This is a genomic window from Vreelandella sulfidaeris, from assembly GCF_042429665.1.
Taxonomy (GTDB): Bacteria; Pseudomonadota; Gammaproteobacteria; order Pseudomonadales; family Halomonadaceae; genus Vreelandella.
This window is the reverse complement of record NZ_JBHMAC010000010.1, coordinates 1440428-1498098: the sequence shown is the minus strand read 5'-3', so window position 1 is coordinate 1498098 and position 57671 is coordinate 1440428. Positions and strand designations below refer to the sequence as shown.

Below are 57671 nucleotides of genomic sequence, written 5' to 3'. Positions count from 1 at the left end.
CGCCTTCTAGGCCGATAAAGATACCAAAGTCAGTAATCGACTTGATGGTACCTGAAACGCGATCACCCTTGTTGTAGTCAGTGTTGAACGTTTCCCATGGGTTAGCAGTGCACTGCTTGATACCCAGAGAAATACGACGACGCTCTTCGTCGATATCCAACACCATGACGTCAACATCATCGCCCACTTGAACGACTTTAGACGGATGGATGTTTTTGTTGGTCCAGTCCATTTCAGACACGTGAACCAAACCTTCAACACCCTCTTCCAGTTCAGCAAAGCAGCCGTAATCAGTAAGATTAGTGACTACCGCGTGAACCTTCATGCCTTCCGGGTAACGCTCTTTAATGTTGACCCACGGATCTTCACCCAACTGCTTAAGACCCAGTGATACGCGGTTACGCTCACGGTCAAACTTCAGCACCTTGACATTGATTTCGTCGCCAACGGCAACGATTTCAGACGGGTGCTTGATACGCTTCCACGCCATGTCGGTGATGTGCAGCAGGCCGTCGACGCCGCCCAGGTCTACGAAAGCGCCGTAGTCTGTTAGGTTCTTAACGATACCCTTGATCTGCTGACCTTCCTGCAGAGTAGCCAGCAGCGCTTCGCGCTCGGCACTATTCTCTGCTTCCAGAACCGCACGACGTGATACCACTACGTTGTTGCGTTTCGGATCGAGCTTGATGACTTTAAAGTCCAGCTCTTTATTTTCAAGGTGCGCAGTGTCACGTACCGGACGAACATCAACCAACGAGCCTGGCAAGAAGGCACGGATAGAGTCAACTTCAACAGTGAAGCCGCCTTTAACCTTACCGTTAATGACACCCTTGATGATTTCGTCTTTCTCGAAGGCTGCTTCCAGAATCTTCCAAGCTTCAGCGCGCTTGGCTTTTTCACGGGACAGACGAGTCTCACCGAAGCCATCTTCAACAGCTTCAAGCGCAACGTGTACGTCGTCACCGATAGAGATGTTCAGATTACCTTGCTCATCACGGAACTGTGATGCAGGAATCTGACCCTCAGATTTCAGACCAGCATTGACGGTAACCCAATCACCATCAATATCGACAACCTGGGCCGCGACGATAGCGCCTGGCTCCATGTTGATGTCGTTAAGAGACTGTTCAAACAGCTCAGCAAAGCTTTCGCTCATGTTGTTCCTACGTAATTACGTTGTTGAGGCATAAATGCCTTCTCCGCACCACTAGCAAGTGCGGGCCTAATGTCACTCAGCCTTTGGGAGTGTTAACGCTAGTTAGACCTGACCGGGCTCACCGATGTGAGTTTAGTGCCCTGCCACGTCGTGACACTTATCCAAAAGCGCCGCAAGGGAGAATCATAAGCCACTTACCAACCCTTTTTGGGCGAGCAGTTCGGTCAGTCGATCAACCACTTCCGGTATGCTCAGGCACGTGGTATCAAGCACAATCGCATCATCTGCTGGCTTGAGAGGTGCAACGCTGCGCTGCATATCGCGTGCATCGCGTGCCTGAATTTCCTTTAAAAGACTCGAAAGACTAGCATCCACACCAGCTTCCTGCAACTGTAGATAGCGCCGACGTGCGCGTTCGTCGGCACTCGCCGTCAGAAAAATCTTTAGCTGAGCCTGCGGAAAAACCACCGTGCCCATGTCACGTCCATCCGCCACCAGCCCCGGCGCCTGGCAAAAGTCACGCTGACGCTGCAATAGTGCTTGGCGAACAGCAGGTAGCGCAGCGACTTGAGAGGCTCGCTCGCCGGCTTGTTCGGTGCGAATCATCTGGCCAACATCTTCACCTTCAAGCAGCGTACGCGGCATGCCCTCTTCAACCGGAAACGCCACATCTAGCTGCTCGGCTAAGCGCGCCAACCCGGGCTCATCGTCTACGGCTACACTGTGCTTAACCGCCGCTTGCGCTGTCAGCCGATAAAGCGCGCCACTATCCAGCAGATGCCAGCCTAGCCGCTCTGCAACCAAACCACTAATGGTGCCTTTGCCTGCGCCACCTGGGCCATCAATCGTGACGACAGGAGCAGCAACACGATCACTCATGCGCTCCCTCCACCGTAACGCCCATACCAATACGCGTGGCTAATTCGACAAAATCAGGGAATGAGGTGGCCACATTAGCGCAGTCTTCAATCACAATTTCTGCGCTTGCCCGTAGCGATGAAATCGCAAATGCCATGGCAATACGATGATCGCCCAAACTATCGACACGCCCGCCGCCATAGCTCGCTTTTTGCGCATCGCCATTGCCGATAATATCGATGCCGTCTTCTACAACGGTGTGCTGCACGCCTAAAACAGCCAGGCCATCCGCCATGGCCTGAATGCGATCAGACTCTTTGACACGCAGCTCTTCCGCGCCTCTAAGACGGGTCACGCCTTCAGCATTAGCAGCGGCAATAAACAGTGCTGGGAATTCATCAATTGCTAACGGCACTTGCTCTTCGGGGATCTCAATTCCTTTCAGCGGTGCGTAGCAAATACGAATATCAGCCACCGGCTCCCCACCTACTTCACGCTCATTCTCTAGGGTTAAATTCGCACCCATCAAGGTAAGAATATTGATCACGCCAATCCGAGTGGGATTAATACCTACGTGTTCAAGAGTAATATCAGCGCCCGGAGTAATCGCAGCGGCCACTAAAAAGAAGGTGGCGGATGAGATATCCGAAGGTACATCAATGGGACCTGCGGTGAGCTTACCGCCCCCCTTGAGCCAGCAGGTATCCCCTTCACGCGAGACTTCATAGCCAAAACCGCTGAGCATTCGCTCGGTATGGTCGCGCGTCGGTGCAGGCTCCCGCACCCGCGTTTCGCCTTCAGCGTACAGCCCCGCCAGCAACAGACAAGATTTGACCTGGGCGCTGGCCATGGGCATATCGTAATGAATGCCTTTCAGCTTGGCGCCACCGTGAATCTTCAGCGGCGGGCGCCCTCCCTCAGCCGTATCGATGGTGGCGCCCATCAAGCGCAACGGGTCAGCTACACGCCCCATAGGGCGCTTGGTCAACGACTCATCACCGGTTAATTCACTATCAAACGCTTGACCAGCGAGCAGCCCTGAGAATAGTCGCATGGCGGTGCCCGAGTTACCCACATAGAGCGGGCCAGCAGGCGCTTTTAAACCGTGCATACCCACGCCATGAATGGTGACTTTACCTTGATGCGGCCCTTCTATCGCCACGCCCATTTCACGAAACGCCTGTAGCGTGGCTAAACTATCTTCGCCTTCCAGAAAGCCTTTTACCTCAGTCACTCCCTGCGCCAGTGCGCCCAGCATAATGGAGCGGTGCGACATGGATTTATCGCCAGGTACACGTAAACGCCCCTGGGCTTGACCGCCCGGCTGCACACGGTAGGTGACCTTACCTTGTGGTTGCATATGATATTCCGCCTGATAACTGGTTTTGTTTATTAAAGAGTCGAAATAATGCCGGGCATGGCTCGCCCGATCAAAGGTGGCAATCAGTGCATCACTGTCACCGGCTTCTACCGCATGACGCAATCGAGAAAGCCCCGCTTCAAAATCATCCAGCGATGCCAGCACTGCCTCTTTGTTGGCAATAAAAATATCCCGCCACATCACCGGGTCGCTACCGGCTATGCGAGTGAAATCGCGAAAGCCGCCCGCTGCGTAACGAAAAATATCAAGCCGCTCATCCTGACGCGCCAGCGTATCCACCAACGAAAATGCCAGTAGATGCGGCAAATGGCTGGTACGCGCCAACACTTGGTCATGCCGCTCTACGTCCATTTCCAGCACATCGGCGCCGCAGGCTTCCCATAAGCATCGCACGCGCTGCAAAGCATCACGATCGACGTTCAGCTCAGGTGTCAAAATAACCTTGTGATCGACATACAAATGCGGATTCGCCGCGGCCACTCCGCTTTTTTCAGATCCGGCGATGGGATGTCCTAACACCATGTTGGTCGGTACTTGACCAAAAACACGCTGGGCGCAGGCTCGAATAGTGGCTTTAGTGCTACCTACATCGGTAATAACCACGTCGGTTGCTGCCGAGGGTAACGCTTCAGCCAGGCTAGCCATCACGTTTTCCATCGCGAGTACAGGAACGGCCAAGACAATCAGCGAGGCACCCTTCACCTGCTCGCCAAGTTGCGTACCACCCTCATTAATCAGCCCCATCGCAATGCCGCGTGCAATCTCGTCGGCATCCGGATCACAGGCAGCGATATGCCCTTGAAACCCCGATGCACGCAATGCCGCCGCCAGCGAACCACCGATTAATCCTAGCCCAACAATCAATAGCCGCGGCTCATGACATTGCGGCATTTGACGCTTTATGTGTGCCGTCAACGTCACAGCACGCCCATGGGATAAGAGCCCAACACTCTGAGATCGGCCGCTCGCAAGCTAACTTCTTCGAGTACAGCTGCCACGCGAGGGTCATCGCGATGGCCTTTAAAATCGATGAAAAAGACGTAATTCCAGGCACCGGAACGCGAAGGGCGGGTTTCAAGGCGGGTTAAATCAATTTGATGGCGATGGAACGGCTCAAGCAAGGCATGTAACGTGCCTGGCTGATTACGCATGGCCACGACAATCGAGGTTTTATCCTCACCGGCCATGGGCACATCCTGATTACCAATAATTAAAAATCGCGTGGAGTTATCAGGGCGGTCCTCAATTTTCTCAGCAATATGCTCAAGACCGTAAAGCTTGGCCGCCATATCCCCCGCTATTGCCGCACTATGCCACTCTGTTTTGACTAGTTTTGCCGCTTCGGCATTAGAGGAAACCGGCACTCGCTCGGCATGCGGAAAGTGAGCATCAAGCCACTTACGACATTGGCCAAAAGATTGTGGATGCGAATAAATACGCGAGACTTTATCGCGCCGGGTGGTTTCACTGACCAACAAATGGTGATGGATACGCAGCACTACCTCGCCACAAATCTTGATGGACGAGTCCATAAAGGTATCCAGAGTGTGATTCACCACCCCTTCAGTGGAGTTCTCCACCGGCACTACACCGTAATGCACGGCGCCAGCCTCTACCTCTCTAAATACTTCGTCAATGGCCGCCATGGGCAAGCTAATGGCGCTTTCACCAAAATGCTTAAGCGCCGCCTGTTGGGTAAAGGTACCCTCAGGGCCCAAATAAGCCACCTTCACGGGCTGCTCTAACGCCAGACACGCCGACATGATCTCGCGAAACAGGCGCGCCATCTCTTCTGAATCAAGCGGGCCTTTATTCAACGCCATTATGCGCCGCAGCACATTAGCTTCCCGCTCGGGGCGGTAAAACACCGCATCCTTGTCCTCGGCAAGCTTGACGTGAGCGACTTGCTGAGCGCAATTAGCACGCTCGCTGATCAGATTCAGAATATCACTATCCAGCTGATCAATACGCTGGCGCAATTCATCCAGTTTGATCGACGTGTCGGACATGGTGGTTTAGCCCCTTGTTTGTTCAAAATCCGCCATAAAGGCGATCAGCGCATCCACGGCAGACTCTGGCACCGCGTTATAAAGACTGGCGCGCATACCGCCAACGCTGCGGTGACCCTTTAAATTAAGCAATCCTGCCGCATCGGCTTGTTGCAAAAACGCGCTATCCAGAGCGGCATCGGCTAGTACAAACGGCACATTCATCCGCGAGCGATTGTGTTTTGCAATAGGATTACTATAAAACTCGCTCGCATCAATCGCGGCATAAAGCTTATCGGCTTTACGCTGACTAATAGCGTCCATCGCGGCCAAACCACCAATGTCGTCTTTCAGCCACTGAAACACCAAACCAGCCAAATACCAGGCATAGGTGGGCGGCGTGTTTACCATCGAGCCAGCGTCAGCCAGCATTTGGTAATCGAATAAAGACGGCGTACCTGGCTTAGCGTTACCTAGCAAATCATCACGCACAATGACCAGCGTAAGCCCTGCGGGGCCTATATTTTTTTGCGCACCGGCATAGATGATGCCGTAATCAGAGACATTAATAGGACCCGACAGAATATTCGATGACATATCGCACACCAACGGCACACGGGTACCATCGGGGCGTTGTGCATGCGGAGTGTAATCAAACTCCAGCCCGCCAATCGTCTCGTTAGAGGTGTAGTGCAAATAGGCGGCGTCAGCACTTATGTTAACGGTTTCACGTGCGGGCACCTCGCGGTGCCCGTTCGGCTCACTACTAGCGGCCACATGGCAGTCAAAGCCTAGATGCTTGGCTTCGCTAAGGGCTTTTTTCCCCCAGATACCTGTTTGAATAAAGTTGCCACTGCCGCCCTTCCCAAGCAGGTTCATCGGCAGCATGGCGAACTGCATGCTGGCCCCACCTTGCAAGAACAGCACTTTATAGTTGTCAGGCACGCCGAGAAGCTGACGAAAATCCGCTTCAGCGCGTTCAGCAATAGCGATGAACTCGTCGCTGCGGTGACTCATTTCCATCACGGAAAGCCCACGCCCCTGATAATCCAGCAGCTCTTCCCGCGCCCTTTCAAGCACTGCGACGGGCAGGGCCGCTGGCCCTGCGCAGAAATTATAGTGACGTGTCATCGGTCCCCGTATCCTGTGCGTCATCAGTTGATTCGCCCGCCGGGGCGCCGTCTACGCTGTTGCTATCACTGGCAACCGTGTCGCTGTCGGCCATATCACTATCGGCTAACTCGGTGTCGCCAGGCTCATCAACGCGCACCGTCTTGACCAGTTTTTCTTCTTTACCCAGACGAATCAGCATCACACCCTGGGTGTTACGTGAGGTGGTAGACACTTCCTCCACACGTGTACGCACGAGCGTGCCACGGTCGGTAATCAGCATCATTTCGTCGCTGTCATAGACCTGCATGGCCGCCACAAGCGAGCCGTTCCGCTCACTGGTCTGCATGGCAATAACACCTTGGCCGCCCCGGCCACGCAGCGGGAACTCTTCAAGGCGAGTGCGCTTGCCGTAACCGTTCTCGCTGGCGGTCATGATATAGATTTGACCCTCAGCACTTTCAGAGACAGCGCCTTCTGGCATTTCACTGTCGACATCCGCTTCGGCATCAATCTGCTGGCTTTTGGGAATGATAAGACTAATGACTTCGGCATCGTCAGCCAGACGCATGCCGCGAACACCGCGGGCCGTTCGGCCCATAGCACGCGCATTGCCCTCTTCAAAGCGAATCGCTTTGCCGTTTGATGACAACAGCATGGCATGGTCATTACCGCTGGTAATCGCCGCGCCCACCAAGCGATCCCCTTCTTCAAGGTCAATCGCAATCAGACCAACGCTACGCGGACGGGAGAACTGTTCAAGGCTTGTACGCTTTACGGTGCCTTTGGCTGTAGCGAAGAAGATGTAGTTATCGGGGTTATAGTCTCGCACCGGCAAGATGGCGTTAACCGCTTCGCCCTCTTCCAGAGGAAGCATATTGACCAGTGGTTTACCCCGCGAGCCACGGCTGGCGTTCGGCATTTCATACACTTTCAGCCAGTACACCTTGCCGCGGTTAGAGAACAGCAGCACCGTGTCGTGTGTAGACGCCACCAGCAGGTGCTCAATGACATCTTCATCTTTCATGGCAGTGGCAGACTTGCCGCGACCACCACGGCGCTGGGCCTGATAGTCAGACAACGGCTGCGTCTTGGCATAGCCAGAGCGCGACACGGTCACCACCATGTCTTCTTCGGCAATCAAATCTTCCATCGAGAGGTCAAGATGGCTGGCTTGAATCTCAGTACGCCGGTCATCGCCAAACTGGTCACGTACCGCGTGCAACTCTTCACGAATGACTTCCATCAGACGGTCGGCAGAGGCAAGGATCTCGGTCAGCTCGGCAATTTTTTCCAGAATAGACAGATACTCATCAAGCAGCTTTTCTGTCTCAAGTCCGGTCAAGCGATGCAGGCGCAGCTCAAGAATCGCTTGTGCCTGGGCGGGCGAAAGCCGGTAGGACGTCGCCGCAGGATTAAGGCCAAAGCCTTCATCCAGGTCTTCAGGCTTACACGACGTGGCCCCTGCACGCTCCAACATGGCGGTCACCTGGCCAGGCTGCCACGTTTTAGCCAACAGTTTTTCACGCGCTTCCGCCGCATTGGGCGATGCTTTAATCAGCTCGATCACTTCATCGATATTGGAAATAGCGACGGCCAAGCCTTCCAACAAATGCCCGCGTTCACGCGCTTTCTTCAGTTCAAAGAGCGTGCGCCGCGTCACCACTTCACGCCGGTGACGAATAAAGGCTTCCAGCATCTCTTTTAGATTGAGCGTGCGTGGCTGGCCGTTTTCAAGCGCCACCATATTGATACCAAACACGTTCTGAAGCTGTGTCTGGGCAAACAGGTTATTGACCACTACTTCGCCGGATTCACCGCGCTTGATCTCGATCACTACCCGCAGGCCATCTTTATCCGACTCATCGCGCAGTTCAGCGATGCCTTCAATCTTCTTCTCTTTCACCAACTCGGCGATCTTCTCAATCAGCCGCGCCTTGTTCACCTGATACGGCAGCTCGGTAATGATGATGTGATCACGGCCGGTTTTATCGTGATGCTCAATGGTATGGCAAGCGCGCACGTAAATACGCCCGCGGCCAGTGCGGTACGCAGACAAAATACCTGCACGCCCATTGATAATCGCCCCGGTCGGGAAGTCCGGACCAGGGATATATTCCATCAAATCATCCACCGACAGCGTGTAGTCATCGATCAGCGCTAAACAGCCGTCAATCACTTCACGCATATTATGCGGGGGGATATTGGTCGCCATGCCTACCGCGATACCTGACGAGCCATTGATCAGCAGGTTCGGCACTTTGGTGGGCAATACAGCGGGGATACGTTCAGTACCGTCGTAGTTATCCACCCAATCAACGGTATCTTTTTCCAGATCAGCGAGCAGCTCATGGGCAAGGCGCGACATGCGCACCTCGGTATAACGCATGGCGGCGGCGTTATCCCCGTCAATCGAGCCGAAGTTACCCTGACCATCGACCAGCACATGACGCATCGAAAAATGCTGCGCCATCCGTACGATAGTGTCGTACACCGCGCTGTCACCGTGAGGATGGTATTTACCGATGACATCACCGACGACACGCGCCGACTTCTTGTACGGTTTATTCCAATCATTACCCAGTTCATGCATGGCAAACAGCACACGCCGGTGAACCGGTTTAAGACCATCGCGAACATCTGGAAGCGCGCGGCCGATAATGACGCTCATCGCGTAGTCGAGATACGACTGTTTGAGCTCGTCTTCTATATTGACGGGCAAGATTTCTCTGGCGATGTCACCCATGAAAGTTCGATCCTTTGCACTGCATTGGCACTGCGAGAGTTGAAAGCGCTTAAAAACACCGCCCTTGGAATTCTTCCAGAACGGCGCGCAAATACTTCGCCATCATACCACCGCAAAAGCAGCAAGGGCAGCCAGGCAGCTCGTCAACGTCTTTTAGGCGGTAAATGCCTCTTTTGCCAACGTTAAGTCCGCTAACGCCTGGCGTACGTCTCCCTCGATGGCAGACGCCTTATTGGCGCGTACATCAAGCAGTACAAAGGTGAGGTCTGCCTGGGCGATCAACGTTCCATCGCTGCGTACTATCCGGTGATGACATATGCCGCTGCGCTCCCCTACTTCGATGATGCCGGTCATCACTTCCAGATCATCTCCCTGACGTGCTGCCGCCAGATAATCAATATTCAGGTTCACTACCACAAACGCCCGACCAGCCTGATGGAGCTCCTTGATCATCGCCGGATGCTTGTCAAAGAAATCCCAGCGCCCTTCTTCCATGAACTCCAGATAGCGAGCGTTATTGACATGCTCATAGCCATCCAGGTGATAACCACGAACACGTAACTGAACCCGCGAGAGTGATGCACTCATAACGTCTCCTCTTATATGTAATTGAACATCTAGACAATTGAGCAAGGCTTAATCAAACACAAGTTTGAAACACACGCAACAAACTAGATTCGTCGCGGTATGCTGGTAGGAGAGCGCCGCTTTCGCCATAATGTGCCACCTTTTGAACAGGATTGGCTCCATGTGGTTTAAGCACTTGCATTTGTACCGCCTGCACGACGCGCCCGAACTGGATAGCGACTCTCTCGCTAGCGCCCTGGACGAGCATTCCGCCAAGCCACTGGGCAATGCGGACGCACGACGCTTAGGATGGACAGCGCCCGCAGGACGACTTGGCGGCGGACAGCTCGTTCATGAAATCCAGGGGCATCGGCTACTGTCAGCGCTTCGCCAAGAGCGCCTTCTACCCGCGTCGGTGGTCAAAGAAGAAGTCGACGAACAGGTAGCGGATATTGAGGCCAGCGAAGGGCGCAAAGTCACTCGCAAAGAGAAAACCGCCCTGAAGGAGCAGGTTACCGAGAATTTGCTACCCCGCGCGTTCGTGCGTAGCCAGAAAATTGATCTTTGGTGGGACACGCGCAATCAATTGATCGGCATCAATGCAAGCTCGCGCACCCGCGCTGAAGATATCCTGGATTTGCTACGCGAGACGCTGGGCAGTTTAAAAGTCACGCCACTAAGCTCGCAAACCTTGCCTATACGTGCCATGACCACGTGGCTGGGAGACACCGCGAGTCGGCCGGCCGACTTACAACTTGGCGATCAGGTAGAACTGAAGGCCAAAGGCGATGATGGGGTGCTGCGCGCGCGTCAGGTAGACCTGGACAGTGATGAAATACAGCAATTGCTTGAGAGCGGGCGCCAAGCCAGTAAACTCGCTGTCAGCCTGGAAGGACGCTTAAGCTTTGTGCTACACGATGATCTGGCATTGAAATCGTTGCGCTTTGGTGACGCCCTCATTGAAGAAGCTGACCATGCCGATGACGGCGATGATGCCCTTGCTCGCCTGGAAACAGACTTCATTTTAATGGCACAGGCGCTATCCGACGACATTCCTCGCTTGATAGAGTGGCTGGGCGGCGAGACGCAGCGTGAACCCGCTGCACAATAAAGGCGCTATAGTTATTCACACACTACTAGCACCTTTGACTGGCCAATCAGCCTCTCGCGTCGATGCTATTTTCGTTCATTATTCTTTATCATCCAACGGTCCGCATGACTCATCACAATAACGTTTCTGAACTCTCTACAACGACCGACCCTTGGGCCGACATCCGCCCCTTTATGGATCATGAAGTGGCTGAGGTGCTTGAAAGGCTCTCACGGGACAATGAACTACTGGATGCGCTCACCCGCTTTCGGTTGCCACGCATGGCGCGCTGGGCGCCCTCCTTGGCCCGCGGCTTCGCTAGCCGCGCCGTTCGCCGAGAAGTCAAAGACGTGTCGAGCGTGTACGAATTTCAAATGCGCATTGCCCATTATATGGAGCGCATGATTCGCACCACCACCGATGCCTTTGAAGTCACCGGGTTAGATAAACTCGATCCCGAAAGCGCGTATCTGTTTATTGGCAATCACCGCGATATTTCGCTGGATCCCGCCTTCGTCAACTATGCGCTTTATCAAGCCAATCGAGATACGGTGCGTATCGCCATCGGCGACAATCTGCTCAAGAAGCCTTATGTCACCGACCTGATGCGGCTCAACAAAAGCTTTATTGTGCCACGCAGCGCACGCGGCAAACGCGCGATGCTCGCCGCTTACCAGCAGCTGTCTGCCTATATTCGGCATACCATTACCGAAGATCAGCACTCGATCTGGATGGCTCAGCGCGAAGGGCGAGCCAAAAACGGCATCGACCATACTGAACCTGCCATTATTAAAATGCTGATCATGGCCAGACGAGCGTCTGAGCGCGACATGGTCTTTGGCGACGCCATCGCTGAACTCAAGCTCGTACCGGTATCGATTAGCTACGAATATGATCCGTGCGACGTGCAAAAAGCCCAGGAACTGCACGACATCGATACTCAGGGAAGCTATGCCAAAAGTGAATTTGAGGATATTCGCTCGATCGTGGCGGGCATTACAGGCTCCAAAGGGCGTGTGCGGCTTCATTTCGGCTCACCGGTAGGCGCTGATATGGCCACTCCCGATGAAGTCGCTGCTGAGATCGATCGCCAAGTAATCGGTGGCTATCGTCTATTCCCCAGCCATTATTTAGCCCTGGAAGCACTGGGCGAAGCACCTGAGCTGGTCGCACGCAAAGCCATTACGCGTCAGGATAGAGAGCGCTTTAACGCCCGCTTAGCGTCCGTGCCTGAGCCATTGCGTCCTTACTGGCTTGCCCAGTACGCCAACCCTGTTAAACATAAAGCAGGCCGTTTGACCCTATAATGCCAGTCAACGCTTGGGCAACTCATGCTCGCTGACGGAAAAAATGCTATGGTCATCGCATTGATTGTTGTCGCTAGGCGCTGTCGTCAGCCGCGATTCTAAGGAGATTCCCATGTCCGCTTCAGAAATTCAGAAAACGCGCATTATCAATGAACTACGTGGCTTTATTCGGAAGTTACTACAAGATCCTAATATTCTTGAGCAATCCATGGTCATCGCGCGTCAGCAGTTGAAAGAGGGCAATAGTGCAGCGGTGATGGCACGGATTGCCAACGAGATATCCGACACGACCAGCGTGCATATCCCGGAAGACCCGGCTGAGCACTCTGAGGCGGATAAACTCTTTTTAGAACTCCTGCGCGAAGTGGTTCAAGAAGAGCAAGCGCTGTATTAACTGTTGCCCGTGGCAACGCCAGCGGCGGAGCATGTAGCGACTTCGCCGTCTTTTTTGTTATCGCCTGACCGGCACCATTATTCACTCGGAATACATTTTCACCATGCCTACTACTGCCACGCGCAACATTTTGGTGACTAGCGCGCTCCCTTACGCCAACGGAGCTATTCACCTTGGTCATTTACTTGAATATATCCAGACTGATATCTGGGTACGTTTCCAAAAAAGCCGTGGCCAACAGTGCTACTACGTGTGCGCCGACGACGCCCATGGCACTGCCATCATGCTGCGTGCCGAGCAGGAAGGAATTACCCCCGAAGCGCTGATTGAACGCGTATCGCAAGATCATCAGACGGATTTTGCCCGGTTTGGAGTTGGGTTCGATAACTATCACTCGACCCACTCTGACGAAAACCGCCACTTCAGCGAAATGATCTATAAGCGTCTGCGTGATAAGGGCCATATCGCTACGCGCGATATTGAGCAGATGTTTGATCCACAAAAAGGGCTGTTTTTAGCCGACCGGTTTATTAAAGGCACCTGCCCCAAGTGCGGCGCCGATGACCAGTACGGCGATAACTGCGAGAAGTGTGGCGCCACTTATACCCCAGCGGATTTGATCAACCCTGTCTCGGCTATTTCAGGCGCGACCCCTGAGGTGCGTACCTCTACCCACTACTTTTTCAAACTTCCCGATTTTGCCGACTTCTTACAGCGCTGGATTGATGACGGCCATGTTCAACCGCAAATCCGCAATAAACTGATGGAGTGGTTTGAATCCGGGTTTAATGAGTGGGATATTTCTCGCGACGCGCCCTACTTTGGGTTTGAAATACCCGACGCTCCCGGCAAATACTTTTATGTTTGGCTGGATGCCCCGATTGGCTACTTAGCGAGTTTCAAGAATCTCTGCGACCGCGAAGGGATCGATTTCGACAGCTACTGGAAAAAAGATTCAGACGCCGAGGTTTATCACTTTATCGGCAAAGATATTGTCTATTTCCATGCGCTGTTCTGGCCTGCCATGTTGCATGGCGCAGACCTGCGTACTCCCACTGCCGTTAATTGCCACGGTTTCTTGACGGTGGACGGCGCCAAAATGTCGAAGTCACGCGGCACGTTTATTAAAGCCGCCACGTATGCCGACCATCTCAATCCTGAGTATCTGCGCTACTACTTTGCCGCTAAGCTCACGTCCAAAGTCGATGACCTGGATTTGAATCTGGAAGATTTTTCTGCGCGGGTAAATTCAGATTTAGTCGGTAAAGTGGTAAATATTGCCAGTCGTTGCGCCGGGTTTGTGAAAAAGATAGGCGGTGGAACGTTGTCAGCACACTGTGCTGAACCACAAATGGTTGCCCGCTTTATAGCGGCGGGTGACGACATCGCCAATGATTTTGAAGCACGCGAATTCAGCCGCGCCATGCGCAAAATCATGGAGCTGGCGGACGAGGCCAATACTTATATTGCCGAAAAAGAGCCGTGGGCACTGGCCAAGCAGGATGGACGCGATGCCGAAGTACTCGACATTTGCTCGGTGGGCATTAATTTATTCCGCCAACTGATGGTTTATCTGGCCCCTGTGGTGCCAGCAATGGCCGAACAAGCACGCGACTTCCTAAACGTTGATTCGCTCGACTGGCACAGCCGCCAACGCGTCCTGACCGATCACCCCATCAACAAATTCAAGCCGTTGATGACGCGCGTTGAACGCGACAACATCGATGCCATGATTGAAGCGTCGAAGGAAGATCTGGTGGAAGAGAAAAAATTGAAAGAAGCCCCCAAAGGCCCGCTGACGGAAACTCCCATCGCGGAAGAAATTGACTTCGCGGCCTTTGCGAAAGTCGATCTACGCATTGCCCGTATTATCAAGGCGCAGTATGTCGAAGGCGCGGATAAGCTGCTACAGCTCACGCTGGACCTGGGTGGCGAAACCCGCAACGTGTTTTCGGGCATTCGTGCTGCCTACGCCCCCGAAGCATTAGAGGGACGCTTGACGGTCATGGTGGCTAACCTCGCGCCGCGGAAGATGCGCTTTGGCTTGTCGGAAGGGATGGTGCTGGCCTCCGCCAATGAAGACGGCATTTATTTACTCTCCCCCGATACCGGTGCCGAACCGGGTCAGCGGGTAACGTAACCAGCAGTGCATACCATCATGGGGCAAAGGCGAACCGCCTTTGTCCCTTTATTTTAATGACTGCCCACCTCACTACCGCTTAGTCAGGCCGCCTTCATGGATCAACGCTCACATCGCTCTTTGCGCTTTCGTTTTCTGGCAGCGTTGGGAGGGGTCTTATTCCTTGCGCTTATTTCTTTAATTGTATTAAGCAAGTGGGTGATATTCCCAGCGCTTCACAAAGAAGAGCGCACGCTAGTAACCAAAGAGTTAAGTCAAATTGAACGTGGTCTGCAGCTCAACCAAGAGAACCTATTGGTACAAACGCGCGATTGGGCTATTTGGGACGATACCTACGAATTTATCAAGGGCAACTATCCAGGCTATACCGATACTAACTTTAGCCAACAGATGTTCGAAGAGATGCCTTTTCAGCTTATGGCCTTCTTCAACGCCGATGGCGGTGTACATTTTTTAGCAGGTATTAATCCTACTACTGGACGATACACCACCTGCTATACCGCAGAGCGCGAGTGCCAGTGGATGAAAGGCATCATTCGCACTATGCAGAGTTCGATCAAACAAGATCCGCACCAAGGCAAAAGTGACTTATATGCTGGCCCAACCCCAACGATAGTGGCGTCCAACCCAATTCTGCGCACTGACGCAAGCGGCCCACCTCAAGGCTGGCTTTTTCAAGTGAGAGCAATGGATGCCGATTGGCTTGCCAAAATGGAAGATTACACAGGACTTCCCATATCCGTTTCAGTCGTCAGTGATTATCAAGAAAACAGTATTGATATCAGTATCACAGGCAACACGATACTGGCACAGCGTTACTTACCTACCTTCACATCTAACGAGCAGTTAGCGCTAAGCACTCAACTTAGTCGAACTAGTTATTTAGCCAGCTTAGAAACATTTCGCTACGTGTTATTATGGACAGCGTGCTTAATGCTATTGGTCATCTGCCTAGTGTTGGTTCTTTTAGAACGCATAATCCTGATGCCGCTTAGACAACTGACCCGCTTCACTCAGCAATTCAGGGTAACGGATGAGGAATCAAACAATTTATTACAGCGTGGTGATGAAATAGGAATACTTGCACGCACCTTTCAGGATCAGTTTAAGCGTCAGCAACGTCTGAATGCCGAGCTAGTCCAGCTGTCCACTCATGATGCTTTGACGGGGTTACCCAACCGACGATTATTCGATCAGCGCTTACAAGAAGTGCTGGCCAGTACTCAACTCACTAAACAGCCCTTGTCAGTCATGATGATCGACGTTGATCATTTCAAATTATTTAACGATCATTACGGCCATCCAGAAGGGGATGCATGTTTGCAACAGATAGCCCAGGCGATGCATAACATCGCCTCGGTTCATGGCTTTTTTATCGCGCGCAGTGGTGGCGAGGAATTTAGTGCCATGCTGCCCGCTACATCAAGCAGTCAAGCAATGGAAAAAAGCCATGCGCTTATTCATGCCATTGACCAGTTACAATATCCTCACCGCGTGTCGCCTGTTGCTCCCCATGTCACTATTAGCATCGGGGTTAGTCAACTGGATGCTGACGCCATGATGAGTTCCCGCGAATTAATGATGGCTGCAGATCAAGCGTTATACGCTGCTAAAGCGGCAGGACGCCACTGCGTTAAGATGTATTCACCCTCTCTAGCCAACGCCACCTTTACTTCGCACACTATGCCGTTATGAGTGAATTATTTATTATTTTGATCAGTACCGCACTGGTCAATAACTTCGTACTGGTTCAGTTTCTGGGCCTGTGCCCATTTATGGGTGTTTCTAATAAGCTTGAGTCAGCGATGGGTATGTCGCTGGCCACCACGTTCGTGCTGACGCTGGCCTCCGCGGCAAGTTACATGGTTTACCACGGGCTACTGGTGCCCTTTGACGTGACGTACCTGCGCACCATCAGCTTTATTGTGGTGATTGCCGCCGTGGTTCAATTTACCGAAATCATGGTGCGTCAGTTGAGTCCGCTACTGCATCAGGTACTGGGTATTTTCCTGCCTCTTATTACCACCAACTGCGCGGTGTTAGGGGTTGCGCTACTATCTCTAAACCGCGAGTTGAGTTTTTTTCACACCACCCTATATGGATTAGGCGCCGCCTTGGGATTTTCGCTTATTTTAGTGCTGTTTGCCGCCATGCGGGAGCGTTTGGCAGGCGCGGATATCCCTAAACCATTTCAAGGCGCCGCTATTGCCATGGTCACCGCCAGCTTAATGTCTCTGGCGTTCCTCGGCTTTTCGGGTTTGGTGTCTGGATGACCGACGAAATTTACTCAAAAGTAAAGGCTGCGCTTGATGAGTAACACATTCGATGCGATCAGCATGCTTAGCGCAATAGCGGTCTTAACTGGCCTGGGCCTTGGATTTGGCGCCCTGTTGGGCGTGGTTAATGAACGCTTCAAGCGCGACGATAACCCACTGGTGGAACAAATTGATGATTTGTTGCCACAAACCCAGTGCGGGCAATGCGGCTATCCTGGCTGTCGCCCCTACGCCGAAGCCATCAACCAGGGCGATGCACTCAATAAATGCCCGCCAGGTGGCGAAGCGACCATTCATGCGCTTGCCGATCTACTCGGTCGTCAGCCAGAGCCGCTCGACGGTGAAGCCCAACCAGTTGCCAAGGTAGCGTTCATTCGTGAAGCGGAGTGCATCGGCTGCACCAAATGCATTCAAGCGTGCCCGGTCGACGCGATTATCGGCGCCTCTAAATTAATGCATACCGTTATTGAGGATGAGTGCACAGGCTGCGATCTTTGCCTCGATCCCTGCCCCGTTGATTGTATTGATATGCTACCTCGCTCTACCCCGCTTAACCAATGGCAGCCAGTAGTGGCACAGGCGTCTAGCGTCATCGTCAGCGACCGCCCCTCTGCTTCAGGACATGTTCATGTCGAGCGCGTTTGATTTTCCTGGAGGTATTTATCCTCCCGAGCGCAAGGTACGCTCCAGTCAAGCTGGCCTGATTGACGCACCGTTGCCCAGCCGCGTGGTGTTGCCCTTGCGTCAGCACAGTGGTCAAGCCGCCACCGCCTGTGTAGCACCGGGTGATTCAGTCAAGGTCGGCAGCCTGATTGCCAAACGCGAAGGGCTGATCTCAAGCAACCTACACGCCAGTATCAGCGGAACGGTTATCGAGGTTAATGCCAGCCACATTACCATTGAGAGCGATGGTAAAGACGAGTGGCAACGACTGCCCCGCCTGGACTGGTGCGATGCCGACCGCGAAGCGCTACTCGAACGTTTGCGCGAGAGCGGTATCGCCGGGTTAGGTGGCGCTGGCTTTCCTACCCATGTTAAAGCGCAGACGGTAGAACAACAGGGCGTACATACCTTGGTAATTAACGCCGCTGAATGCGAGCCTTATATCACCGCTGACGACGCGACACTGCGCCACTACGCCAGTGAAGTACTGGAAGGGGCGCAGATCATGGCCAAACTGTGCGGTGCGCAGCGGATAATCATTGGTATTGAAGATAATAAGCCCGAGGCAATAGAGGCCCTGACGCGTGCCCTACCGTTTAGCCTGCCGCTAAACGCAGAGCTAAAAGTGATCCCCACCCGTTATCCCAGTGGTGGTGAGCGCCAATTAATTAAGCGTCTTTTAAATATTGAGGTCCCCTCGCAGGGCCTGCCCACCGACGTAGGCGTGCTTTGCCATAATCCTGGCACCTTGCTAGCGACTCTACATGCCGTTCGCGACGGGCAACCGCTGATCGCCAGGGTGGTTACCCTGACCGGTGATGCCATTACCCAGCCCGGCAACCAGTGGGTACGCCTGGGTACTTCCATTGCAGAGCTGCTCACCCAGGCAGGGCTTGAGCAGCAACGGTTATATAAAGTCATCCAGGGTGGCCCGATGATGGGCAAGCCGTTAGCCACTCTCGATACACCGGTCACCAAGCTGACCAACTGCCTAATCGCCTCGACCATTGAAGAGCTACCGCCGGCCCCAGCGGAAGCACCCTGTATTCGCTGTGGTGAATGCGAAAGCGTTTGCCCGGCAGCGCTGCTGCCCCAGCAACTGCACTGGTACGCACGTGCTCAAGACGATGCGAAAATGGAGCGCTACCGCCTGTTTGACTGTATTGAGTGCGGCGCCTGTAGCTACGTCTGTCCAAGCCACATACCGCTGGTCGAAGATTACCGACAAGCGAAAACCCGTCTGCGCCAGCAGCGCATCGAGACCATGAAGGCAGAACATGCCAAACATCGCTTTGAGTTTCGACAAGCACGGCTGGCACGTGAAGAAGCTGAAAAACAGGCCCGCCGTGAAGCCCGTCAGGCTCAACACCGTCGCTCTTCAACACCAAGTGCCCCCAGCAGCGAGAAAGTCGATTTACGCGGACTAAGAATCGCCCATGCCGCCGCGAAGGCATCGGTCAAAAAAGCTGAAAAAACCCTGGCACGCGTAGCACAGGAAGATCCTAAACAACCTTTAGATGATTTAGAAATGCAGCTCGCCACCGCGCAGGAAAACTTACACGCCGCAGAGCTACAGCTAGCAAATGCACGCGCTCAGCAACCGACTGACAGCCCCGCGCCAGCCCCTAGCAAGGAGTCGTCATGAGTATGATGCACGCCTCTAGCGTCAAGGATGCTGCGTCCACACTACCGCCCACGGCCAGCTTAATGCGCTGGGTCATCCTGGCGACGCTGCCGGGGATGCTCACGATGAGCTATTTCTTTGGCTTCGGAGTAATCAGCAATGTGCTGATAGCGGTAACGTTCGGTATTGTCTTTGAAGCCGCCGTGCTGAGGTTACGCCAGCGACCGATACGCTCGACGTTAAATGATGCAACGGCGCTCGTCACCGGAATTTTATTGGGTGTATCGCTACCGCCCGCCAGCCCATGGTGGCTGGTGGGCATTGGTATGTTTGCCGCCATTGTGATTGCCAAGCAGCTTTATGGAGGCTTAGGCCACAACCCTTTCAATCCCGCCATGGTGGGCTATGCCCTGCTGCTGGTCTCGTTTCCTACCTACATGACCCTGTGGTCGCCCCCCCAATCACTGCTACCAGATACATTGTGGGCGCAGATCAGCGGCATGCTGCCAACAGAGCGCCTGGATAGCTTAAGCGGTGCCACCCCACTGGATGCCTTTAAACACAAAGGCGACGCGGTGCTAGCCAGTGAGTTCTGGGCGGCCAACCCGCTGCCAGACAACACGATCAGTGCGTGGCGCTTCACCGCGTTAGCATGGTTGGCAGGCGGTATGCTGCTGCTATACAAACGCATTATTAGCTGGCATATCCCCTTTGCCATGCTGGGAAGCGCCGTCGTGTTGGGGACGTTGTTCTATCTTAGCGACCCCAGCCATTTTGCTTCACCGCTATTTCATTTGCTCACCGGTGCCATGCTGTTCGGGGCATTTTTTATCGCCACCGACCCGGTATCCGCAGCCACCAGTCGACGCGGCAAGCTAATCTATGGCGCAGGAATTGGCATACTGATCATCATTATTCGCAATGTTGGCGGCTACCCAGACGCCGTGGCGTTTGCGGTACTGCTGATGAATCTGTGCGTGCCGTTAGTCGATCTGTATAGCGTGCCTCGCTCCAGTGGCCAGCCGACAACGCCACCCAGGGGCCAGCCATGACGCTATATAAGGCCATGCTGCGAGGGGCGTTCGCGCTTGGCACGTTTGCCCTGGTCACCGCTGGCAGCGTCGCGCTGACTCGCGCCGTCACTGCCGAGCGCATCGCCACGCACCAGCTAGCCTATCAGCACCGTCAGTTACAGGAAGTGCTGCCTGAGGAGCTCGCAACGATTCCGGTGACCAGCGTGCTGGAAAGCGCCTTTGAGCTGCCTAACGCAGGCATGCTGGGACTCAAAAGCGACAGCCAAGGCTGGGCAGTCAGCCATCAGGGAAATAGCGCTGTCATTTTGCCGGCGGTTACACGGCAAGGGTATAACGGCGAAATACGCCTTTTGATCGGCATCGACGAGCATCAACGTATCAGCGGTGTTCGCGTCACCCAGCATCAGGAAACGCCAGGGCTTGGCGATAAAATTGAACGCCGTCGCAGCGATTGGATCACCGAGTTTAACGGTCTGGGATTAGCCAACTTACCTTCAAAGGGCTGGGCTGTTGAGAAGGATGGCGGTCATTTCGACGCCTTTACGGGCGCCACCATCACTCCCCGTGCGGTGGTCAGAGCGGTGCATAAAACGCTGCAATACGTGGCCGAAACACCCTTACCCATCACGTTTGAGGAGCCCGACACATGACCCCAAGCCCCCTATCGCCATGGCGCCAGCTGGCTCGCGATGGGCTATGGTCCAACAATCCAGCGCTGGTTCAACTACTCGGACTCTGCCCACTGCTGGCGGTCAGCGTTAGTGTCGTGAATGCACTGGGGTTGGCGGTCGCGACGCTACTGGTCATGGTCGGCGCCAGCACCACGATTTCGTTAATCCGGCATCAAGTCCCGTCTGCTGTACGCCTACCCGCATTTGTGATGGTGATTGCTGCTTTCGTTACTTGCGCTGAACTGCTGATGGCCGCTTATGCTTACCCGCTTTATCAGGTATTGGGTATTTTTATTCCGCTTATTGTGACCAACTGCGCCATTTTAGGCCGTGCCGATGCCTTTGCGTCTCGCCAGCCGGTGTTGCCGGCGGCCATTGACGGTTTGATGATGGGATTAGGATTTGGTGCTGTGCTGATAGTGCTGGGTGCCCTGCGTGAGTTGCTCGGCCAAGGCACGCTGTTTAGCGACATGGCGCTGTTGTTTGGGCCCTCAGCCGCGAATTGGCAACTCACCGTTGGCAACGACTACCAGTTTTTATTTTTCCTGCTGCCGCCGGGCGCTTTCTTTGTAGCCGGTATGTTGATCGCGCTGAAAAATGCCATTGATCAGCGCCGTGCTGCACGCGCCCAGCCGATGTCGGCGGCCCCACGCAGCGAGCGCCGCGTGCGAGTCACCGGCACGATTAAATAGTAACGCCAACACATTCACTGACACGGCCTGATAACATTTTTTACATATCATTGATAAACATAGAGAACACGCATGAATGCCCAAAAGCGTCATGAGATTTTTACTCGCCTTCAGGCAGAGAACCCAAACCCGACCACCGAGCTAAACTGGACAACACCTTTTGAACTGCTCGCTGCTGTACTGTTATCCGCCCAAGCGACCGACGTGGGCGTTAACAAGGCAACGGCGCGCCTCTACCCAGTCGCCAATACCCCGCAAGGCATCATCGACCTGGGAATTGATGGTCTCAAAGCACATATTAAAACCATCGGCCTATACAACACCAAAGCCGAAAACCTTATGAAAACCTGCCATATGTTGGTTAACCAACATGACGGCAAGGTGCCCGAAACCCGCGAGGCATTAGAAGCCTTGCCGGGCGTCGGTCGTAAGACGGCCAACGTGATACTCAATACGGCCTTTGGGCAACCCACCATGGCAGTGGATACGCATATTTTTCGGGTTTCAAATCGTACTGGCATCGCCAAAGGCAAAAACGTCGTGGAGGTAGAGCAAAAATTGCTGCGCCATGTGCCCAAAGGATTTCTTCATGATGCCCACCATTGGCTGATTTTGCATGGCCGTTATACCTGTGTTGCACGCAAGCCCCGCTGCGGCAGCTGTATTATTGAAGACCTTTGTGAATTTAAAGATAAAACCGAGCTTGCGTAGTTACCTCAGACACGCCTGAACCGCCAGCCCTTATTCGCCAAATTTGCTATCAAGAGACTGGTATTAACACCTTACGGTAGGCCTCCCGCCAAGCAGGCCACTCCCATACCGATGTATCCACTGGTCCAGGCCGACTGGCTGGATCTGTCAGCCACGCATAAAGCCGCTGATAAAGCCCATCTTGCGTGCCGTCATAGCGATAAGCAGGTGGATAAAGGTCAGGAAAACAGAGTCGGTCCGGGACGAGCGGTAGCGCACCGCGTTGCGCCGCCTCCATAATCGCCAGCCCTTGAAACTCGTGCCACGTAGTTGAAACCACGATATCAGCACTATCCAGCAATGTTCGATAGGCAGCCTCCGGCTGCGGGCCCCACGCGACGATATGCGCTTTCAGGCGCTGTTCAGCCTCTGCAAAAATGTCAGGGACTTGGCGAAAACGCTGCCCCAGTACCGCTAGTTCAAATGCCACTCCAGCATCACTTAAGGCAAACAGTACCGCAAAAAAATCACGCGGATTTTTATCGTACTCCCAGCGATGATTCCAGACGATGCGCCTCGGCACAGCGCTGTGATTAGGCGCTACGGGACAATCGATAGGAACCGGTAGTACGTGTGCCCGATCGCGCAGCGCAGTCAGTGGTTTGGCAATAGGAAGGTTTTCGGGCATCTTCTTAAAAAAAGCGCGGGCACCCGCAATAAAAGAGTCGCGATTGTAGGCGCTATTAAACACCACGCAATCTGCTGATAGTGCCGTGTAAAGATTGACCATTTTGGCCTCTACTTGCGGCATCTGTTCGCTTGATTCGGGATAGGCAAATTGGTTTTCATGAAAGTAAACAACCTTTCTCGCCCGACCAAGATGCGGAAACAGCCCCACCAACGTTGCTAAATCCACCATTGAGGTGGCTACTATCACATCAAAGGTTTGATTGAGGGTAGCTTGCTCTTTAAGCCACCATGTCAGCGGGTTGCCACGAATACGCCATGAGAAGTGGCGCGGCGGCAAGCTGAGCAGTGTCCATGACATATCATCAAGCTGGGCCATTAAATGTTGCGCCCAATAGCGATGACTTACCGCCTCATAGGCTGATAACAAAAGTACGCGCATTGAATATCCTAACTGCGAAATAGCCGAGCTGTCGTAGCATACTAACGATGGCCAGCCGATCAACGCTCAGTGTAACGAGCACGCACACTGAACACGGCACCATTGTGCCAAGGTCGTCTAGGCTACTTTATTGGTTCTCACTAGACTGTTCACCATACACCGCTTAATCGCGCTGCGCTGTTTGATAGCGAGCAGATATCAAAAAGCGCCTATTATAAAAAGCTGGAAACACTATGGCCCTAATACTCATTGTCGATAATGACCCCAACATCTTGCTCTCACTTGAGTACCTGATGCAGCAAGCTGGATTTGAGGTGGTCGTTGCCGAAGATGGTGAACAGGCCCTGACACGCGTTGACACTACTCCCCCAGACCTTCTACTCCTCGATAGTAACCTGCCGGATATTAGCGGATTCGAGGTGCTAGAAAGGCTGCGTAGTGAAGCCTCCACGTCACACTTGCCTATTATAATGCTGACGGCCTACGGGCGGGACGCTGAGCGTGAGAAAGGCCTGGCGCTTGGTGCCAATGACTACATCATCAAGCCCTTCTCGCCCCAGTTACTCATTGAACGCGCCCACGCGCTGCTGCCAAAGGAATCAGCATGAGCCGGCGCGGGCTACCCAAACGCCAGCGCCTGATTGGCCTATGGCTGTTGCTGAGCGGTGTCAGCCTGTTGGGCGGTGCGATATTTGCCACTTGGCTGGATGCTCACCTAGCCCCTAGCGGCTTGGCGCGCCTTACCCTGTGGCTTGGCAGTTTTTCTGGAGGCGCCACCATCTTTTTAGTTGGGCTGGTGCTTGAGCGCAGGTTATTCACCCCATTACGTCAGCTACAGGCACAGCTTGCCCGTTTGGTCGCTAACCCTGATGCTCGCGACGATCATCCGCCCAAAGGTTGGTTAAAAAGTCTGGAGCCCGACTTGCGTCGAGTACACGACTACTGGCGTGAAGACCGACGCCGTTTGGCAACAGCGCATGCCGAAGGCGCACGCAGTGCAGCACGCATTCGTCAGGAGCTGGAGACATTACTGCAACTGCTCGAAACGCCTCTGATTTTATGTGATCACCACCGACGTCTAATGCTTTACAACCAAGCGGCCGAGGAATTTTTTAACGGCAACACGGGCCTAGGATTAGGCAAACGGCTGGAGTCACTGCTGCCCACCTCAAGCCTACAGCACACGCTTAACCAATTACCCCAGGATGGCGCCCCTAGAGAATGGCTTACCGCCTGCGACAACCGATGGCTAAAGATTATCTTGCGTCGGGTCCCCGACAGGCATGGCGAAATATTACTTACCTTTAGCGACGCCACAGCCTCCTGGTCAAATGAAATGGGCGCAAGAGCGCAGTTGGCGGACATGCTGATCCCCCTGCGTCAGCATTCCGCCAGCCTCATTTGTGCCGCTGATGCGCTGAGCCAATTACGCCCCCAAAGCAACGCCAATAACGACTTACTGCGCCAACGTTTGGAGCGCATGATTCAGGAGGAAGGCGCTATTCTAGGCGACAATGTGGCCAGGATAGGGAGTCTACTCGATGATATGCAGCAACAAGGCGAGCGCTTAACGCCCCTGTGGTCTAACGACTTTTGGCAGGCGCTGGATGAACGCCTGGACCCCGAGCACCGGTTAATTACCCCGGTGGGCGTACCCACTTGGTTTAAAGGCGACGCTCCGGCTTTAATGGCCATGTTTGATTCGCTGGTTAAACACCTCAACACCCATCTGCCTGACAATGGGTTTGAGGGAGAAATAAGCCAGGGTAATAAATATATCTATTTAGATCTTATCTGGCGCGGCAAGGCGCTGACCGAACACGCACTTTCACAGTGGCGCCAGCATCAACTCGCTTCTCTCCCGTTAATGCCAAAGGTGGCCGACGTGCTGCGCCAACACGCCAGCGAGGTCTGGAGTCTTAACGATGCAGACGGTATTCATGCCCGCTTAAGGCTTCCCTTGCCCGCCATGGAGCGTGAGGGTGCCCCACGCGATGCCGCGCCGCCGAGACCCGAATTCCACGATTTTGGTATTGCAGACCTTCCCCCACCGGATGAAGCGCTCGCTGGTCGCCCGCTGCGCAGCCTTGATATTGTGTCCTTTGACACTGAAACCACCGGGCTTGAGCTTCGCCGCGGCGACACGGTGATCAGTCTTGGGGCCTGCCGTATCGTCAATGCCCGCCTATTAGCAAGCGATGTTTTTGACCAAAAAGTTGACCCACAGCGACCAATTCCCGCCGCCAGTACCACTATTCATGGCATTACTGATGCGGATGTGAAGGGCGCGCCCACCCTTGATAGCGTTCTTCCCCGCTTCCTTGACTATGTCGGGGAGTCGGTCTTGCTGGCCCACAATGCTGATTTTGACCTACTCGCCATCAGCCAAAAAGGCATCGATCTGGAGTTACCCGTTATTGATACGTTGTTGATTTCGCGTGCGCTGGATGAAGCCTTGGAGGGACACGACCTGGATAGCCTCGCTCAGCGCTACGATCTGACGTTCCCGCCCGGCACTCGCCACACGGCGCTAGGTGATGCTCAAGTCACCGCGGAGCTTTGGCTTGCCCTGCTGCCGCGCTTAGAAGCCCGGGGTATCGATAGTTTTGAACAGTTGCTTGCGCTACAAGCCAGCGCCGTTGATCGCCAGGATGCCAACGCAAAGTAACGCTAACCGGCGCCTAAAACCAAAGACATCATGGGCTTTTCATGGCGCTCAGAAAGCACGCGCGCATAGGCCGGGCAAGCAGGAGATGAAGAGACTAACAATATAAGGAACCGCACGATTGACAGCGGCTATTCGCTTTCGCCAGCGCGGCGCGGGTCAGGTTCAAACATGTCATCACCGACTTCATTGATATAGCGCTGTGCCTTGGTCACCATCATGGCATCACAAGCCTCGCGCCCAGGCAGCATATCGGAACGCTCAAAACGGTGTTCAAGCGCTCCCTCGTTGGCATCCGGTTTACGAATGAGGCCGCTGACACGAAACTGGCCGCTCTGATCATCCGGCTGAGAGATTATTTCATACCCTTTATACTCAACTGGTTCAGCCGCTTTGGTGGTAGTGCCCGGCGAGCCTTGGCTACCACTACCAAAGAGACCGGAGATTAGTTTTTTAAGCATGGTTGTGCCTCCTGTGTCGCTAGGGCGGCCATTGTCGAGCCGCCCTAGCCAGTCATACGCTATGGTTGGGTATCAGCGCTTAATTAGCTCTGTTTACGCCCTTTACCAGCGGCAATACGTAACCGCAGTGCGTTAAGCTTGATAAAGCCTTCCGCGTCTTTTTGGTTGTAGGCGCCAGCATCATCTTCAAAGGTCGCGATTGATTCATCAAACAGCGACTCATCAGATTTGCGGCCCACCACGGTCGCGTTACCTTTATAGAGCTTCATACGGACCACACCGGCGACGTTTTTCTGGGTCTCGTCAATGGCCGCTTGCAGCATACGGCGCTCAGGGCTCCACCAGTAGCCGTTGTAGATCACTTCGGCATATTTAGGCATTAGCTGGTCTTTCAGGTGGGCTTCTTCACGGTCCAGGGTCAATGACTCAATGGCACGGTGAGCACGCAGCATAATGGTGCCCCCCGGTGTTTCGTAGCAACCACGAGACTTCATACCCACGTAGCGGTTTTCAACAATGTCCAACCGGCCGATGCCGTTATCGCCACCTAACTTGTTAAGCTTTTCGAGCACTTCATGCGCTTTCAACGGCTCTCCGTCGATGGCAACGATGTCGCCCTTTTCAAAGGTCAACTCAACGTAAGTTGGCTGGTCAGGGGCAGCTTCTGGCGAAACGCTCCAGCGCCACATGTCCTCTTCTGCTTCAGCCCATGGGTCTTCCAAAATGCCACCCTCATACGAGATGTGAAGCAAGTTGGCATCCATGGAGTACGGCGACTTTTTCTTTTTATTGGAAAAGTCGACCGGGATATTATGCTCTTCACAGTAAGCCATCAGCTTTTCGCGAGACGTTAAGTCCCACTCACGCCAGGGAGCAATGACTTTTACCCCGGGCTTCAAGGCATAACCGCCAAGCTCAAAGCGCACCTGGTCGTTACCTTTACCCGTCGCGCCGTGGGAAATAGCATCCGCGCCTGTTTCGTTCGCTATTTCGATCAAGCGCTTGGCAATCAATGGCCGGGCGATAGAGGTGCCCAGCAGATATTCGCCTTCATAGATAGTGTTGGCACGAAACATCGGGTAAACGTAGTCGCGCACAAACTCTTCACGTAAGTCTTCGATGTAAATCTCTTTTACACCAAGCGCTTGCGCCTTAGTTCGCGCTGGCTCAACTTCTTCGCCCTGACCGATGTCGGCAGTAAAGGTTACTACCTCGCAGTTGTAGGTTTCTTGCAACCACTTAACGATTACGGATGTGTCCAGGCCGCCTGAATATGCCAGCACAACCTTTTTGACATCGGACATTCTTTGCTCCTCGTTGACTAACGGTCGTTGATCAGTAAAAACGGCACTATCGTGTAGCACTCGGCTAACATGATAAACCTTGATGATAGCCGTTGAGTATAGCGCTCTCGATGACCTGCGAATACCGTCAACGACGCCTGACGTCTAAAGCTGATAGAATCATGCCATTAAGCGGCGGCTTGCCGCTTGTATTGACCGATTACTCGCTTTACTAAGGAGAGCTTCATGAGCGAGGCAATTGCCCGCGAATTAATGGCCCAGCGCTTTCGCAGTTACCTGCCCGTGGTCGTTGATTTAGAAACCGGGGGATTTAATGCCCAAGGTGATGCCGTGTTAGAGATAGCCGCCGTCACACTCACCATGGATCCGGAGGGCAACCTGCTTCCTGATGCCACCTATGCTTATCATATTCACCCTTTTGAGGGTGCTAATGTCGAGCAGTCTGCGCTGGATTTCACCGGCATTAATTTAGACGACCCGTTACGCACGCAGGTAGCGCTAAGCGAAGCCGATGCGTTAAACGAAATTTTCCGTCCGATCCGTAAGTCAATCAAAGCGCATGACTGCACCCGTGCTATTTTAGTGGGCCATAATGCGGCATTTGATCAGGGCTTTTTAAACGCTGCGGTCAATCGCTGTGGCATTAAGCGAAATCCATTTCATCCCTTTTCAAGCTTTGATACCGCGACGCTAGCCGGGTTGGTCTATGGTCAAACGGTGCTTGCTCGCGCCTGTCGTGCCGCGGGTATTGAGTTTGATAATAAAGCGGCTCATTCGGCACGTTACGATACCGAGCGGACCGCCGAACTTTTTTGCGCCATGGTGAATCGCTATAAAGATTTAGGTGGATGGCGACTCGCTCAGCGCGAACAAGAAATGGATGGCAAAGAGTAAACGTAAATCAACTGTGCAGGCGTACGTGTAAGCGTAGATGCAGGCACCTGGCCTTTACGCTAAACTTTGCAACACTGTAGCAACATAACTTTGCATTAATACTGCCACTACTGCTCAGTCAGCAGTCGGTGGCAGCACAATACGATGATTAATCCTACCCGTTTTCAGGAGATGAGACGTTTCCATGGCCCAGCATAATGCCTTTTACGCCCAATCCGGTGGTGTTACCGCCGTGATCAACGCCAGCGCTTGCGGCGTCATTGAAGCCTGCCGCCAAGCACCCGATCAAATCGGAAAGGTTTATGCCGGTCATAACGGCATTATCGGTGCGCTAACGGAAGACCTTATTGATGTGACCCAAGAAAGCGATGAATCCATCGCGGCATTGCGTCATACCCCAGGCGGAGCATTTGGCTCTTGTCGCTACAAACTAAAAGATATTGACGCTCATCGTGCTCAGTACGAGCGCTTAATCGAAGTATTCAAAGCTCACGATATCCGTTATTTCTTTTATAACGGCGGGGGCGATAGTGCCGATACCTGCTTAAAAGTATCGCAACTTTCTGAAAAACTAGGCTATCCCCTCACCGCGATTCACGTCCCCAAAACCGTGGATAACGACCTGCCGATTACCGATAACAGCCCTGGGTTTGGCAGCGTTGCCAAGTACATCGCCACCTCGACGTTTGAAGCCTCGCTGGATATCGCCTCCATGTGCGCAACGTCTACCAAGGTGTTTGTGCTTGAAGTGATGGGTCGCCACGCAGGATGGATTGCCGCCGCGGGTGGTTTAGCGGGACAGGCGGAGGGCGAGCCCCCGCATATGATTATTTTCCCGGAAGTACCCTTTAACCGTAAAGCCGCCATGGCGCGGGTTGAGGAGAGCGTGAAGCAGTTCGGCTACTGCGTGATCGTAGTTTCTGAGGGAGCACGCTACGAAGATGGCACTTTCCTGGCCGATGCTGGCAACACCGATGCTTTCGGTCACCGCCAACTCGGTGGTGTTGCCCCTACGCTGGCGGGCATGATCAAGCAGGACCTGGGTTACAAGTACCACTGGGCAGTGGCGGACTATTTACAGCGCGCCGCGCGCCACTTGGCCTCTAAAACAGACGTTGAGCAAGCGTATGCCGTCGGTCGCGAAGCGGTCACGTTAGCACTCGCGGGTAAAAACGCCATGATGCCCGCCATTCGACGCATCTCCCAGTCGCCTTACCAGTGGGACGTTATTTCCGCCCCGCTGTCGCAAGTGGCCAACCAAGAAAAATTTATGCCACGCGATTTCATTAGCGAGAATGGCTTTGAGATTACTCAACCGTGCCGGGATTACCTTTCTCCCTTGATTCAAGGCGAAGATTTCCCGCCGTTTGAAAACGGGTTGCCTAAAGTGGCCAAACTAAAACTGGCCAAGGTCGAGCGTAAGCTGCCTACGTTTACGCTATAAGCCACTAACGTAGCATGGTCATTGCGAGGCAGGGATTGCCGCGTCGCTTCGCTCCTCGCAATGACCTACCTACTTATGGCGAATGCTATTGAGCCATCATGCACTGTGCTATCCGGTGTTAGCGCAGCAGCCAGGAAAGCACCAGCAGCAACAGCAGAATACCTGCCACCCCTTGCCAAAAACGACGCGGCTCCTGACGGTTCTCTTCCCGGCTAGGCAGCCGTCCAAGGGGAACCCTCAGGGCATGCAAAAACTCAGATAAACGCCTAAAGCGCAGTGCTCGTTGGGGATCCAGAGCGCGACGAAGGGCTTCATCCAATGATGACGATATTTCCGGATTGGTGGTTCTCGCGCTGCGATAGGTCAGCTCTTCAAGATCAGTATGGCTGCGCAGTCGATTGGGGGTCAGCGTATAGGGTAACGCCCCGGTTAGTAGCCAGTAAGTCGTGGAAGCCAAGGAGTACTGGTCGCTACGCCGTCCGATACTGTCGCCTAATGCATATTCGGGTGCGGAGTGTTCATTAAAACCAAGCTGGCGGAGTAACTCCCCTGAGTGCCGGTGCCCCTCGCCATCGCGCATATGACAAGCGCTAAAATCGCTAAGCACCAGCTTGCCGTGCGGGTCGATTAAAATATTATCGGGATTAATCTGCTGGTGAATAATCTCCCGATGATGCAAGGCCTGTACTGCCTTACCAAGCTGATTCGCAATATCCAAACGCTGGGTCAGGCTCGCTTGTGGGTGACGCTCAGCCCACTGGCGTAAGGTTTCGCCCTCAACATGCTGCATCAGATAATAGAGATAGCGGCGTGGGCGCGACGGCTCCATGACTTTGACCACGAAAGGCGAATTCACCCTCTCGACGACCCACTGCTGGAGCAAAAAATGCTCAAGGTAGGCGTTGCGCAAAGAAAGTTCGGGACTGGGCGCCTTCATGACCATTTCCCGCTCGCTATGAACATCACGAACGCGATAAACCCGGGATTGCGCGGTGCGCGACAGCACGGCGAGCACTTCCAAACCGTCTAAACGCTCCCCTGGCGAGAGCTCTGGCGGGATCGGCAAATCCCCATAGAGCTGTCCGGGATGCTCCGTTTCTTCGTCGGGCAATTCGTCAATGCGTATCAATTGGAAACAGAACTGATCTCCACCGTAGCCGCGATCCTGGGCCCGCTGTTTGGCTTCATTGGCCAAACGCTCGCAGGCTGCATCCAGGTCGCTGGCATCCTGACGAATTAACCGCACGTAGTCAGAAGGAAGTAACGTTCCACGCACCCCTTGAGTCGTAAACAGGAACAAGTCCCCCTGCTTAAGCGCGATATGGGTATAGTCGATGTCGACACTGCCATCCATACCCAACGCTCGCGAAGGATAACGATAGCCGCCTATATCGGTCACATGGTCGCGGCTTAGCTGTTCAAATTCAGCGCCCCGCAAACGAAAGACCAATGTATCGCCCATATGAAACAGATGCGCTTCACGACCACGAAAAACCATTGCAGACAGGGAGGACACAAAACTGCCCTCTTTAACATGCTGGCTTTGGCTATAGCACCAGCTATTCAGCGCGCGCAGTACGCGAGTGGCCGAGGTTTTAACATCCCAGTGGTCAGGAGTGGAAAAGTAGTCGGCCAGAAATCCTCGTACGCTTAAATCACCGGCCTGCTTCGCCATCGTATTGCGCGAGACAGAGTCGCTAATCACTGCACAGCCCCCTTTAGCGCGAAGCAGTGGCGCCTCAGGAAAGCGCACCGACATGGAACTGCGGTGCAGGCGTCGGTCGGGCGCGACAAACGCCTGACCGTAACTAATGAGCAATTGGGCGTGCGACAAGTCATCCTCCTAGGCTGCCGACTCGTTCTAGGGACACCGCTAACGTTTAATAATGCTTATGATACACACAGCTGAGCAGAAACGATGCCCACCAAACGTCTCTATTAACTTGGTGTGCAATTACCCATTTGCGGGTCAAGATGCGTCGTTAACCTAGTGATTATAATGATTTCACCTATGTCGTATTGGTAATCGGGCAGCCATATTCGTATAATTCCTGGCCATAAACGCCTCAGAAACGATTGCCTAACCATTGCACTACCAAGGAATCAACGATGAACTTCGACAATATCCCCGCTGGAAAGGATCTCCCTAACGACGTTTACGTGGTGATCGAAATTCCCGCCAACCACGATCCAATCAAATATGAAATTGATAAGGACATGGGCGCGCTACTCGTTGATCGCTTTATGGCTACCCCCATGTTCTACCCCGCCAACTACGGCTTTATCCCGCACACCTTGGCTGACGATGGCGATGCACTCGACGCATTGGTAGTGACCCCACACCCTGTTCAGGCGGGTAGCATCATCCGTGCTCGCCCTGTGGGCATTCTCAATATGACCGATGAAGCTGGCGAAGACGCCAAGTTAATTTGTGTCCCGCACGCCAAGCTGAGCTCGCTCTACGACGATGTTCAGGAAGTGACCGACCTACCCGAACTTTTACGCCAGCAGATTGCTCACTTCTTTGAGAACTATAAAGACCTCGAAAAAGGCAAATGGGTAAAAGTTGAGTCGTGGGAAGGTGTTGAGGCGGCACGCAAAGCCATTGAAAAATCCGTTAGCGCTTATCAAAAAGCCTAACTATCGCCTCACTGCTATCCACTAATTGTTAGCGGATGCCACAAAAGGCCGCCTTCGGGTGGCCTTTTGCGTTTTTGTCGGTTAGCCCGAGCAATGACTTGCCGCGTCATGTCACCGCAAGGTATACGCCAAGATTTAGGGATGCGGTATGCTATGTTGTTGATCGCGTGGGTACTGATGAAGGATGTAACGTGTTAGTTGTTAAGCGCCTAAAGCTATTTACTGTTTTTGTTTTGTTGCTCGGCTGGCTGCCGCTGATGGCTCATGCACAGTGGTTTTCGTCCAACAATCAGGATAACTTTTTACCCGTCATGGAGGCGTTCCAGCCTTCCGCCTGGCACGATGGCAACACGCTGTTCATCGGCGTGGACATAACCGATGGCTATTATCTTTATCGGCATCAGTTTGCGGTCACAAGCCAGACAGACGGCGTGACGTTAGGTGAACCAAGTCTACCCCCTGGACACTTCACCACTGATGAGTTCATGGGTGATGTGTATGTCTTTCGCGACCAGGTGGTCTTTGAAACCCCCTTGGAAGCGACCTACTCAGGTCCTCTTAGCGTTGCGTTGACCTTTCAAGGATGCGCCGATGCCGGGCTTTGCTACCCTCCGGAACAAACCATTCTAGAGGCCAGTGAAACCCAACCCCCCAGTCAATTCGCCGATTGGGAAACCGCTAACAGCGTCAACGTTCAGCCAGATACCGCCGCGCCAGAGGCATTCTCCGCGCCTCAGAGTGAAGATAGTCGCTTTAGCACTTTAATCAGCGAGGCGAGTCTTCCGCTGGCACTGGGGCTATTTTTTATCGCTGGTTTAGGCCTCACTTTCACACCCTGCGTATTGCCAATGATCCCGATCCTGTCGTCGATCATCGTGGGCCAGCATCCTACCCGGCCACGCGCCTTTGCACTCTCGCTCAGCTACGTGTTGGGCATGTCGCTGACCTACGCACTGGTAGGCGTGTTAATGGGTTTATTTGGCGCGGGGCTTAACCTGCAGGCACGCCTTCAGTCCGCACCGGTATTAATCACCTTTGCGCTGCTTTTCACGCTCTTTGCGCTGGCCATGTTCGGTGCTTTTAATCTTACCCTTCCCCCTCGTTTAAGCCGCCGAATTGATGCCTGGCAAACGCGTGCTCAGCGCAGCGGCCCAATGGGGCTGGCAGTAGCGGGTGCGCTGTCGGTATTGGTGGTTTCACCTTGCGTCACCGCCCCATTAGCGGGAGCGCTAGTGTTTATTTCATCCACCGGTAATGCAGCGATAGGCGGCGCCGTGCTCTTTGCGTTGGGCCTAGGAATGGGTCTACCGCTTCTATTGGCAGGCACTTTCGGTGCTACGCTGCTGCCCCGATCAGGCGCCTGGATGAATGGTGTAAAGGTGGCATTTGGGCTATTGCTGCTCGGCGTAGCCATATGGATGATTGAACGCTTGGTGGCTGCCCCACTAGCCCTTTTACTTTGGGCTGCGCTTGCCATTGGTAGCGGGTTGGTATTGGGCGCCCTAAGCCTTAATCAAGCGCAAGGGTGGCCACGCGCTCGCCAAACGCTTGGCATCATGCTGCTAGTATGGGGTGTACTGCTGGTGGTGGGCGCAAGCCTTGGCGGCAACGATCCGTTACGTCCTCTTGCCGGGTCTTACGATGTTAAAGGCACGCAGACGGAAGCTAGCATCGACTTCATCAAAGTGGACAACCTTGCAGCACTTAACGAGACAATCGCCCAAGCCAGTCGCGCTAATCAGCCAGTGTTTGTACACTTTACCGCCGACTGGTGTATTTCCTGTCAGTTAATGGAGCGGAATGTCTACACCCAGCCTGATGTGGCTCAAGCCCTAAGCCACTACACCTTAGTGGCTGCCGACGTCACCCAAAACAGCCCCCAAAGCCGTGAGCTACTTAAACACTTTAGCCTCTTTGGCCCTCCCAGCTTGCTCTTTTTCAGCCACGACGAAGAGATTCGCCAGGCTCGTATCCAGGGCGAAGTGACCGCCAGCCAGCTACAAGAGCATCTCGACTCAGTGCGTGCATGGCTGACGAGCCAATCAGCTTAAGGCGCTGACAACCCCATAGTGCAGAGCTATTTTCGAGACTGGTCTCAGAACCGTTTTCAGGCCTGTTGCCAGCAGCTAGTCCAGGCACTTTTTCAGCACCCTTTCCACGACTATGGCGCCTTTCTGATGCGAACATCGTCAAACGGTTGTTTAAATTATCGTGACGAGCCGATGTGAGTCATTACACTGGCCGTAACTGGACATCGTGGCACTTTTTCGGCAAACTCCGCTCCCATATTAGCTAAAAATTGCTTTTTTAAGGTTGAGAACGCGGTAACGTTCGCTAACATGCAGCGTTCTCTTCATTTTAAAATTTGGTTTACTGCGCTACTTTCCTTAATGAGAGTAGCGCCGCACCCTTGCCAATCACCAAGGCTTGCCGTGCGTTTACCTTTTATGACATTGATGGGGCCATGCCATGGATATCCGCAAAGTTAAGAAACTGATCGAGCTGCTCGAAGAGTCCAATATTAGCGAGATCGAAATTCAGGAAGGCGAAGAATCCGTTCGTATCAGTCGCCACCCGAATGGCGCCACCTGGCAACCACAGCCGATGCCGCAGTACCCGCAATACGGTCAGCCAGCTCCTGCCCCTGCCCCCAGCAGCACCCCAGCGGCCGTTGATGCAGAACCACAAGGCGCCAGTTACCGCGGTGAAGCCGTTAACTCGCCCATGGTCGGTACGTTCTATCGCAGCCCGGCACCGGGTGCCAAATCGTTTGTAGAAGTTGGCGACAGCGTCAAGCAAGGCGACACCGTATGTATCATTGAAGCCATGAAAATGATGAACCAGATTGAAGCTGACCGCGACGGCGTGGTGGAAGCCATCCTAGTGGAAGACGGCGAACCGGTGGAATTCGATCAACCCATGATCGTTATCGCTTAATCCTTCATTTTCAACACGGGTGGACTCTCCCATGCTGGACAAGGTACTTATCGCGAACCGCGGCGAGATTGCCCTCCGTATCCTACGGGCCTGTAAAGAGCTGGGCATAAAAACCGTAGCGGTACACTCCAAAGCTGATCGTGAACTCATGCACGTTCGCCTGGCGGATGAAGCCGTGTGTATTGGCCCGGCATCATCAGCGCTGTCTTACTTAAACATACCGGCCCTGATCAGTGCAGCCGAAGTGACTGACTCAACCGCTATTCACCCTGGCTATGGTTTTCTTTCAGAAAACGCCAATTTTGCTGAACAGGTGGAGCGCTCTGGGTTCACCTTTATAGGCCCAAGCGCTGAGACGATTCGCTTAATGGGCGACAAAGTCAGTGCGATTCAGTCAATGAAAGAAGCGGGCGTCCCGACGGTGCCTGGCTCGGATGGCCCGCTAGGGGAAGATGACGCTACCAATTTAGCGACGGCGCGCCGCATTGGTTACCCAGTGATCATTAAAGCCGCGGCAGGCGGTGGTGGCCGTGGCATGCGCGTCGTGCATACCGAAGGCCACCTGTTGTCGGCAATTACCGTTACCCGCACCGAAGCGCACGCGGCCTTTGGTGATGGAACGGTCTACATGGAAAAATTCCTTGAAAAGCCGCGCCACGTAGAAGTTCAAGTGCTTGCCGACGGCCAAGGCAACGCCATTCATCTTTACGACCGCGACTGTTCATTACAGCGCCGCCATCAAAAAGTACTTGAAGAAGCGCCAGCCCCCGGCCTTGACCCTGAGGCCCGCGCCCAGGTTCTTGAAGCCTGTCGTCAGGCGTGCATCAAGATTAACTACCGGGGTGCCGGCACTTTTGAGTTCTTGTATGAAGATGGCGAGTATTTCTTTATCGAAATGAACACCCGTGTTCAGGTTGAGCACCCGGTCACCGAGATGGTCACCGGCGTAGATATCGTTAAAGAGCAGCTACGCATTGCCTCGGGTATGCCGTTGTCGATTCGCCAGGAAGATGTACAGCTCAATGGACACGCCTTTGAGTGCCGGATCAACGCCGAAGACTCGCGCACCTTCATGCCCTCGCCCGGCAAGGTCACGCTATTTCACTCACCGGGTGGGCTGGGTGTACGCATGGATTCACATCTGTATACCGGCTACACCGTCCCCCCGCACTACGACTCTCTGATCGGCAAACTGATCACGTGGGGAGCAGATCGTGAAATAGCCCTGACGCGCATGCGTAATGCGCTTGACGAGCTACTCGTAGAAGGCATTAAAACCAATATCGATTTGCAAAAAGATTTGGTTCGCGACAGCTATTTCCGTCAAGGCGGTGTCAACATCCACTATCTGGAAAAGAAACTCAGCAGCTAGCTTTTCTTTCCAGCGCGCCCTTTCCAGCGCACTGTGTGATACCTAGCGGGGTGGCCATGTCCACCCCGTCATTGTCTTTACTGTACATGTCTTTAATTCGCCTTGCGGAGAACCTCCATGCCCTGGCTTCAACTCAAAGCCCACGTTGCCCCTGAGCAAGCAGAGTTTCTTGAAGAACTACTGCTAGAAGAAGGCGCGACAGCCATTGGCCTTCAGGACGCCCACGACGACCCCGTATTTGAGCCCGAGCGCGGCACAACCCCGCTCTGGGAAGATACCATTCTGACGGGGCTTTATGATGACCTGGAAGGGGTTGACAGCATGCTGGCGCGTATTGAAGCTGCTTGGTCAGAACAGATGCCTGGTGAACCCTGCCCTACCATAGAATATGAGCTACTCGCGGATCGGGATTGGGAGCGTGAGTGGATGGATGATTTCACCCCTCTGCGCATGGGCCAGCGCCTGTGGATTGTGCCCAGCTGGCACACGCCGCCTGAGGAAGATGCCGTTAACTTAATCCTCGACCCAGGCCTTGCGTTTGGCACCGGCACACATGCTACCACTGCGCTATGCCTTGAATGGCTTGACGAGCTAGCGGTTAATGGCCAGTTAGCGCAGCAGAGCATTCTGGACGTAGGCTGCGGCTCAGGCATTCTGGCAATTGCCGCACTCAAGTTGGGCGCGCGGCATGCCGATGCAACCGATATTGATCCCCAGGCGCTGCAAGCCAGCCGTGACAACGCTGAACGCAATGGTATTGCCGAGTCAGCATTAACGCTGCACTACCCTGAGCAGTTAAGCAATAACGGCGACTACCCTATTGTGACCGCCAATATTCTGGCAGGACCGCTGGTCGATTTAGCGCCGATGATTGCAGGTCATGTTGCCCCTGGCGGCCGCATTGCGCTCTCGGGCATATTGGCCAACCAAGCGGAAGAGGTTCTCCAAGCCTATGAGGCGCAGGGCATTTTGATGCATGAGCCGGTGACTCGCGAAGGCTGGGTGCGCCTTGACGGACAACGTCCGAGTTAAAGCCGCCAACGGCCTTCACCCTAACGCCGACTAGGCGTATCATACGCTCCCTTAAAAGCATTCACTCGCCGCCAGCAAGTACCCATAAGCCAAATGTTATGACAAGCAACCCACTAGCCTCCAAGCAGCCCGTTAGCATCGGCCCTTACGCATTACCGAACCAGGTAATGCTCGCGCCGATGGCGGGTGTCACTGACCGCCCTTTTCGCCAGCTATGCAGGCGTCTTGGTGCTGGTTGGGTTGTCGGTGAAATGGTCACAGCTGACCCAAGCCTTTGGCATACGCGCAAATCACAGCTTCGTATGGATCACCGTGGCGAACCCGATCCGCGAGTGGTACAAATTGCCGGTGGCGATGCCGAAATGCTTGCTCAAGCGGCACGCTTGAATGCGCAGCTGGGTGCTCAGATCATTGATATCAATATGGGCTGCCCTGCCAAAAAAGTGTGTAATAAAGCGGCAGGGTCGGCACTACTGCGTGATGAAGCATTAGTCGCTTCTATTCTCGATGCAGTGGTCGCGGCGGTCGATATTCCCGTTACGCTAAAAATTCGAACGGGCTGGTGTGGCGAGTCGAACAATGCGCTGAGAATTGCCCGCCTCGCCGAGTCGGCGGGCATTAAAGCGTTAGCCGTTCATGGCCGTCATCGCCAGCAGCGCTATACTGGACAAGCGGAGTACGACACGATTGCGGAGATTAAATCTCACCTGTCGATACCAGTGATTGCTAATGGCGATATAACCAGCCCTGAAAAAGCCGCCGACGTTCTTGCCTATACCGGCGCTGACGCGGTGATGGTGGGTCGTGGCGCCCAAGGCAACCCATGGATATTTCAACAGATTAGTCACTATCTCGAACATGGGAACAAGATGGCGTTGCCAAGCCTGATGTCACGCCACCATGTGCTTCACGAGCACATAGAGGCGCTGCATGCGTTTTATGGCACGACCATGGGGGTGCGTATTGCTCGTAAACATGTCGGCTGGTATCTCAGCGATGACCCTCGCTTTACCCAGCTTCAACAGCGCGCACTAAAGCAGCAGTTCAATACGCTGGCATCACCCGAAACGCAATTTGCTTGGATCAAAGACGCGATGGCTCCCGATGCTGCCGCGCGTTTGCTAGCCAAAGGAAGCTATGCTGCATGACCGAACGCGATCTTCTCTCAAGCGACGCCTATTCCCAGCTGTCAGGCACGCTAGCTGACCCTGCCGCCAGCACGCCGCCTCAACCGCTTCGGGAAGCTGTCGAAACGGCGATGCGCCGCTACTTTGAACACTTAGACGGCAGCCAGGCGAGCGACCTTTACGCCATGGTCTTAGCGGAAGTAGAGGCGCCGCTACTTTCCTGCGTGCTGGAACATACCGACGGTAACCAGACGCGGGCCGCTGATGTCTTAGGGCTAAACCGCGGCACGCTGCGTAAAAAACTCAAACAGTACGGTCTTCTAGAAGGTGACGCCCCATAACATTGGGGCGTTGTTGTTTTTAATTCTTGGCTCTCCACACGAGTATTCTGATGGTTGATAACTCTGCTACCCCCGTCCGCCGCGCTCTATTGAGCGTTTCTGATAAAACCGGCATCGTGGAGTTCGCCCGCGGCTTAGCTAAGCACGGCGTTGAACTGTTGTCGACGGGGGGAACCTTTCGGCTATTGCAAGAAAATGCTATTCCCGTCAAGGAAGTCTCTGAACATACCGGCTTTCCTGAAATCATGGATGGCCGCGTCAAAACACTCCACCCCAAAATTCACGGCGGTATTTTAGCCCGTCGCGGACAAGATGACGCCGTCATGGCCGAGAACGACATCACGCCTATTGATATGGTCGTGGTCAATCTCTACCCTTTTGCTGCCACCGTCGCCAAGCCGGACTGCTCGCTAGAAGATGCCATTGAAAATATCGACATTGGCGGCCCGACCATGGTGCGCGCCTGCGCCAAGAATCATGCCTACACCACCATCGTGGTCAACAGCAGCGATTACCACCGGGTGCTTAGCGAGCTAGACGCGAACGAAGCTCAGGTCAGTCGCGACACCCGCTTTGACTTGGCAGTGAAAGCGTTCGAGCACACCGCAGGCTATGACGGCGCCATCGCTGATTACCTGGGCCGTAAAGTCACGGCAACCGATGCAAGGTTTCCGCGTACCTTTAACCTGCAGCTCACTAAAAAGCAGGACATGCGTTACGGCGAAAACCCGCACCAGCAAGCTGCGTTTTATATCGACCCCCAGGCCGAAGAGCCCAGCGTCACCACCGCCAACATGCTGCAGGGAAAACCGCTTTCCTATAATAATGTCGCCGATACCGATGCTGCCTTTGAATGCGTCAAAGCCTTTAGCGAAACGGCCTGTGTGATCGTCAAACACGCCAATCCTTGTGGCGTAGCGTTGGGTGACACTGCGCTTGCAGCCTATGAAAAAGCCTTTGCCACCGATCCAACCAGTGCGTTTGGTGGCATCATTGCCTTCAACACGCCACTTGATGCACAAACGGCCCAAGCGATTATTGATCGCCAGTTTGTTGAAGTCATTATTGCCCCTGGGATCAGTGACGAAGCAGCGGCCATCGTTGCCACTAAACAGAACGTGCGCGTACTGGATGTCAGCGCCCACTGGCCCGGCAAGCAGGCGCCTGCGTTGGACTTCAAACGCGTCAATGGCGGTTTACTGGTGCAAGAACGCGATGATGGCATGGTCACGCGTGACGACCTGACCGTGGTAAGTCAACGCGCGCCCAGCGAGCAGGAACTACGCGATTTGGCGTTTGCCTGGCGCGTGGCTAAGTTTGTTAAATCTAACGCCATTGTATACGTTAAAGAAGGCCAGACGGTGGGGGTTGGTGCAGGCCAAATGAGCCGGGTTTATTCCGCCAAAATCGCGGGGATTAAAGCTGCTGATGAAGGGCTCTCCGTGCCGGGCTCGGTGATGGCCTCAGATGCCTTTTTCCCGTTCCGCGACGGCATCGATGCAGCCGCCGCGGCAGGTATTACTGCCGTTATCCAGCCAGGTGGTTCTATGCGCGATCAGGAAGTTATCGACGCTGCCAATGAGGCAGGCATTGCCATGGTATTCACCGGCATGCGCCACTTCCGCCACTAAGTTAAGCCTCTGCTAGGGAGACAGTAACTCCCGAAACTAAAAGCCCCCACCAGCAGCATGCTGGTGGGGGCTTATTTATGACGTTCTTATTCCATCAAGAACGGCTGGCGCTTAGCCAAGGTCAATACACAGGTACTTGGTTTCCAGATACTCTTCCAAGCCCTGATGTCCCCCTTCGCGGCCTAAACCGGAGGCTTTCACCCCACCAAACGGTGCAGAGGCGTTAGAAATGGCGCCGGTATTAATGCCCACCATGCCGTATTCAAGCGCCTCGGCGACACGCCATACTCGAGAAAGATCCCGCGAATAGAAGTAGGAGGCCAAACCATACTGGGTATCGTTGGCCATCTCGATGGCGGTCTCCTCGTCATCAAACGGGAAGACAGCGGCCAGCGGGCCAAAGGTCTCTTCATGAGCCACCTTCATTTGATCAGTTGCAAAACTGATCAACGTCGGTGTAAAGAAATTGCCCCCTAGCGGATGCGGGTGCCCACCCAACAGCAGCTCCGCGCCTTTATCAACGGCGTCCTGCACATGCTCACTGACTTTTCTAACCGCATTATCATCGATTAAAGGGCCGATATTGATGTTGGGCTTGGTACCATCCCCCACCTTCAGCTCGCTGTTCATCGCCACCGCTAATTTTTCACAAAACGCGTTAATCACGCTGGATTGCACTAAAAAGCGGTTGGTACAGATGCAGGTTTGACCGGCGTTACGGAACTTAGCCGCCATGGCTCCTTCAACAGCAGCGTCTAAATCGGCATCCTCAAATACGATAAAGGGTGCATTACCGCCTAGCTCTAAGGATATTTTTTGCACGTGCTCAGCCGCCTGAGACATCAGCTTACGGCCCACTTCAGTCGAGCCAGTAAAGGTGATTTTACGTACTTTCGGCGACTGGGTCATGGCCTGGGCGATGTCGCTAGCACTCCCTGGCACCACATTAAAAACACCACGCGGAATACCCGCACGCTCTGCCAATAACGCCAAGGCCGTTGCAGAGAGAGGCGTTTGACTGGCAGGCTTAACCACAATCGTACAGCCTGCTGCTAACGCCGCACCTGCCTTGCGGGTAATCATGGCGGCGGGGAAGTTCCAGGGAGTAATCGCCCCGACTACCCCAACAGGCTGCTTAGTGACCAGAATACGCTGATTGGCTTTCGCTGCGGGAATCGTTTCACCGTAAACGCGACGACCCTCTTCGGCAAACCAGCGTATAAAACTGGCGGCATAGGCAATCTCGCCAGCCGCCTCTTTTAGAGGCTTGCCCTGTTCGTAGGTCATTATCATGGCGAGATCCTGCTGATGCTCAAGCATCAGATCATGCCACTTCAACAACAAATCGGCGCGTTCCTGGGCAGTCAGCGCGCGCCACGCGGGCAGCGCTGCATCCGCCGCATCAATGGCGCGTTCGGTTTCCGCCTTACCCAATCGCGGCACATCCCCAATCGGCTCGCCGGTGGTTGGGTTCACTACCGTTATTTGCTCACCGCTATCCGCTGCCACCCAGCTACCATCGATATAGGCAAATGGGCAGTACAGCTGTGTTTCCTTAAGCGCTTCCATGACAGACTCCTGACCAAGGTGTTGGTCTTATAGGCTCTTCAACCTCTTCATGCTAAGACGAAACACCAGGTTAGGCCAAGTTTGTAGCGTGCGTTTTTAGCCAGCTATCCACTATCCCTTCATTTAATGAGCATCAAGCTGTTCATTTTATAAGCATCAAGAATTCGTGTCGGGTCGATTGGTTACTACGGAACGCTCCCAGCATTACTGACGACGTCATACTGGAGTTTTGTTTTTCTACTCCCCGCATCATCATGCATAAATGGCGCGCCTCTATTACCACCGCCACCCCCTTTGCCTGGGTCACTTCCTGCACGGCATTGGCGATCTCGCGAGTCAGATTCTCTTGAATCTGCATACGGCGCGCAAACATATCGACGATACGAGCAAACTTGGACAATCCCAACACTTTGCCATTGGGCAAATAAGCAATATGGCATTTGCCAATAAACGGTAGAAGATGGTGTTCGCACATTGAGTAAAGTTCAATGTCCTTCACCAGCACCATTTCATCGGTTTGAGATTCAAACACCGCGCCATTAATGATCTCTTCCAATGACTGAGTGTAGCCAGCGTTCAAAAACTGCATGGCCTTCGCCGCACGCTTTGGCGTATCTCTTAGCCCTTCACGGTCAGGGTCTTCGCCAAGGGCTGATATAATCTGGCGGTAGTGGTCGGCGATATCATTGGACATAGTAAGCCTCTTCAAAAACTATACGTCATCACGCCAAAAGCCCAGAACCTCGGCACTCTTTGCACGTGAAAATTAATCTTTTGTTCAAGCGGCGTTATATAACACCTTCTTTGCACAAGTTATACCAACGTGTTTTTTTGGCTAAACTGTACGTCGACTGTTAAACAAACCACGTATTTTACCCTACTTGGGCAACTTTTGGTTTATCAGTTGCGACACAGCGCCACGCCCTCCGCGTCGCACATCAAGGGCCTGTGCTATGATAAATCGATAGTGATTACCGCCTTTATTGCAGGCGCCAATAGTGAGAGTTCATCATGTCATTTAAATCATCCTATTTTGGGTTAGCCGCCCTTTTGGCCCCTTTTTTAGCGACGCCTCTCTATGCGGACACCGCAGAGGCCACCCTCGCATTACCCAGCGAGGCAACCATAGGCGTCGAGGTTGTCGAAAAACTTACCTTTACGACAGACCAAGCGCGACTCAATGATATTTTGCTACACCCGACCCAGACAGCTGGCGCTTCGCATTCATTGCCGGAATATTGCGTTCTAGTCGGTAAGGCACAGTTAGTGGATGAACGCATTCGTATAACAACTCAAGAAGCGACGTGCATCGAGACCAATGACGCTGACAGCCATATCTTTGATGGCGAATTTAACGCAAGCGCCTATGCCGATGACGGCCAATACGGCGTCGCCTGCGAAAACGAGCCATGCACGCTCTCGCCTGGGCAAGCTTTTATTCTTACCTTAGATAACGCCGTTGAGATTGAAGAGCAGGACAACCCCTCTAAAGAGCTTAACCTGCAACGCCGCCAAGTTGACGAGGAAGGCATTGGCAACCCCGTGCCTCGCGAAGAGGCAGTGCCTTCTGAAGCGGCACCTGAAGGGGCTGTGCCTAATGAGAAGGTGATTCAGGACTAAGTGAGTCGTCTAATCCGGCTCTCTTATGCTAGCCAGCGAGGATTATCCAACTGCAAGCATTGTTGTTCCAACTGGCGGATATGCTGATCCCAATAGCCACTATCCGCCAGCCAGGGAAACGCGCGGGGAAAAGCAGGATCATCCCAGCGCGCCACCAGCCATGCGGTATGCCTTACTAACCGGTAACTCCTCAATGGTTCTATCAGATCCAATTGCTCGCTCGGAAACGAGCGTGTTTCCTCATAGCCTTCCGTGATTTCATTTAAATGTACACGCCACCCCTGCGGGTCATCCGTCGGTAGCAGCATCCAGATATCCTGAATGGCTGGCGCCATCAAACAGTCATCAAAATCGACCAGCGTAAACTGCTCGTCTCGCCCCAGCACGTTGCCTAAATGGCAGTCGCCATGGCAACGAATCAAACTGCTGACAGGCACACTGTGCTTGTCTAATTGCTGATGCATCTTGTCAATGACATGGTCGTAAGCCCGGCGCTGGCGCTGATTCATCCACTGGCTAGCCAATACGTTCTGCTGCGCCTCTCGCAGCCCATGCGCCAACTCAAGCGTCTGGCGATGCTTGAATGGCTTCTTAGCCGATACGTCATGTAATCGACCCAGCACTTCGCCCATGGCAAACAGGTGTGACGGGTTGTCCAACTCTGGCGCCTGCCCAGGACAATGGGGAAACAGGGTAAAACGAAACCCCTGGAAATAGTGCAAGGAAACGCCTGACGCATCCCGCCAAGGGGCAGCCACCGGTACGTTTCGACGCGCGAGCTCCTGCAAAAAATCATGCTCTTCCTGAATCGCCTCATCAGACCAACGATCCGGGCGATAAAACTTCACTATCCAGCTTTTACTATCGTCATCACGGAACATTAATACGCGGTTTTCGTAACTATTGAGCGCAAAAGGCTCACCGGCGGGCCAAATATCTAGCGACTCTATGGCAGACATCACTACATCGGGTGAAAGAGAGCTAAACGGGTGCGTCATGGGCCGCTCCTGAGTTGGCGAAAGAGAGAGTCTATCAATCCTTACCCAACGGTGTCCTTGCCGCGGCCCAAAGATCAACGCGACTCGCACCGGCTTTCAATGCCGATTTTGCCAATGCATGCCCTGTTGACCCCGTGGTGATAACTTCAATCATCAGGAACGGTTAAAAAAACAATAACAACAGTAAGCTATTGGTTTAAATAGCTTAATATTACGGGCAAACGTCCAATACCTAAGGCACAACACTCGTCAGAAACGTCCACTGGGACAACTTGTTTTATCGGTGATTGGCATTCATTAATTAGTGAATTTTTACGTCATACCCAAGTACTTTCAGCCTTTACTCGTTCTGCCATTCCTAGGAGGACAAAGCTCTGGCCTCGCCCAGCATTGAAGACCAGCCACCAAAGCTTTGGCAGGACTGCCTCTATTTTGGCTGTAGAAGTCTTCATAAGGTCCTTTGCACCATCTTTCACTTCGTTGTAGTAGTAGACATGTAAGAACTGATCAGCTTGCCACTCAGTAGGAACATCATCATTGAGCCATGCAGGACGGTATTCAGGAGCTTTGCTAGCAATATTTTTCAGATAACTGATGCATTACCCCACTCCCTGATAAAACGGCTTCTATGAGCATCATAGGCTTTCTCAGCAGTTGTGTGTGACAGGGCCTACCCACACTTTTGCTTTTTCTGCTTCAGGCTAGCTCCGTCAACAGCATTAATCTGATTTTCTTGGACACTCACTACTTCACTTGCTGGCATATTTAACAAAAATTAATCTTTATTAGCTTTGATAGTAAACTTAAGTAAAATTGATCAGAAAAGCAAATTAACTTAAACTTATTTCGCCTTGAGGCCATAAAATTCATGTCTAAAAAAAAGACATAATCATATAAGCAAAGGGAATAAAGAATGATAAAGTTAGCATTGTGTTTTGTGGGGCTAGTGTTTCTTTCTGGTTGCACGATTACTGGCGAACCAAGAAGTGAGAATGTTGCTTTTGATGGAGAAGGGTATATTGTAACTACTGAAACATTAAAAAACTCCATTTCAGTAGGTGACGTTTCCGACTTTCCTGGGACTAGCAACTTTACATATAGCGGAAGGTTAGCTCCTAATTTTAGTGATGAAAGCTTTAAAGAGGTGCTTGAGGAAAGCCTTAAAAACTCAAGCCTGCATGGAAACAGCTATGTATTAAATGCAAAACTTATAGATAGTGGTGACTGGTCTGACTGGGGTACTTCTTTAGGATCTAAAAGTCGTCGCATTGAGATTGAATATACATTAGCAGATGATAACGAAATCATTTACAATGAAACTATAATAAGCGACATAGCAAGAGAAAATTATAATCCACTAGCTCCTGCCTATTTAACACAAAGAGTTACAGCAGAAGTAAATTATGCTGAAAATATCAAACTTCTTATTGAAGACCTAAACAAATTATAAAGCATCTTAGCAACTCATAAGAAAGCCAGTCTCAATGACTGGCTTTTTAACAAATGCGGGGCATCTACTAGCTAATTAGTGAATTTTAACGTCATACCCAAGTGCTCTCAGTCCTTTACTCGTCCTGCCATTGCGAGGAGGACAAAGCTCTGGCCTCGCCCACCAGCTCATTTCAGATATCTGGTTGATACCAAAATGGGGGAACTTCCGCTTCTCGCTATACGCTGCATCAAACAGCCTATCGCCAATATCTTCGGGCTTACCTGAGTCCATAACGTATATCATAAGGTCTTTGATGGTTTGACCTGACTGGTTCTTCTTTTTCCACAACCATTCAGCAAAGGCTTCTACTCGCTGTTCCATTTGAACACCAGCCTCATCAATACCCAATGTCTCCAACCGCATACGTTTAACATGGTCAGCGGTGGAATGGTTGGCTTTGCAGATCTCAGCAAAGCCCTCAACCGTTAAGTCGCCTATGCTCTCTTTTGACAGCAACTCATGGAGTTTAGGAGCCCTCTCATGGCAGTTATGGTCCTCATCGGAAGGTGGCTCTGGGAGTCTAGACCACCACTGAAGCCCTTCCTGTAAAGCCTTCGCTGGATCGGCTCTATTTTGGTTGTAGAAGTCTTCGTATGGATGCTTTGCACCATCTTTGACTTTGTTGTAATAGTAAGCATGTAAGAACTGGTCAGCCTGCCACTCTGGGGGAACATCCTCATTGAGCCATGCAGGACGATACTGTGGAGCCTGTCTGGCGATGTTTCGAAGGTAAGATAGCCCATTGCCCCACTCCCTGATAAAAAGGGTTCTATGGGCATCATAGGCTTTCTGAGGGGTCATGTGAGTTGTCGGGCCTTCCCAGATTTCATGCTTCCTCTTCTTCAAGCTTGCCTCGTCAATTGTTCGCAATTGACTTCTTCTCATCACGTATAGAGCTTCTTGCTCTACGATAACCTCTTCCGTCAGTGGGAATATCTCTTCATACGAAGATAAGTTTTCAAAAAACAGCTCTAATTGACCTAACGAGTCATCTGCTGAAAGCTCTTCTTCGCTCAGGAACACCCCAAACTCGATGTTCGTAAACCAAGCCCTATCCGTTAGGTTGGCTGAGCCGATGTATGCTCCATAGCCCTTCCACCAGATAACCTTCGAGTGAAGAATATCAGGCACAAGGTTACAGAATATGTTGTTGCCTACGTTTGCCAGCAACTTCCTTAGCAGTATTGGTGACACTGGAACTGTGTGGTCATACCGCATCCAGATATCTAAGCGAAGCTTATTATCAAGACAGTTTTGGAGAAGAGTAGATGCATCGCTCCCATAGGCAATAGCTGCCTTAACAAGCTCAACGTCGTCATCAGTTGATGGCAATACGTCACGAAGGTAATTACCATTTAGTTTGTTACCAAAAAACTTTATGAAATTTTTCAGCCTTTGTTTATAATAAGTTACCCACTAACCGTACCTATGAAGAATGTATAAAAACAAATATCATCAGCTACGTTGTATTGTATATCCTGCCATAGAATCTTCTAGTAAGTTGTAAGAAAAATAGACTTCTAGTTTTCGCCTGAATTTTAAAATCTCATCTGAATCACACTCAGAGAAGTAAGTTTGTAAACAATGAGCCAAAAACATAAGTTTTCCAGAATCTTTAAGCCATATCGAGTAATTTGTTTCTTTCGTAAATGGATCGATTCGAAGGTTGACGTTTATAATACTAAAAAATACTGATGGCTCTTTCTTTATTGAAGCTACAATGAGTTCAGCGATGCTATTTTGAATATAGTCCTCTTCCTTGAAAAGTCGGACAAAAAAATCAAGTTGCTGATTCACATCTAAGAAACCATATTCCAAAAGCTTTTTTAGGTTCTCACAGACCCATACATAGAAAGTTTTCCTCTTATGCAGATCTGTTTCAAAAAGAAGCTTGATAAATTCGGGTGAAGAGAAAAGCTTTATATATTCATCACTCACTTTTTTGGAAACAAAATATTCCAGCAAAGCTTCATTATCATTTTCTGAAATAACATCAATCAGATCGTATTGAATCAATACTGCCATTAACAGTTTTTTTTCTATACCAGTCGCTTCTTTATATACCTCTTCAAGCTCTTCCATATTATTAATTGGATAATATGTTAATAAAAAATACTTTAAAGTATTACCTGTGCTGTCAGCTATTGAAAGCATTAATTTACTAGACAAAGCTAGCCGATCAAAAGCTTTAGAAAAGCTTTCGTCAATTAACATAGTGATACCATAAGATAAATCAAATCTAATGATATCTAAAAAATCTCTTGTTGTGCAGTCAACTATTCTAATACCTATCTGTGGTATATCCTGCACCTCTTCATTTAGGTGCTGACCTTTGTTAATTAGGTCTAACATAACTGTAATATCATCCATACCTTACAACTCCTTGCTTTCGTTAATAGCTTTCTCGATGAAGCAGTCAACTTGCCTTCGGTAAGAACGATTTTTTATTCTCATTGTGCCAGAAAATTTATTATAAATAGTGCTAAAAGATGTATTGACTAATAGATAAATATCTTCGCCCCTTCCTTCCCGGCTAACAATATATCGATCATGAAAATCGAACATTGTTCTACGAATGCTCAAATTTTTGAATATACGTTTCTTGTGAATTTCTTCTTGAGCCTGCCGTAGCTTTGTTTTTAACTCTTGTTCACCACCCGCTTCGGTATTTTTAAGACGTGACAAAAAAACCACTTCACGGTTAGCCTTCTGAGCAAAAAGTTCTACCGCCAATTGAATTGCCCTTGGCTCTAAATAAGGATCAACTATAATAATCTGATCTGCCCCTGATTGAGAAAAAGCAGTCTCTAAATTTTTAAGAGCGAACTCTTTTGAGTCGCTTTTCCCCCAAAGGCCCGGTATTACCGTAAGCGGATCATAATCCAATTCAGAGGTTATCTGCTGTTTTCTTTGGCTCCAAAGGCTCATTCATTCTCACCTATTACAAAATCATTACTCATAAAGCGATTAATTCTTTTATTGCCAGATATAAGAACAGGTCCAGTCTGTATATTCATGGAAACATGGACTTTTTTTACAAAGAATGACTTCGATTTGTATACTATATCGCCACCTTGGTAGATTTTAGTTTCGACAGAATCGGGGGAGAAACCACATTTAAAATAATGTTTTTCATTATCCAACAATAGAGTTTCGCTATGCTCTTTACCTTTTTCTTCTACGGTAATGTTGACATTACAACCTTGATATCTCAAAAAATAGTCATTAAATTGCAGTGAAATATCAGGGTCAGCATCGTCACCAAGAAACTTAAAACTTTCTTCAATCCTTATAGGAACATACAATCCAAAGGTTTGAAAAAGATAAGGAAATCTTTTTAAGTCAACACTAAATTGATCTTTAATCTTAAACAATGCCCCTTCGTCAGTCAGTAGATTCTCTATATCACTCACATTCTCATTATTTGAATAATAATAGTTCACCTTACAACACATGCTTATAAAAGGATTGAAATCACTATCTTTTGTGTAGTCTTTATCAATGAAGATTTCTTCACTTTTCTCTTCAGGCAATAGTAACTTGAGATTTTCGTTTATAGTTATGCAATTATCGCTTATTGAATTTGCCCATTCATCAATACTTTCAAAGTCACGAAAATAAACTTCAAAATTATTATTAATACTGCACTTTCTCCACTTTTTAACTCTGTAATCTAACTCAGTTAAATCCCATTCCACTCCGTGACCATAAACAAACTCCCAGGAATTCTTGGCTTTTCGGCATATTATTAAAACTCTAAATATACTTTCCATTTAAAAAACCCTTTTCATTAAATAACAATTCAGCCCAAAAAATTTTAATTAGTGTCGTATCTTGCCAAGCCTCTTTAGCTCCAAAGCCAACGTCATACCCTTTTCAGCTATTTTCCGTAATAAATTTTTTACTGATAGCATTTCCTTTTTTCGTATTTATAATTAATAGGAATTAAAATAGCAACTGGATTCAATATCTTCGTATTACAATTTTTCACTATTTAGCTTAAATTGGTACTCAATTTTATGGCCTTTATCTGGTAGGCACTCAAATGAGATTTCGCTCCCTTTCTTAGCTGTCATTAAATCTTCTAATGGTTTTAAATAAACTGCATTTATATATGTGATCTTATTAGGCAATGATATTTTCTCTCCAAATATTTCCAGAACCCCGCCTTCTTCCTCTATCCTTAAATCTGTTGAAGATCCTATTTTTAGTTTATCTATTGCCTCAGAGCCATCGAAATCCAAAATTAAGCTAATTTTTGAATTAGCTTTTAAAATTTCTTCATGATTAACAAGTTTTCCTGATAGTATATTTGCTACATTACATATCTCTAGAACTTCTTTTTCAGAATAAAAGCAATTTTGTTTATAGTGTATCTTATGTTTAAGTTTTTCAGAGATAATTCTTGCTTTATCAATAAAAACAAGCACTCTATCAATATCACGAAACTCTGATACTTCGCTCATTCTCTCAGTATTTGCTTCAAAGGCCGTATCGCCATTTATTTCCAAAGAAGTATGTAGCTCCGCACCATAAAAAACATTATCAAAAAAGTTTTTAATCTTATTAAAATAAGGTAATTTGCTAACTTCTTTTCCCTCCCAAAGTGCAAAATTTATCGAAATATTGAAGCTAGAGCTTTCATCTAGTTGTGCTAATGGGCGGGAATAACTGAATTTAAAAAGGCCAGAACAAGCATTACCTTCAAACCGCATAGCTTTAGTTCCAAAAAAAACCTTACCATGCACATCATTAAACTGCTCTGTTACATTTTCTTTCGGGTTTATTAACCATATTCTATGTATGGCTTCGATACCGTCTTTTCTTATTTCGACGTGTCCCAACCTATCGGGTGATCCACCAGGAAAATCAATTCCTTTTACATTAAAACACTTTGCTGGCAACTTAGCATCTTGCCCTTCTTCAAACATTTTTCTCAGACTTTCTACACCTTCCTCACCCTTCACTTCAAAATTAAAAGTTACATCTTCCTTCGCACGATACTCGAAAACAGTCTGCCCATCTTTGTAACGGGTGATAACTTCAAACCTTGGGTCGGAGTTCTCTATTGCTTTGGCAGTGGCTGTGTGAATGTTTGGTATTGCTTTCGCCAAAATCTTTTTAGGTAGGCCAGTTAGAGCCATTGTGGTTTGTTGTATGGCATCTTCATCAGAAGGCAGTCTCATACCTTGTTCTTTAATTGCCGTTGCTTCGGCATTTGCCTTCCATTCTTTGAGTAATTTCGCTGTGTAACGGGCTTTATCACGATCAATAATTATTGAGCAGTTAGAACATAGCCATATCGCATTGGATATAGAGCCTCGCTCAGATGATGTCATTGAGGGGTCATAACGAGGCCCACCGGGCGAGGCTGCATGTATATGTGCAGCAACCCCAATACTATTAACACCCAATTCTGATTCCCCTGGTGCCGCTGTAGGTACTCGGCAGTCAGGATTAGAGCACCGTAGAGCAACTCGTTGGCTCAGCTTGGTGATGTCTCCTTTCTTGAAATTATCCCGAGCCATATTTCTTTCCCTTACTCATTTATAATTAGTCTACTCCAAAGAAAGCCTAGTCTATCAATCCTTACCCAACGGTGTCCTTGCCGCGGCCCAAAGATCAACGCGGCTCGCACCTGCTTTCAATGCCGCTTGTGCCAATGCATGCCCTGTTGATCCCGTGGTGATAACGTCATCAATGATAATCACATGGGCGGGAGGTGTCGTATCAAACACAAAGGCACCTGCCAAATTGGCCGCTCGTTGCTGGCGATTCAAGGTGCGTTGAGAAGGTGCATCGTTGACTCGCCTTGCAGGATGCAGAGGAATGTCAAGCTGTTGGCTTAGCCGCTGCGCTAACCAACTTGATTGGTTAAACCCTCGTTTGCGTGCACGTGCCGGGAACATGGGCACCGATAAAAAGGCATCCCCTAGGGCAGACGGCGGTGTTAGCAGCATGAGCTCGCTTAACAGTATTCCGGCTCTGGGCGAAGCATGAAACTTAAAGTCATGAATTAGATCTTTTATTCCGCCTTGATACACCAACCCCACTTGCGTAAAGGAAAATGCTGGCGGATCCATCAGGCAGTGCCCACACAAAGATGTGTTGTGTGCCATAGGTTCCCCGCACTGCTGACACGCGCGAGTATTCCAGGGGAGTTCCTGTAAACACGCGCCACACCACCCAACCCCCGCCAAGGCAGGCGCTAAGCAAAAACTACAATAGCCGGGCATAGCCTGCTTAATCCAATCACTGGTTTGCTGCAGCCACTGTCTGGGATACATGCCTTCTCCTGACCACTACCGAGAATAATAAGAAATCAATGATTGACTTCTTCCCCAATGTTGATAATATACGCCTCGTCTTCGCGGATGTGGTGGAATTGGTAGACACGCTAGATTTAGGTTCTAGTGCCGTAAGGTGTGGGAGTTCGAGTCTCCCCATCCGCACCAATTACTTGTCAGTTTTCAAGCAATTAGTTTCCCCCCCCTCTTAAATCATTCACTCTATAGTCTTTCTAGACATATTGTGGACGACTCTCTTGTCTGTATTCTATCGCTCTTTACTCCCTACTTTCATGCTTTAACTAAGCATTCTTGAATGCTCATCGTTATCTTAAAAATCCTGGCTACCACGCCAATACTGTTTAGTCACTGCTCGTAACCGTTCTAACGCCTCCAAGCTACCACCCCTACTATGTGGTATCTTCCGACTATCAGGCTCACAACAGACCCTTAGCTGACGAATAGCTGGTTTACACTAGGCTCTATCACGGTCAGTCACGGTTAACCTCCAAAATATTTCATAATGGTTACCGTTGCTGGCTGCCGCTTAGAATGGTTTACTTCATACTATTGTTACGCCTTAACGACCATGAGAAGGATCTCTACAAATGGAATGGCTCAACGATAATGCTCAAGCAATTTCAGCCATAGCGAGCATATGCACACTATTTGTGTGGATATTTTATGCCCAACTGCTTTACAACGGCTATGTACGTCAACGCCGCCCTCGCTTAATTATCAATCGCGGTAAAGGCATCGGCATGGAGGCTATCTGCTTAATCAGTAACATGAGCAGTGAAGCGATCTATGTCCAACACCTGGTAGCCGTCTTACATACCCAAAAACGCAGCTATTTACTCGACGTCGTGGAATACCAACAGAGTGGTAACGAACAGCAGGAAGCAAGCTATCGCACCCACCAAGGCCCGCTTGCTTCAGGTGAGTACCTGCATATTCAATCTTTTGGGGACATTGTCGATCAGATCAAAGAATATTGGCAGATAGAGGACGACGTGCTGAACGAACAGAATCTTCAGCTTGAAATACGCGTTATCGCCATTTACGGCTCGGAAGATATGCCAACCGGCGCCCTGCGAAGGTTCAATCTTGATATTAACGCGTCGCCCAACCAACAGCTTATTCCAACCAGCGTCGATACAGATCGGCTCAACAGCCGTCGTCAACGCAAACGGGCATTAGAATGGGCAAAAGAAATTGAGACCCACAAAGCACGTTAAGCTATGATCATTTAAGCTCATGATTATGGCTGACCTGTTGATCTTCGCTATAGCACTTTATTATTGAGACCTACTTTATTGAGACCTATGGATGCATAAAATAATCACTTTCTGCTGTCTCAGCATGATCGCCACGGTAGCAGTCAATGCTTACGCTCAAGAAGACGACAGTGACCTACCCGAGTGGGCAGAAGAGCAAATTGAGCCGTTTCGTGAACGCGTAGGTAACTGGGTAGATAACACATCGCGTCGTATCGATGGTTTCTTTGGTACTGACGACTATATGCAGGCTGAAAATGAGTCTTATCTTCGTCTTGGTCAAGAACTCGACTGGATGGAAGGTGAAGGGGTACATGCAGAAACCACACTTCGCTATCGCATTGACTTACCCACGTCAGAAGAGCGCCTGCGCTTAGTTATCGAAAGCGATCCTGAAGAGTCTCAAGGCACCCTCGAAGAACAAGGCTCCGGGCGACTGGCTAATGACCAGCGAGACCGCCGCTCATCAACATTAGGCCTGGATTGGCTTAAAAGCCGCGACAAGCGAGAAAACTGGAGTAATCGAATAGGCGCCGGTGTTCGCTTGCGTTTACCGTTAGACCCCTACGTTCGCTTGACCAGCGAACGCCTATGGCAACTTGGCGATAGCCCTTGGCAACTTGAGTCCAATAACCGTGTTTCCTGGTTCAACAATGACGGTTACTCCGCGCGTACGCGCTGGGATGTCGGTCGACCATTGAGTGAGCGACGCCACCTTCGGTTTATCACCAATGTTCAATGGCGCGAAGAAGAAGACACCCTGGAATATAGCGAAATTGCGGAAATCAATCACCGCATCAATGATCGCAGTGCGATACGCTACTCTGCCATTGCCCTCGGCGAGAGCGCCTCGAACCCCCGCATGACTAACTACTATCTACAAACGCGGTACCGCCGCGATATTCATAAAGGGATTCTATTCGCCGATGTGATTCCTGAATTACACTTCCAACGAGACGTTAGCTACGATCCGCGCTGGGCAATGACACTTCGATTGGAGATGTACTTTCAACGCGAAATTACCCGAGACTATTTTTAACTATTTTTAGTTATGCGGATTAATAATAGGCGCTAGCCTCGCTTAGCATTTAAGCGCATTGCGCAGGCAGCTCCACTGAGCTGCCTGCGCAATCTTGTCGATACAGACGGTTAGATAGCGACAACGCTTTAAAGACGCAAACCGCCATCACACTCGATAATTCGTCCAGTGAAGTAGTCATTCTCAAGGATAAACGCCACGCTTTGGGCAATATTCTCGGGTTCTCCCAGACGCTTCAACGGTACGCTCGATGAGATACGCTCTAGCATATCGGGACGCATAGACGCCGTCATTTCAGTATCAACAAAACCCGGCGCAACCGTCCCAGTTCGAATACCGTAGCGTGCCAATTCCTTCGCCCAGGTTACCGTCAGTGCATGCACACCCGCCTTTGCGGCCGCATAGTTACTTTGCCCTGGGTTACCCGCTCGGGAAATGCTCGATATATTGACGATCACTCCCTCCTGCTTAGCGGCAATCATTTGAGTCGCCGCCTCACGCCCGCATAAGAAAACGCCCGTCAAATTGACATTGATAACGTTTTGCCAAGCCTCTAAAGACATGCGTTTTTCTATTTGCCCATCGCTTGCTTTGATAAGCAACGCATCTTGGGTAATGCCGGCATTATTAATACAGCCACTGATTGTGCCCATACGCTTGGCTATATCGGCGAACGCGTCAGCGACAGAAGCCTCGTCGGCAACGTTAACCACAAACGCCTGAGCATCAATACCTTCAGAAGAAAGCGATGACACTGCTTGGTCAAGCGCTTCAGCACTCATATCGAGCAGTGCCATTCGTGCCCCTTGTTTACCCAAGTGCAATGCCATGGCATAACCTAACCCACGCGCCCCACCCGAGACTGCAATCACTTTTTCAGCAAGTACCATTGTTAGCTCCTAAATCAAAACACATCATTGTGCAATGCAGCATAGAAGAGGCAGTAACAAAAATCGAGTGATCCTATCCTCTCTCGCGAAGCGAGACAGCTGCTTGTTATTTTTATTTCTGCCACCATAGTAATCGATCAGAACAGTTATGGAGTTAGTCATGCCCATTCTTATCTTTATATCATTATTTACGTTACTTGATTTTGTTGTTCTTTTTTCGCTAGGCAGCGAGATCGGGCTACTTACCACCCTACTGCTTGTCCTCGGCACAGGCTTTATCGGGCTACATCTTATCCGCAAAGAAGGTGTCTCAACGTTTGCCCGCGCCCGCCAACGCATGCAGGCGGGGGAAATTCCGTCAACAGAACTATTAACCGGCGCGGCTCTTATTTTTGGCGGCGCGCTATTGATGGCGCCTGGTTTTTTGTCTGACGCGCTCGGCCTTGCGTGCCTGATCCCCAGCGCTCGGCAATTAATGTTCAAAGGATTGACGTGGCTTGGCCTGAAAAAGGTTGCCGCCCAGCAGCAAGGTCCCAACAACTCTTCTGCTGAACCTAACGAGTATCATCGCTCCCATTCATCGCAAGATGATGGTGCTATTGAGGGCGATTTCATTAGCCGCGACGAACCTTCACGCCGTCGTTAACAGTCGGTACTGAAGAAAACTGCTGAAAATGCAATTTTTTTATTAATCGCCCCTTGAAAGGCCACCCGCAGCCCCCATTTTTTAGCCAGCACACAAATTCGGTAGTTCTTGATAAGGGAGCTGCCATTAACAATGAAGACTTAAGGGTCTTCGCTTCTCGCGGGTTATTACCTCGAGAATGCTTTTTAGCTAACTGCCCTTTCGGGGCTTCAACCCTACTTAGGAGAACGTGAATGAATATCCGTCCTTTGCACGATCGTGTCATCGTCCGTCGCGTTGAAGAAGAGCAGAAAACCGCAGGCGGCATCGTGCTTCCGGGCAATGCACAAGAAAAGCCGACCCGTGGCGAAATCCTCGCCGTTGGTAATGGCCGCATTCTGGAAAATGGCGATGTCCGCCCGCTAGATGTAAAAGTAGGCGATAACGTGATCTTTAAAGATGGCTATGGCGTCGAGAAACAAAAAATCGACGGTGAAGAAGTCTTGATCA

51 protein-coding genes, 1 tRNA gene and 1 pseudogene (2 of these 53 running past the window's edge) are annotated in these 57671 nt (G+C 51.4%); 31 read left to right on the top strand and 22 right to left on the bottom strand.

The window, feature by feature from the left end; genetic code table 11:
• The 7 genes from rpsA to ACFFLD_RS11675 all read right to left on the bottom strand — a co-directional run.
• Positions 1-1156, bottom strand: partial view of a 30S ribosomal protein S1 gene (gene rpsA / locus ACFFLD_RS11705; RefSeq protein ID WP_386040346.1) — the 5' portion only. It extends 524 nt beyond the left edge of the window; only the first 1156 of its 1680 coding nucleotides appear in the window; it begins with the start codon at positions 1154-1156; its stop codon lies beyond the left edge, outside the window.
• A gap of 183 nt (positions 1157-1339) precedes the next feature.
• Positions 1340-2035, bottom strand: a complete 696-nt coding sequence (gene cmk, locus ACFFLD_RS11700) for a (d)CMP kinase (RefSeq protein WP_386040344.1) — start codon at positions 2033-2035, stop codon at positions 1340-1342.
• Positions 2028-4286, bottom strand: a complete 2259-nt coding sequence (locus ACFFLD_RS11695) for a bifunctional prephenate dehydrogenase/3-phosphoshikimate 1-carboxyvinyltransferase (RefSeq protein WP_386040342.1) — start codon at positions 4284-4286, stop codon at positions 2028-2030. The genes cmk and ACFFLD_RS11695 overlap by 8 nt, the downstream gene beginning before the upstream one ends.
• Positions 4287-4312: 26 nt before the next feature.
• A complete protein-coding gene (gene pheA / locus ACFFLD_RS11690) occupies positions 4313-5404 on the bottom strand; it encodes a prephenate dehydratase (RefSeq protein WP_386040340.1) in 1092 nt (363 codons plus the stop codon).
• Positions 5405-5410: 6 nt separating this feature from the next.
• The gene (serC, locus tag ACFFLD_RS11685) at positions 5411-6514 is read right to left on the bottom strand and encodes a 3-phosphoserine/phosphohydroxythreonine transaminase (protein ID WP_386040338.1); all 1104 of its coding nucleotides are present in this window, start codon (positions 6512-6514) and stop codon (positions 5411-5413) included.
• Positions 6498-9239 (bottom strand): DNA gyrase subunit A, encoded by a 2742-nt coding sequence (gene gyrA / locus ACFFLD_RS11680; RefSeq protein WP_386040336.1) that lies wholly within the window; start codon positions 9237-9239, stop codon positions 6498-6500. Before gyrA ends, serC begins: the two co-directional genes overlap by 17 nt.
• Before the next feature lie 153 nt (positions 9240-9392).
• Positions 9393-9827: an acyl-CoA thioesterase gene (locus ACFFLD_RS11675; protein ID WP_386040334.1), complete on the bottom strand. Its 435-nt coding sequence runs from the start codon at positions 9825-9827 to the stop codon at positions 9393-9395.
• A 160-nt stretch (positions 9828-9987) separates the two neighbouring features.
• Here ACFFLD_RS11675 and ACFFLD_RS11670 point away from each other — a divergent pair, with 160 nt between their 5' ends.
• The 12 genes from ACFFLD_RS11670 to nth all read left to right on the top strand — a co-directional run bounded on the left by ACFFLD_RS11670 (position 9988) and on the right by nth (position 22408).
• Positions 9988-10917, top strand: coding sequence for a recombination-associated protein RdgC (locus ACFFLD_RS11670; RefSeq protein ID WP_386040332.1), 930 nt, complete (start codon positions 9988-9990; stop codon positions 10915-10917).
• A 104-nt stretch (positions 10918-11021) separates the two neighbouring features.
• Complete coding sequence (locus tag ACFFLD_RS11665) at positions 11022-12203, top strand: 1-acyl-sn-glycerol-3-phosphate acyltransferase (RefSeq protein WP_386040330.1); 1182 nt, start codon at positions 11022-11024, stop codon at positions 12201-12203.
• Positions 12204-12315: 112 nt separating this feature from the next.
• Positions 12316-12597, top strand: coding sequence for a hypothetical protein (locus ACFFLD_RS11660; protein ID WP_386040328.1), 282 nt, complete (start codon positions 12316-12318; stop codon positions 12595-12597).
• A gap of 103 nt (positions 12598-12700) precedes the next feature.
• On the top strand, positions 12701-14737 hold the full coding sequence (gene metG / locus ACFFLD_RS11655) for a methionine--tRNA ligase (protein ID WP_386040326.1): 2037 nt from the start codon (positions 12701-12703) through the stop codon (positions 14735-14737).
• Between the two features lie 96 nt (positions 14738-14833).
• The gene (locus ACFFLD_RS11650) at positions 14834-16432 is read left to right on the top strand and encodes a sensor domain-containing diguanylate cyclase (RefSeq protein WP_386040324.1); all 1599 of its coding nucleotides are present in this window, start codon (positions 14834-14836) and stop codon (positions 16430-16432) included.
• Positions 16429-17010, top strand: coding sequence for an electron transport complex subunit RsxA (gene rsxA, locus ACFFLD_RS11645; RefSeq protein WP_386040322.1), 582 nt, complete (start codon positions 16429-16431; stop codon positions 17008-17010). Before ACFFLD_RS11650 ends, rsxA begins: the two co-directional genes overlap by 4 nt.
• Before the next feature lie 36 nt (positions 17011-17046).
• Positions 17047-17658, top strand: a complete 612-nt coding sequence (gene rsxB, locus ACFFLD_RS11640; protein WP_386040320.1) for an electron transport complex subunit RsxB — start codon at positions 17047-17049, stop codon at positions 17656-17658.
• Positions 17642-19321, top strand: coding sequence for an electron transport complex subunit RsxC (gene rsxC / locus ACFFLD_RS11635; RefSeq protein WP_386040318.1), 1680 nt, complete (start codon positions 17642-17644; stop codon positions 19319-19321). The genes rsxB and rsxC overlap by 17 nt, the downstream gene beginning before the upstream one ends.
• Positions 19318-20352 (top strand): RnfABCDGE type electron transport complex subunit D, encoded by a 1035-nt coding sequence (locus ACFFLD_RS11630; protein WP_386040316.1) that lies wholly within the window; start codon positions 19318-19320, stop codon positions 20350-20352. The genes rsxC and ACFFLD_RS11630 overlap by 4 nt, the downstream gene beginning before the upstream one ends.
• Positions 20349-20984, top strand: coding sequence for an electron transport complex subunit RsxG (rsxG, locus tag ACFFLD_RS11625; protein WP_386040315.1), 636 nt, complete (start codon positions 20349-20351; stop codon positions 20982-20984). The genes ACFFLD_RS11630 and rsxG overlap by 4 nt, the downstream gene beginning before the upstream one ends.
• Entirely contained in the window at positions 20981-21697 is a 717-nt protein-coding gene (locus tag ACFFLD_RS11620) for an electron transport complex subunit E (protein WP_386040313.1), read from the top strand. Before rsxG ends, ACFFLD_RS11620 begins: the two co-directional genes overlap by 4 nt.
• Before the next feature lie 72 nt (positions 21698-21769).
• A complete protein-coding gene (gene nth / locus ACFFLD_RS11615) occupies positions 21770-22408 on the top strand; it encodes an endonuclease III (protein WP_386040311.1) in 639 nt (212 codons plus the stop codon).
• Between the two features lie 49 nt (positions 22409-22457).
• Here the strand turns inward: nth and ACFFLD_RS11610 are convergent, their stop codons facing one another.
• Positions 22458-23516: a tRNA-queuosine alpha-mannosyltransferase domain-containing protein gene (locus ACFFLD_RS11610; RefSeq protein WP_386040309.1), complete on the bottom strand. Its 1059-nt coding sequence runs from the start codon at positions 23514-23516 to the stop codon at positions 22458-22460.
• A 233-nt stretch (positions 23517-23749) separates the two neighbouring features.
• Between ACFFLD_RS11610 and ACFFLD_RS11605 the strand changes: the two genes are divergently transcribed.
• Both ACFFLD_RS11605 and ACFFLD_RS11600 read left to right on the top strand, forming a co-directional pair.
• On the top strand, positions 23750-24124 hold the full coding sequence (locus ACFFLD_RS11605; RefSeq protein ID WP_386040307.1) for a response regulator transcription factor: 375 nt from the start codon (positions 23750-23752) through the stop codon (positions 24122-24124).
• Positions 24121-26184, top strand: coding sequence for a 3'-5' exonuclease (locus ACFFLD_RS11600; protein ID WP_386040305.1), 2064 nt, complete (start codon positions 24121-24123; stop codon positions 26182-26184). The genes ACFFLD_RS11605 and ACFFLD_RS11600 overlap by 4 nt, the downstream gene beginning before the upstream one ends.
• Positions 26185-26312: 128 nt before the next feature.
• Here ACFFLD_RS11600 and ACFFLD_RS11595 read toward each other — a convergent pair whose 3' ends face one another.
• Both ACFFLD_RS11595 and ACFFLD_RS11590 read right to left on the bottom strand, forming a co-directional pair.
• Positions 26313-26642: an HlyU family transcriptional regulator gene (locus tag ACFFLD_RS11595; RefSeq protein ID WP_386040303.1), complete on the bottom strand. Its 330-nt coding sequence runs from the start codon at positions 26640-26642 to the stop codon at positions 26313-26315.
• Positions 26643-26725: 83 nt separating this feature from the next.
• Positions 26726-27946, bottom strand: a complete 1221-nt coding sequence (locus ACFFLD_RS11590; RefSeq protein WP_386040301.1) for an argininosuccinate synthase — start codon at positions 27944-27946, stop codon at positions 26726-26728.
• Between the two features lie 225 nt (positions 27947-28171).
• Here ACFFLD_RS11590 and rnt point away from each other — a divergent pair, with 225 nt between their 5' ends.
• Positions 28172-28840: a ribonuclease T gene (gene rnt / locus ACFFLD_RS11585; RefSeq protein WP_386040299.1), complete on the top strand. Its 669-nt coding sequence runs from the start codon at positions 28172-28174 to the stop codon at positions 28838-28840.
• A gap of 184 nt (positions 28841-29024) precedes the next feature.
• Positions 29025-30284, top strand: a complete 1260-nt coding sequence (locus ACFFLD_RS11580) for a 6-phosphofructokinase (RefSeq protein ID WP_386040297.1) — start codon at positions 29025-29027, stop codon at positions 30282-30284.
• Positions 30285-30402: 118 nt separating this feature from the next.
• On the opposite strand, the gene ACFFLD_RS11575 is transcribed toward ACFFLD_RS11580, so the two are convergent.
• A complete protein-coding gene (locus ACFFLD_RS11575; protein WP_386040295.1) occupies positions 30403-32118 on the bottom strand; it encodes a protein kinase domain-containing protein in 1716 nt (571 codons plus the stop codon).
• 275 nt (positions 32119-32393) lie between these two features.
• On the opposite strand from ACFFLD_RS11575, the gene ppa reads away from it, so the two are divergent.
• The 8 genes from ppa to purH all read left to right on the top strand — a co-directional run bounded on the left by ppa (position 32394) and on the right by purH (position 41364).
• Positions 32394-32924 (top strand): inorganic diphosphatase, encoded by a 531-nt coding sequence (gene ppa / locus ACFFLD_RS11570; RefSeq protein WP_386040293.1) that lies wholly within the window; start codon positions 32394-32396, stop codon positions 32922-32924.
• A 191-nt stretch (positions 32925-33115) separates the two neighbouring features.
• Positions 33116-34975 carry a protein-disulfide reductase DsbD gene (dsbD, locus tag ACFFLD_RS11565; RefSeq protein WP_386040291.1) on the top strand — a complete coding sequence of 620 codons (1860 nt, stop codon included), beginning with the start codon at positions 33116-33118 and terminating at the stop codon, positions 34973-34975.
• A gap of 418 nt (positions 34976-35393) precedes the next feature.
• The gene (gene accB, locus ACFFLD_RS11560) at positions 35394-35861 is read left to right on the top strand and encodes an acetyl-CoA carboxylase biotin carboxyl carrier protein (protein ID WP_386040289.1); all 468 of its coding nucleotides are present in this window, start codon (positions 35394-35396) and stop codon (positions 35859-35861) included.
• A 31-nt stretch (positions 35862-35892) separates the two neighbouring features.
• Complete coding sequence (gene accC / locus ACFFLD_RS11555) at positions 35893-37233, top strand: acetyl-CoA carboxylase biotin carboxylase subunit (protein WP_386040287.1); 1341 nt, start codon at positions 35893-35895, stop codon at positions 37231-37233.
• 117 nt (positions 37234-37350) lie between these two features.
• On the top strand, positions 37351-38265 hold the full coding sequence (gene prmA, locus ACFFLD_RS11550) for a 50S ribosomal protein L11 methyltransferase (protein ID WP_386040285.1): 915 nt from the start codon (positions 37351-37353) through the stop codon (positions 38263-38265).
• A gap of 98 nt (positions 38266-38363) precedes the next feature.
• Positions 38364-39413 (top strand): tRNA dihydrouridine synthase DusB, encoded by a 1050-nt coding sequence (dusB, locus tag ACFFLD_RS11545; protein ID WP_386040283.1) that lies wholly within the window; start codon positions 38364-38366, stop codon positions 39411-39413.
• Positions 39410-39733, top strand: coding sequence for a DNA-binding transcriptional regulator Fis (gene fis / locus ACFFLD_RS11540; RefSeq protein ID WP_386040281.1), 324 nt, complete (start codon positions 39410-39412; stop codon positions 39731-39733). The genes dusB and fis overlap by 4 nt, the downstream gene beginning before the upstream one ends.
• A gap of 50 nt (positions 39734-39783) precedes the next feature.
• Positions 39784-41364 carry a bifunctional phosphoribosylaminoimidazolecarboxamide formyltransferase/IMP cyclohydrolase gene (gene purH / locus ACFFLD_RS11535; RefSeq protein WP_386040278.1) on the top strand — a complete coding sequence of 527 codons (1581 nt, stop codon included), beginning with the start codon at positions 39784-39786 and terminating at the stop codon, positions 41362-41364.
• 111 nt (positions 41365-41475) lie between these two features.
• Here purH and ACFFLD_RS11530 read toward each other — a convergent pair whose 3' ends face one another.
• A complete protein-coding gene (locus ACFFLD_RS11530; RefSeq protein WP_386040276.1) occupies positions 41476-42933 on the bottom strand; it encodes an NAD-dependent succinate-semialdehyde dehydrogenase in 1458 nt (485 codons plus the stop codon).
• 142 nt (positions 42934-43075) lie between these two features.
• Entirely contained in the window at positions 43076-43627 is a 552-nt protein-coding gene (gene folE / locus ACFFLD_RS11525; protein ID WP_386040274.1) for a GTP cyclohydrolase I FolE, read from the bottom strand.
• Positions 43628-43944: 317 nt separating this feature from the next.
• Between folE and ACFFLD_RS11520 the strand changes: the two genes are divergently transcribed.
• Complete coding sequence (locus ACFFLD_RS11520) at positions 43945-44553, top strand: hypothetical protein (RefSeq protein ID WP_386040272.1); 609 nt, start codon at positions 43945-43947, stop codon at positions 44551-44553.
• Between the two features lie 23 nt (positions 44554-44576).
• Here ACFFLD_RS11520 and ACFFLD_RS11515 read toward each other — a convergent pair whose 3' ends face one another.
• A complete protein-coding gene (locus ACFFLD_RS11515) occupies positions 44577-45551 on the bottom strand; it encodes a serine/threonine protein kinase (protein ID WP_386040270.1) in 975 nt (324 codons plus the stop codon).
• Between the two features lie 913 nt (positions 45552-46464).
• On the opposite strand from ACFFLD_RS11515, the gene ACFFLD_RS11510 reads away from it, so the two are divergent.
• Positions 46465-47001, top strand: a complete 537-nt coding sequence (locus ACFFLD_RS11510; RefSeq protein WP_386040268.1) for a hypothetical protein — start codon at positions 46465-46467, stop codon at positions 46999-47001.
• Positions 47002-47076: 75 nt separating this feature from the next.
• On the opposite strand, the gene ACFFLD_RS11505 is transcribed toward ACFFLD_RS11510, so the two are convergent.
• From ACFFLD_RS11505 to ACFFLD_RS11475, 7 genes and pseudogenes are all read right to left on the bottom strand, one after another.
• On the bottom strand, positions 47077-48375 hold the full coding sequence (locus ACFFLD_RS11505; RefSeq protein ID WP_386040266.1) for a phospholipase D family protein: 1299 nt from the start codon (positions 48373-48375) through the stop codon (positions 47077-47079).
• A 123-nt stretch (positions 48376-48498) separates the two neighbouring features.
• The gene (locus ACFFLD_RS11500; protein ID WP_386040264.1) at positions 48499-49413 is read right to left on the bottom strand and encodes a hypothetical protein; all 915 of its coding nucleotides are present in this window, start codon (positions 49411-49413) and stop codon (positions 48499-48501) included.
• A gap of 3 nt (positions 49414-49416) precedes the next feature.
• Entirely contained in the window at positions 49417-49971 is a 555-nt protein-coding gene (locus ACFFLD_RS11495; RefSeq protein WP_386040262.1) for a hypothetical protein, read from the bottom strand.
• Complete coding sequence (locus ACFFLD_RS11490) at positions 49968-50816, bottom strand: hypothetical protein (protein WP_386040260.1); 849 nt, start codon at positions 50814-50816, stop codon at positions 49968-49970. The genes ACFFLD_RS11495 and ACFFLD_RS11490 overlap by 4 nt, the downstream gene beginning before the upstream one ends.
• Positions 50817-51020: 204 nt before the next feature.
• Positions 51021-52571 carry a hypothetical protein gene (locus ACFFLD_RS11485; RefSeq protein ID WP_386040258.1) on the bottom strand — a complete coding sequence of 517 codons (1551 nt, stop codon included), beginning with the start codon at positions 52569-52571 and terminating at the stop codon, positions 51021-51023.
• Between the two features lie 54 nt (positions 52572-52625).
• The gene (locus ACFFLD_RS11480; RefSeq protein ID WP_386040453.1) at positions 52626-53003 is read right to left on the bottom strand and encodes a ComF family protein; all 378 of its coding nucleotides are present in this window, start codon (positions 53001-53003) and stop codon (positions 52626-52628) included.
• A gap of 135 nt (positions 53004-53138) precedes the next feature.
• A pseudogene (locus ACFFLD_RS11475) lies at positions 53139-53279 on the bottom strand (double zinc ribbon domain-containing protein); the annotation flags it as partial.
• Positions 53280-53413: 134 nt separating this feature from the next.
• Between ACFFLD_RS11475 and ACFFLD_RS11470 the strand changes: the two are divergent.
• The 3 genes from ACFFLD_RS11470 to ACFFLD_RS11460 all read left to right on the top strand — a co-directional run bounded on the left by ACFFLD_RS11470 (position 53414) and on the right by ACFFLD_RS11460 (position 55646).
• A tRNA-Leu gene (locus tag ACFFLD_RS11470) sits at positions 53414-53498 on the top strand.
• A 440-nt stretch (positions 53499-53938) separates the two neighbouring features.
• Positions 53939-54568, top strand: a complete 630-nt coding sequence (locus ACFFLD_RS11465; RefSeq protein WP_386040256.1) for a hypothetical protein — start codon at positions 53939-53941, stop codon at positions 54566-54568.
• A gap of 91 nt (positions 54569-54659) precedes the next feature.
• Positions 54660-55646, top strand: coding sequence for a hypothetical protein (locus ACFFLD_RS11460; RefSeq protein ID WP_386040254.1), 987 nt, complete (start codon positions 54660-54662; stop codon positions 55644-55646).
• Between the two features lie 128 nt (positions 55647-55774).
• On the opposite strand, the gene ACFFLD_RS11455 is transcribed toward ACFFLD_RS11460, so the two are convergent.
• Positions 55775-56536, bottom strand: coding sequence for an SDR family oxidoreductase (locus ACFFLD_RS11455; RefSeq protein WP_386040252.1), 762 nt, complete (start codon positions 56534-56536; stop codon positions 55775-55777).
• Between the two features lie 160 nt (positions 56537-56696).
• On the opposite strand from ACFFLD_RS11455, the gene ACFFLD_RS11450 reads away from it, so the two are divergent.
• Complete coding sequence (locus ACFFLD_RS11450) at positions 56697-57182, top strand: FxsA family protein (protein ID WP_386040250.1); 486 nt, start codon at positions 56697-56699, stop codon at positions 57180-57182.
• 233 nt (positions 57183-57415) lie between these two features.
• A protein-coding gene (locus ACFFLD_RS11445) for a co-chaperone GroES (RefSeq protein WP_386040248.1) crosses the window boundary here: on the top strand, positions 57416-57671 show its 5' portion. The gene runs 38 nt beyond the window's last position; only the first 256 of its 294 coding nucleotides appear in the window; its start codon is at positions 57416-57418; its stop codon lies beyond the right edge, outside the window.

What these genes read in the sequence shown, in the direction of transcription:
- accB (WP_386040289.1), top strand. Translation starts at nt 35,394, where the DNA reads ATGGATATCCGCAAAGTTAAGAAACTGATCGAGCTGCTCGAAGAGTCC.
- gyrA (WP_386040336.1), bottom strand. Translation starts at nt 9,239, where the DNA reads ATGGGTGACATCGCCAGAGAAATCTTGCCCGTCAATATAGAAGACGAG.
- ACFFLD_RS11675 (WP_386040334.1), bottom strand. Translation starts at nt 9,827, where the DNA reads ATGAGTGCATCACTCTCGCGGGTTCAGTTACGTGTTCGTGGTTATCAC.
- ACFFLD_RS11450 (WP_386040250.1), top strand. Translation starts at nt 56,697, where the DNA reads ATGCCCATTCTTATCTTTATATCATTATTTACGTTACTTGATTTTGTT.
- ACFFLD_RS11455 (WP_386040252.1), bottom strand. Translation starts at nt 56,536, where the DNA reads ATGGTACTTGCTGAAAAAGTGATTGCAGTCTCGGGTGGGGCGCGTGGG.
- rsxA (WP_386040322.1), top strand. Translation starts at nt 16,429, where the DNA reads ATGAGTGAATTATTTATTATTTTGATCAGTACCGCACTGGTCAATAAC.
- ACFFLD_RS11600 (WP_386040305.1), top strand. Translation starts at nt 24,121, where the DNA reads ATGAGCCGGCGCGGGCTACCCAAACGCCAGCGCCTGATTGGCCTATGG.
- rsxG (WP_386040315.1), top strand. Translation starts at nt 20,349, where the DNA reads ATGACGCTATATAAGGCCATGCTGCGAGGGGCGTTCGCGCTTGGCACG.
- accC (WP_386040287.1), top strand. Translation starts at nt 35,893, where the DNA reads ATGCTGGACAAGGTACTTATCGCGAACCGCGGCGAGATTGCCCTCCGT.
- ACFFLD_RS11620 (WP_386040313.1), top strand. Translation starts at nt 20,981, where the DNA reads ATGACCCCAAGCCCCCTATCGCCATGGCGCCAGCTGGCTCGCGATGGG.
- ACFFLD_RS11465 (WP_386040256.1), top strand. Translation starts at nt 53,939, where the DNA reads ATGGAATGGCTCAACGATAATGCTCAAGCAATTTCAGCCATAGCGAGC.
- rsxC (WP_386040318.1), top strand. Translation starts at nt 17,642, where the DNA reads ATGTCGAGCGCGTTTGATTTTCCTGGAGGTATTTATCCTCCCGAGCGC.
- prmA (WP_386040285.1), top strand. Translation starts at nt 37,351, where the DNA reads ATGCCCTGGCTTCAACTCAAAGCCCACGTTGCCCCTGAGCAAGCAGAG.
- ACFFLD_RS11490 (WP_386040260.1), bottom strand. Translation starts at nt 50,816, where the DNA reads ATGGAAAGTATATTTAGAGTTTTAATAATATGCCGAAAAGCCAAGAAT.
- rnt (WP_386040299.1), top strand. Translation starts at nt 28,172, where the DNA reads ATGAGCGAGGCAATTGCCCGCGAATTAATGGCCCAGCGCTTTCGCAGT.
- folE (WP_386040274.1), bottom strand. Translation starts at nt 43,627, where the DNA reads ATGTCCAATGATATCGCCGACCACTACCGCCAGATTATATCAGCCCTT.
- metG (WP_386040326.1), top strand. Translation starts at nt 12,701, where the DNA reads ATGCCTACTACTGCCACGCGCAACATTTTGGTGACTAGCGCGCTCCCT.
- nth (WP_386040311.1), top strand. Translation starts at nt 21,770, where the DNA reads ATGAATGCCCAAAAGCGTCATGAGATTTTTACTCGCCTTCAGGCAGAG.
- dusB (WP_386040283.1), top strand. Translation starts at nt 38,364, where the DNA reads ATGACAAGCAACCCACTAGCCTCCAAGCAGCCCGTTAGCATCGGCCCT.
- ACFFLD_RS11665 (WP_386040330.1), top strand. Translation starts at nt 11,022, where the DNA reads ATGACTCATCACAATAACGTTTCTGAACTCTCTACAACGACCGACCCT.
- purH (WP_386040278.1), top strand. Translation starts at nt 39,784, where the DNA reads ATGGTTGATAACTCTGCTACCCCCGTCCGCCGCGCTCTATTGAGCGTT.
- ACFFLD_RS11660 (WP_386040328.1), top strand. Translation starts at nt 12,316, where the DNA reads ATGTCCGCTTCAGAAATTCAGAAAACGCGCATTATCAATGAACTACGT.
- ACFFLD_RS11630 (WP_386040316.1), top strand. Translation starts at nt 19,318, where the DNA reads ATGAGTATGATGCACGCCTCTAGCGTCAAGGATGCTGCGTCCACACTA.
- ACFFLD_RS11510 (WP_386040268.1), top strand. Translation starts at nt 46,465, where the DNA reads ATGATAAAGTTAGCATTGTGTTTTGTGGGGCTAGTGTTTCTTTCTGGT.
- ACFFLD_RS11595 (WP_386040303.1), bottom strand. Translation starts at nt 26,642, where the DNA reads ATGCTTAAAAAACTAATCTCCGGTCTCTTTGGTAGTGGTAGCCAAGGC.
- rsxB (WP_386040320.1), top strand. Translation starts at nt 17,047, where the DNA reads ATGAGTAACACATTCGATGCGATCAGCATGCTTAGCGCAATAGCGGTC.
- ACFFLD_RS11590 (WP_386040301.1), bottom strand. Translation starts at nt 27,946, where the DNA reads ATGTCCGATGTCAAAAAGGTTGTGCTGGCATATTCAGGCGGCCTGGAC.
- ACFFLD_RS11500 (WP_386040264.1), bottom strand. Translation starts at nt 49,413, where the DNA reads ATGGATGATATTACAGTTATGTTAGACCTAATTAACAAAGGTCAGCAC.
- ACFFLD_RS11695 (WP_386040342.1), bottom strand. Translation starts at nt 4,286, where the DNA reads ATGCCGCAATGTCATGAGCCGCGGCTATTGATTGTTGGGCTAGGATTA.
- serC (WP_386040338.1), bottom strand. Translation starts at nt 6,514, where the DNA reads ATGACACGTCACTATAATTTCTGCGCAGGGCCAGCGGCCCTGCCCGTC.
- cmk (WP_386040344.1), bottom strand. Translation starts at nt 2,035, where the DNA reads ATGAGTGATCGTGTTGCTGCTCCTGTCGTCACGATTGATGGCCCAGGT.
- ACFFLD_RS11495 (WP_386040262.1), bottom strand. Translation starts at nt 49,971, where the DNA reads ATGAGCCTTTGGAGCCAAAGAAAACAGCAGATAACCTCTGAATTGGAT.
- ACFFLD_RS11670 (WP_386040332.1), top strand. Translation starts at nt 9,988, where the DNA reads ATGTGGTTTAAGCACTTGCATTTGTACCGCCTGCACGACGCGCCCGAA.
- ACFFLD_RS11650 (WP_386040324.1), top strand. Translation starts at nt 14,834, where the DNA reads ATGGATCAACGCTCACATCGCTCTTTGCGCTTTCGTTTTCTGGCAGCG.
- ACFFLD_RS11520 (WP_386040272.1), top strand. Translation starts at nt 43,945, where the DNA reads ATGTCATTTAAATCATCCTATTTTGGGTTAGCCGCCCTTTTGGCCCCT.
- ACFFLD_RS11530 (WP_386040276.1), bottom strand. Translation starts at nt 42,933, where the DNA reads ATGGAAGCGCTTAAGGAAACACAGCTGTACTGCCCATTTGCCTATATC.
- ACFFLD_RS11515 (WP_386040270.1), bottom strand. Translation starts at nt 45,551, where the DNA reads ATGACGCACCCGTTTAGCTCTCTTTCACCCGATGTAGTGATGTCTGCC.
- ACFFLD_RS11485 (WP_386040258.1), bottom strand. Translation starts at nt 52,571, where the DNA reads ATGGCTCGGGATAATTTCAAGAAAGGAGACATCACCAAGCTGAGCCAA.
- pheA (WP_386040340.1), bottom strand. Translation starts at nt 5,404, where the DNA reads ATGTCCGACACGTCGATCAAACTGGATGAATTGCGCCAGCGTATTGAT.
- fis (WP_386040281.1), top strand. Translation starts at nt 39,410, where the DNA reads ATGACCGAACGCGATCTTCTCTCAAGCGACGCCTATTCCCAGCTGTCA.
- ACFFLD_RS11610 (WP_386040309.1), bottom strand. Translation starts at nt 23,516, where the DNA reads ATGCGCGTACTTTTGTTATCAGCCTATGAGGCGGTAAGTCATCGCTAT.
- ACFFLD_RS11480 (WP_386040453.1), bottom strand. Translation starts at nt 53,003, where the DNA reads ATGCTGCTAACACCGCCGTCTGCCCTAGGGGATGCCTTTTTATCGGTG.
- ACFFLD_RS11460 (WP_386040254.1), top strand. Translation starts at nt 54,660, where the DNA reads ATGCATAAAATAATCACTTTCTGCTGTCTCAGCATGATCGCCACGGTA.
- ACFFLD_RS11605 (WP_386040307.1), top strand. Translation starts at nt 23,750, where the DNA reads ATGGCCCTAATACTCATTGTCGATAATGACCCCAACATCTTGCTCTCA.
- ppa (WP_386040293.1), top strand. Translation starts at nt 32,394, where the DNA reads ATGAACTTCGACAATATCCCCGCTGGAAAGGATCTCCCTAACGACGTT.
- ACFFLD_RS11580 (WP_386040297.1), top strand. Translation starts at nt 29,025, where the DNA reads ATGGCCCAGCATAATGCCTTTTACGCCCAATCCGGTGGTGTTACCGCC.